Origin of the sequence: Bradyrhizobium sp. JYMT SZCCT0428, assembly GCF_018131075.1 — a bacterium.
GTDB lineage: Bacteria > Pseudomonadota > Alphaproteobacteria > Rhizobiales > Xanthobacteraceae > Bradyrhizobium.
Genome location: NZ_JAFCLS010000008.1, coordinates 167,700 through 222,273 on the forward strand (window position 1 = coordinate 167,700; position 54,574 = coordinate 222,273).

The following is a 54,574-nucleotide window of genomic DNA, read 5'->3' on the forward strand; positions in this document are numbered from 1 at the left end:
CCCACACGATCGCGGAGATAAAGAGCAGCTTTGGGCGGGGGAAGAATGAAACGAACATTCGGTTGTCTCTCAGGTCAGAGGATTTGTGGCTCTGGGGAGGCCGTCATTCCGGGGCGATGCGAAGCATCGAACCCGGAATCTCGAGATTCCCCGGGGGCGCAATTGCGCCCCTGAGGCTGGTGCTAACGCACCATCTACGATGCGCAATTGCGCATCGGAGAATGACAGTCCCAATGTTGATGCACTTAGAAATCTCAAACACTCACAACTCTCTCGCATTGCTGAACGCAAACGACGACACGCGCCGCGTGTTCTCATCCAGGATCAGGGTGCGCGTGATCGGCGGCTCGGCGCGCTGGCTGCAGTTCTCGCGCTCGCAGAGCCGGCAGTTGACCCCGATCGGCGTGCCCTCGGTTTTCTCCAGGTCCATGCCGGCGGCATAGACCAGCTTGGCGGCATGGCGGATTTCGCACCCAAGACCGATCGCAAAGCGCGGCTGCGGCTGCGGGTGCGGCGCCACCGGCCGGCGCACCATCTGCGCGATCGAGAAGTAACGGGTACCATCTGGCAATTCGATGACCTGCTTGAGCAGCCGGTCCGGCGTGTCGAAGGTCGAATGCACGTTCCACAGCGGGCAGGTGCCGCCGAATTTCGAGAACGGAAACGTGCCGGAGGAAAACCGCTTGGAGACATTGCCGGCATTGTCGACGCGGAGCAGGAAGAATGGCACGCCGCGCGCGTTCGGCCGCTGCAGCGTGGTCAGGCGATGGCAGACCTGCTCGAAGCCGGCATTGAAGCGCTGCGCCAGCACGTGCACGTCGTAGTTCAGCGCTTCGGCCGCGGAATGAAACGTCTGGTAGGGCATCATGGTGGCGGCAGCGAAGTAATTCGCCAGCGTAATCCGGTAGAGCCTTCGCGGCGTGTCGTCGAGCGGGCCGGCGCGGTTGACGATGGCATCGATGCTGGCGCTGCATTCGGCCAGCCCGATCTGCAGCGCGAGCTGGAAGGCCCGGCCGGGGCCATCGACCAGTTCGGAGACCAGCAGCTGCCGGCGATGGCGGTCGAACCGCCGCAGCGTCTCTCGCATCACGTCGACAGGCATGATGCGGGTGACGATCGAATGCTTTTCGCGCAATCGCGCGGCGAGGGCCGCAAACAATTCCTCGGACGGCGCGCCCAGTTCGTCGCGCAGGCTTTCGGCGGCCTGTTCGAGTTCAGGGAAGTAATTGCGGTTGGCCTCGATCAGATCGCGCACCCGCTCGATCGGATTGGCCTCGAACCGGGTTCCCTCGTCGCGGTCGGCCATTTGCGCCGCGACCAGCGTTTCGCCGCGGCGGGCCTCGGTATAGGCGGCGTACAGCCGTTGCAGGGAATGAGTCACACCGGGGCACAATTCAGCGAGATCGCGCAGTTCCTGCTTCGGCAGGTCGATTTGCCGAAACAACGGATCGGAGAATATCTCGTTCAGCTCGGCGAAAAAGCGATCCTCGTCGGCGGTCGCCAGATCGCGCAAATCGAGGTCATAGGTCTCCGCCAGCCGGAGCAGCAGCTGCGCGGTCACCGGGCGCTGGTTGCGCTCTATCAGGTTGATATAGCTCGGAGAAATCTCCAGGCCCTCGGCCATCTGGGTCTGCGACAGGCCGAGCTGCTGGCGGATCCGGCGAAACCGCGGACCGACGAACAGCTTCTTTCCGGACTCACCAGCCATGTCAGCCCTTCTGACGGGTTTTGTGACAAAATTGACAAAATAACAACTGTGACAAGTTCAGATGTTACATGACATCACCATTCAAAATCAAGCTATCTATACGAAATCAGGATTTTGGCGTTTAGCTCTCGGTACGTTTTGCAATGCACTGTCATGAATGTCGATTACGGCAAAGAATGGCGAAGGCTGCAAATTAGTCGTCACCGAAAGGATTAAGCAAATGAACTATCAGCCACGTGGCATCGACCAGGCCATCAAGGGACCCGCTTCCTACGCGAGCGAGCTTGGCGCTGCCAAGGCGCTGCTCGAGACCCAGCCGACCTGGAACGGCGTCACTGCCGAGGCCGTGGCGCGCATGCGTCTGCAGAACCGCTTCAAGACCGGCCTGGACATCGCCCGCTACACCGCGGCGCTGATGCGCAGCGATATGGCTGCTTATGACGCCGATCCGACCAAGTACACCCAGTCGCTGGGTTGCTGGCATGGCTTCATCGCGCAGCAGAAGCTGATTTCGGTGAAGAAGCATTTCGGCGGCAAGACCGATCGCCGTTATCTCTATTTGTCCGGCTGGATGATCGCCGCGCTGCGCTCCGAGTTCGGACCGCTTCCCGACCAGTCGATGCACGAGAAGACCTCGGTGCCGGCGCTGATCGAAGAGCTCTACACCTTCCTCCGTCAGGCCGACTCCCGTGAGCTCAACGATATCTTCCGCGCCATCGACGCCGCCCGCAAGGCAGGCGACAAGGCGAAGGAAAAGGAACTGATCGAGAAGGTCGACAACTTCCAGACCCATGTCGTGCCTGTCATCGCCGACATCGACGCCGGTTTCGGCAATGCGGAGGCGACCTACCTGCTCGCAAAGAAGATGATTGAAGCAGGTGCGTGCGCTCTGCAGATCGAAAACCAGGTCTCCGACGAAAAGCAGTGCGGCCACCAGGACGGCAAGGTGACTGTGCCGCACGAGGTGTTCCTGGCGAAGATCCGGGCGTGCCGCCATGCCTTCCTTGAACTCGGCGTCGAAGACGGCATCGTCGTGACCCGCACCGACTCGCTGGGTGCTGGTCTCACGCAGCAGATCGCTGTCAGCCACAAGCCCGGCGACATCGGCGATCAGTACAACAGCTTCCTGGATTGCGAGGAAATCACGGCCGAGAATGCCCGGAACGGCGATGTCATCATCAACCGCAACGGCAAGATGCTGCGTCCGAAGCGGCTCGCCAGCAACCTCTATCAGTTCCGTGCCGGCACGGGCGAAGACCGCTGCGTGCTCGACAGCATCACCTCGCTGCAGAACGGCGCCGACCTGTTGTGGATCGAAACCGAGAAGCCGCATATCGAGCAGATCGCCAAGATGGTCGACCGCATTCGCGAGGTCGTTCCGAACGCGAAGCTGGCCTACAACAACTCGCCGTCGTTCAACTGGACGCTCAACTTCCGTTGGCAGGTCTACGACGCGATGAAGGAAGCCGGCAAGGATGTCAGCAAGTACAACCGCGCCGAACTGATGAAGCCGGAATACGACGATACGCCGCTGGGCATTGAAGCCGACGAGCGCATCCGCACCTTCCAGGCCGATTCAGCCAAGCGCGCCGGCATCTTCCACCATCTGATCACGTTGCCGACCTATCACACGGCAGCGCTGTCGACCGATAATCTCGCGAGGGAATATTTCGGCGAGCAGGGCATGCTGGGCTATGTGAAGAATGTTCAGCGCCAGGAGATCCGTCAGGGTATCGCCTGCGCCAAGCATCAGAACATGGCCGGCTCCGATATCGGTGACGAGCACAAGGAATATTTCGCCGGGGAAGCCGCTCTGAAGGCGGGCGGCGCCCACAACACGATGAACCAGTTCGGCTAACGGTAACAAGCAGGAGACTAGTCATGACGAAGAGCAATTTCTGGGTGATTGGCGGCGAGTTCGGCTCGATGAACTTCCACAAGCTCGTGGAAGGCTCGGCTCAGGTACAGGGACCCTTCAAGACCCGCAAAGAGGCAGAGGATGCCTGGCGCGCGGTCTCGGAAGAGAACCGCCACAAGGCCGGCGTGCGCTTTTCGATCGTCGAAGAGCCCTCCCGCGTCTCGGCCTGAGCGGCTGCTGCCGACCAACTAGAAGAAACGTCCAAGGAAAACGTAAGTGGGCGGCCCCATCCGGAATCCCGGGTGGGGCCGTCTGCCGTTTTCAACGGGAAACCGCCTTTTCAACCAAAACCTAAGTCATTGGGAACAAACGAGCTTTGCGGAAAACATGGTTACTGCTAGGTTAACCGCCGCCAACCCTTCAGGACAAAGGCGGGTCGTGAGATGTCAGACGTACAGAGTACCGCCCCTATTGAGCCGCAACCGACCCGGCTGCGCGACGCGCTGCGCAAGGCGCGGATCGAGGCCGCCGACCGCACCGGCGTTGTCGTCGAACTGCGCGACGCCGAAGTGGCCCGGCTCGAGATCATGAACGAGGCGCTCGATCCCCTGTTCGCGCAGGTCCCCGAAAAGGTCGACCTGTTCGACCGCGGCGTCAGCCAGGGCGAGACGCCGCGGCTGTGGATCGACGTGGTCGCGCACATCCTGATGGGCCGCGACAAGCGCATCTACCGCTTCGTGCAGGACACCCGCTTCGGCCGCATCGTGCTCGCCGAATCCCACGACGTGCCCGTCATCGTCGATGCCGTCACCGACTATGTCGCGCGCCGCATGATCGAGCGCGAGCATGCGATGGTGGCAACCCCGATGGTCGAGCCGGTCGTGGAAGAGCCGCCGAAACGCCGCGGCGGCTTCGGAATGTTCGTGTTCGGCTTCCTGCTCGGCGCCGCCGCCCTGTTCGGCCTCGCGCTGTTTGCGAGCCTGAGAAACCTCTAGCGCGGAGCCTGAAGGGGACCTCGTGCCAGCCATCATCATCGGCAACGCCATCGTGGCGGTGATCGTCCTGGTCATCGCCGCGAGCCTGTACGGCAAATGGCTGACGTTGAGGCGTGCCGAATATATCCGCACCTTCCGCTGGCCAAGCGGGCTGCTGCAGCGGCTGGAGCAGCATCACCCGGGCTTCCAGCGCAAGGACAGCGCGTTGGTCTCGCGGGGCCTGCGGCAGTTTTTCCTCGCCTATCTCATGAGCGGCAAGCGCTACGTCTCGATGCCCTCGCAAGTCGCGGACGATCTGTGGCACGAGTTTATCCTCTACACGCGCGAGTATGATGCGTTTTGCCGCCGTGCGTTCGGCGGTTTCCTGCATCACACCCCGGCGGTGGTGCTAAGCGAGCATCGCAAGAGCAATGAGGGCCTGCGGCGGGTCTGGTGGTACTGCTGCAAGTACGAGAGTATCGATCCTGTCAGGCCGAGCCGGCTGCCGCTGTTATTTGCGCTCGACAGCAAGTTCAAGATCGTCAACGGCTTTGTCTATCATCCCGACTGCGAGGAGTTGCGCAAGAACAGCAGCGGAACCGCATATTGCGGCGGTGATTTCGCGGACTCCTCGGTCGACGGCTCGTCGTCGGGCTTCGGCGATGGCGACGGCGGCCACGGTAGCGGCGATAGCGGGGGTAGCGATGGGGGTGGTGGTGGAGACGGCGGCGACGGCGGCGGAGGTTGCGGCGGTGGGGGCGGGGACTAGCCCTGCCTGAACCAGTTACGACAACCTGACCTGCGCCAACTGCCGGATGACATTGTCATCGCCAAAGCCGCGCACGGTCTGCACGCAGCGCCAGTGGTCGCCGTCGCGCTCGATCGAAAACAGATTATAGGCCGCGGCGGGATAGTGCCGGTGCGCCAGCGCCGACGCCGAAGGCACGCCGATCGCGGGAATCTGGCGGTCAGCGCCTTCGATCCACATGGTCGAATGGATGTGGTCGTGCCCGTGCAGCACCAATTCCACGCCATGGCGCTTCAAGAGCGCGCGCACCTGCCGCGAATCCGTCAGCCGCTTGATGCGGGAATCCGAATGCAGGGGATGATGGACCAGCAGCACCCGGAATGCCTGCTCGGACGACAATTGCGTCAGGATTTGATCCAGTTCATCGAGCTGGGCCCGCCCGAGCCTGCCGGTCGCCATCAGCGGCAGCGTCGGCACTGCCGAGGATACGCCGATCAGCGCCAGCGGGCCGCGCCGGCGCACGAAAGGAAACGTCGCGCCGTTGGGCCCAGCATCGCCGCGCAGATAGTCGCCGAACGTTCCGGCGAAGTGATGCCTGGTGGCGCGCACATAGGCGTCGTGATTGCCGGGAATCACCGTGACTTGCTGCGGCGCGCCGACGCTTTCAAGCCAGGCCTGCGCCGGCGAGAACTCGGCTTCCAGCGCGAGATTGACCAGGTCGCCGGTGACCGCGATATGGTCAGGCTGCTGGACCTGCATGTCGGCGACCAATGCGTCGAGCACCTCGCGGCGGTGGTATTTGTGGCGGTTGCGGGTCCAGTTGAGGTAGCCGAGCGCGCGCTTGCCCGCGAGATCGCGAAAGCGCGCCGCCGGCAGCGGCGGCAGGTGCGGATCTGACAAATGCGCCAGCGTGAATGCGGCCATCAACAACCTCGTCAGGAATGCTTGCCAGAATCCCTGCCAGAATTCCTGCCATGTATTGGCAAGCCAACCGTATCTGCGCAAGGATCAAACATCATGTCCGGCATCTGAGGTATTTGTGACCGCCCTGCAGAATCTTCGAAAACGCTTCGAGCCGCAGCTGCGGCGGGTAATGCATTTGTATTGGCGGATCGCCCGCGGCATGACGCTCGGGGTTCGCGGCGTCGTGCTCGACGGCAGCAACAGGGTGTTTCTGGTCAAACACAGCTATATCTCCGGCTGGCATCTGCCGGGCGGCGGGGTCGAGGTCGGCGAGACGTTCCTCGAAGCATTGCGGCGCGAACTCATGGAGGAGGGACGGATCGAACTCACCGACGAACCACCCTTGCATGGCCTGTTTTTCAACGTCCACGTGTCGCCCCGCGACCATGTCGCGGTCTATGTCGTCAGGCAATTCCGCCAGGACCGCTTGCCGGAGCCCAACCGCGAAATCGTGGAATGCGGGTTCTACGATGCGGCTGCACTGCCGGCGGACACTACCCGAGGTACGCGCCTTCGGATCGCCGAAGTGTTGGATTTCAAGGCACGGACCGCGACCTGGCGCTGATTTTTGCGCACGCGCTCGGTTGCGTGCCGCCATCACAGCCCCTAGAAGCGGAGCAGTCGAGGCGGGGCCGGACAGGATGAAACTGATTAAACTTCTCTGCGGCTTCGCCTTCCTGGTGGTGCTGGCGAGCAACATCTGGACCATCTCGCGCTGGAGCGAAAGCCGCGGGGTCTATGACGACATCTGCTATTTGCGGCAGGCGCATCTGTTCAAGCTGTTCGGCCTGGACGGGCTCAACACCGACATCAAGCGCGAGGACGACCAATATCTCGCCAACAAGCTGAAGGCGATCGGCTATCCCGAGTGGAACGTGGCGACGCGGGCTCCCTGTCACGTCTGGATGGAGAAGACGAAAAAAACCGTCATTCAATATCCGCCGGGGACCGGGTTTGCGCTGGCGCTGTTCCCGGAAGGCTTCCAGGTTATCCCGCTCTATGTTCTGGCGTCGATCGTGGTAACCGGTTTCGCACTGCTCGCGTTGAGCTACGCATCAACATGGTATTCGCTCGCATTGGCGGCCGTCTTCGGGGATGTCGCGATCTACCTGATGATCAATCCGACCAAGGCGAGCTATTCGATCGCGCCGACCATGATGGTCTGCGCTCTCGCGGGCTGGCTCACCGCGAAGCTGTTCAAGGATGGCTCGCGGCACCGGCTTGTGCTGCTCGCGCTGGTGGGCCTGCTGATCAGTCTCTCCGTGAATTTGCGCCTGCCGAACCTGTTCCTGTCGGCGGGCTATTGCCTGTATCTCGCCGGCGCATTCCTGCTGGCGCGAAACAGGGAGACGTTCCTGCAAGGGGCGGCATTCGGCGCAGCCTTGCTGATCGGGATGGCGCCGACGCTGGTCGCGAATGCGATCAATGCGGGCAGCCCCTTCACGACGACCTATGGCGGACAGGACGTCACGCCGCCGGAGCTGGATGCAAGCGTCCTCTGGCAGTATTTCAGGGACGTGCAGTTCACCTTGCTGGCGATTGCCGCCGTCTGGACCGCCTGGCTGTGGCGCTACAATCAGGGGGGCGCGAGGCAGGCCGCCATTTTGCTCGCCGCCAATCTGGTGGTGAACGCGATTTTCTTCATGACGCATCCGATCTTCACGCCGTATTACATCATGCCGATCGACATGCTCACGCTGTGGACGCTGCTGTTCGCAACGCTCAATCTGCGCGGCGAGGCCGCCGCCGAGCCGGGCTTTCCTCAACTGGCAAAAGCCTTGAAGCGGCATCGGCGATCCATGGTCAGGCCTGATTCGGCAGGTCCGCGATGACGACAACAGCGTTGCGAGTTGCGGTTCTGGTGCCGTGCTTCAACGAGGAGGCGGCCGTCGCGACCGTGGTCGCCGATTTTCGCAGAGTACTGCCGGCGGCCGAAATCTTCGTCTATGACAACAATTCAAGAGATCGCACCGTCGAACTCGCGCGGGCGGCCGGCGCAGAGGTGCGCAGCGAACGCCGTCAGGGCAAGGGGCATGTCATCCGGCGGATGTTTGCCGATATCGACGCCGACATCTACGTGCTGGTCGACGGCGACGCGACCTACGACGCCCCCAGCGCCCCACGCATGATCGAGGCCCTGGTCAACGAACACCTCGACATGGTGGTGGGCTTTCGCGTCGATCAATCGGCCGCCGCCTACCGGCCCGGTCACCGCACCGGCAACTGGATGCTGACCGGATTCCTTTCGATGGTGTTCGGTCAGGCGTTCAAGGATATCCTCTCCGGCTACCGCGTGTTCTCGCGCCGCTTCGTCAAATCGTTTCCGGTGTTGTCGGACGGCTTCGAGATCGAAACCGAGCTCAGCGTGCATGCGCTCGAACTGGCGCTGCCGGTGGCCGAAATCGAGACACCCTATTTCGCCCGGCCCGAGGGGTCGTTCAGCAAGCTGAACACCTGGCGCGACGGTTTCCGCATCCTCGGCACCATCCTGAAACTCTACCGGTCGGAAAAGCCGCTGCGGTTCTTCACCGCAATCGGCGTGTTGCTGATGGTGATTTCCGTCGTGCTCGCGATCCCCGTCATCATCACCTATCTCGAGCAAGGTATCGTTCCGCGATTGCCGACCGCGGTATTGTCGATGGGCTTGATGATCATGGCGGTGCTGTCGGTCTCATCGGGGCTGGTGCTGGACACGGTGACGCGCGGCCGCCGCGAGATGAAACTGCTGGCCTACCTGTCGCAACCGGCGATCAACAAGAAATGAGGCAAAGCGGGCTTTAGCGCTGGCGGCAATGGACCGCGCCGCTGCCAGATGCTATTCCGCGCCTTACCATGAGCGAACTTTCCGTCACCATATTACCCGAAACGCCAAAGGACGCGCAGGCCATCGAGCGTCTGCTCGAACGCACCTTCGGCCCCGGCCGCTTCGTGCTGAGCGCCTACCGGCTGCGCGAGCACGTCGATCATCTGCTCGATCTGTCGTTCACGGCACGGATCGGCACGCTGATGGTCGGCTCGGTGCGCCAGCTGCCGGTTTGCATCGGCGATACCCCCGCCTTGATGCTCGGTCCGTTGACGGTCGAGCCGCCGTTTCGCAGCCGCGGCGTCGGGCGCATGCTGCTCGATCGCGCCCTTGCGGATGCCAAGGCAAAGGGCCATCGCCTGGTCATTCTGGTCGGCGACGAGGCCTATTACAACCGTGTCGGCTTCAAGGCCGTGCCGAAGGGGCGGATGACCATGCCCGGCCCGGTCGATTACAGCCGCCTCCTGGTCGCCGAACTCGTCGACGGCGCCTTCGATGGCGTCTCCGGTGCCATTCGCCCGGACTGGAGCAAGGCGCGCTGATCTCGCCCTGCTCCAGCGGGGCTGCTAGAACTTCAAATTCGCAAACGCCCGCATTCCGATGCCCGGCAACAGAACCTCGTCCTTGTTGTACGATACCGAGTTGCGGATGTTTTCGTTCAACAGGTTGTTGCCGACCAGGCCAACCGTCATTTCCCGCGCGCCGAACCAGGACGCATCGAGCTTGGTCCTGTAACTGAGTTCGGCCTTCAACAGATTATATCCCGCCGTCGGCGTCTCGCCGATCACGGCGATATCGTTCTGCGCGAAGGCGTGCAGCAGATTGACGCGCGCCAGCCAGTTGGCGTCGCGATAGAACAGGCCGCCTCCGAGCCGCTGCGGTGGAATCCGCGGTACGTTGGTCCCGTCCTCGAAGGTCGCGCGGACGATATCGTATTGTCCCTCGATCCCGAACAGGCCGTTCCAGACCGGCAGCACGTCGTACTGAAACTGGAATTCGCCGCCGCGGAAGGTGGCGTCGCGCTGGGAGTAGATCGCCTGGTTGAGTTCGAGACCCGGGCCGGCCTGGCACACGCCGTCTTCGCACGTGTTGCCGGTCAGCCGCCGATAGATGAAGCCGTTGAACTTGGTGTAATAGCCGGTGATTTCAAATCGCAAGGGGCCTGTTGCCCGTCGCAATCCGACTTCGACCGATTTCGCGGTCTCGATACCCAGATTGGGATTGCCGATATCGAATGTGACGGTCGCATCGTGACCGCCGCGTGAAAACAGCTCGGCGGGCTTGGGGGCGCGCTCGACATATTGGCCGGTGATGCTCGCAACCAGATTCCATGGAAGATTCTGGATCAGGCCGATACTCCCGCTCTTCGGCGCGAAGTTGAGGTTGCGCGGCGTGGCGGGGCCAATGGCACCGGGATCGACGTTGAGGTCGAACTCATCCGGAATGAAGGCCGGCGTCGTTCCAGTCAGGTGGGCGTGCTCGATACGCCCGGCAATCTGCGCCTTTGTCGTATCGCTGAATTTCAGTTCGTTGAAAATGTATCCGGCGACCTTGGTGTTCTTGTTGGGATCCCACAAGCCGTTCACTGGACTGCCGATATCATCCGGGCTCGGTGCTGTGAGTTCCTGATGCGAGGCCTGGATGCCGACAGCCGTGGTGAGGGCGGCGAAGCGGACGTTGAACGGTGCCAGCTGTACCTCGACGCGGCCTTCCTGCTCCTTGTTGGTGAAGGTCTGGCGCACGCCCAGCGTCGTCAGATCGGCGGGGTCGGCGAGGCCGATCTCATTGTGCTTATAGTCGGTGGCGCCCGCCCAGAAGCGCACCGTATCGATCGCCGCCGCGTCCGGCCGGTATTCGCCCTTGGCCGTGAATTTGGTTTGGCGCGCGTCGATCCGGGTCTGGTGATCGGCGCCGTCGATGCCGGGTATGTGATAGAGCGTGTCGTTCTGCGTGACGGCGGCGCCGATGAATCCGCCATGGAAGAAATACGAACCGCCGATCGATGCGCCGGTGGCCTGCGCCGCGGAGTTCGGCTGGCGTCCATCGACCGGCCGGGTCTGGTCGAACAGATAGGGATAGCTCGGAATGTTGTAATCGCTCGACTTGCGTCCATAGGCGTCGGCATGAATGGCAACATTGCCGCCGCCGGCGTCGAGCAGAATGCCGCCTTCGACGCCGCGATCGACCGAATTGACCGCGGTGCGGGTCTCGACGTTCAGGCACCCCGGAGCTGCGGCATTGGCGAGCGGGGCCTTCACCGGAAGTCCATAGGTCTGGAACGGGGGGGCCGCGCAGGTGGGCAAAGCGTCCGGAATGCGGTTGTTGGTGGCGCTGACAACGCCACCGATCGCCGTGGACCCGTAACGCAGGGTTGCCGGTCCGCGGATGACCTCGATCTGATTGGTGGAAAGCGGATCGATCGGCACGAAGTGATCTTCGCCGAGGTCCGAGGCGCCGTTGCTGCCGATCCCGTTCTCGACGATGCCGACGCGATTGACGTCGAGACCCCTGATGATCGGCCGGCTTGACGCTCCGGGCGCGAAGCTCGAGCCGGTGATCCCGGGCTTGGAGAACAGGAGATCGCCGAGCGTGCCACCGCCCTGCCGGCGGATTTCCTCGTTGGGTATGACGGTGACGGTAGCGAACTGGTCGGTCACGACAGGCAGCACACCCTGTTGAGGTGCGGCGGCGACGGGGGCCGGTTGCGGCTCGTTATCGCGTTCGCGATTGCGGCCGGGCACGCCGCGGGCGACGCGCGCCGGCTTTCGCGCCGGGGTCACGTTCCGCCGCACGATCGGGCTTGGCGCCGTCACGGTGATTTCCGGCAGTTGTGTCGAGGAGGATGGCGCGGCCGCGTCCTGGGCCATCGCGCCGTTGCCGACCGCGCACAGGAATAGCCAGCTTGCGCCACCGATATTGAGCGCTCGTCTTTTAGTGAATGTCATTGTCCCGATCCTGATTCCGTCAAGCGACGGATCGATTCGATTATCCCTTGGCGGATCGGCCACGTGTCACGCGGCGATCCCCTTCGGGCGCATCAGTCAATCGATGTCAGGAGGCGGGAGGGGCGCGGGACTGGAACGGTGAGCGGACCGAACTCAGATGCGCGAATTCGGCGTCGGTCGTCAGGTATAGAAGTTCGATGGCCTGCGGCAGCAGCAACAGCGGCGGTGCCGAGAATACGAGGTTGTTGGCCAGCGAAATGACAGCGCAGATCGCGCAAGCCTCAGCCGGATGGTCGGTATCGTGATTGGACGGTGGCTGCGTTTGGGCGGCTTGGCCTGCCGCATCCGCTACGGCGGGGATCTGCGCATGATCGAGGTCAACCTGCGCTAGGCTGGTCGCGATCGCAGGTGCGGCCGCGGCCGGGTGGTAATGCCCGCACGACAGCGCAAACTGGATCGCGAGCGCGAGCAGCGCCAGCCGCGAGCCGTGTTTGACGTTATTCCTGAACCACTTCACGACGATGGAGGCCTTGTCCCGGGCCGGCCAAGGTGTCTCGGCCTTCCCAATGTTATATTATAACATCAGCGGTGGTCCGCGGGGTCAACCGTGCTTGTTCCGGGTGCCGACGCAATTCAAAGCGTGTGTGTGATTCACGCAACGGTATGCGGGTCGAGCGGATCATCGTCGATTGGGCGCACCCGGCGTCCCTCAGTTTTCCCGGTTGACAGCCGAGCTGCGTTGGGATTGTTATGTTATAACATTACATATCCGCGTCGCCGTCGTCGTTTGGGATTCCGTGAACTGAACAGGCTCTTTGACCTCGATGCGAAAACTCCCCGTCACCGTCTTGTCCGGCTTCCTCGGGGCTGGAAAGACAACTTTGCTAAACCACGTGCTGAACAACCGTCGCGGCCTGAAAGTTGCGGTGATTGTGAACGACATGAGCGAGGTCAACATCGACGCCGACCTGGTCCGCGATGGCGGTGCGAACCTGTCGCGGACTGACGAAAAACTGGTTGAAATGACCAACGGGTGCATTTGCTGCACGCTGCGAGACGATCTCTTGAAGGAAATCCGTGGGCTCGCCGAAAGCGACAGGTTCGACTACCTCCTGATCGAATCGACCGGCATTTCCGAACCGCTCCCGGTTGCGGCGACGTTCGATTTCCGGACCGAGGAGGGCGACAGTCTTTCCGACGTGGCAATACTCGACACCATGGTAACCGTGGTCGATGCCGTAAACTTGCTGCGGGACTATTCCTCGACCGACTTCATAAGGGATCGCGGCGAGTCGCTCGGCGCTGATGACAAGCGAACGATGGTGGATCTGCTGGTCGAGCAGATCGAATTCGCTGACGTGGTGGTGCTCAACAAGATCGGCGATGCTTCCAATGACCAGTTGGAGGCCGCCCGCAAAATCATTCGCGCGCTGAACCCCGCTGCCGACATCGTGGAGACCGATTTCTCCAACGCGCCGTTCGAGCGCATTCTCAACACCGGTCGTTTTGATTTTGAGCGGGCGCAGCAGCATCCGCTGTGGTTCAAGGAACTATACGGCTTCGCCAACCATACGCCGGAGACAGAACAATACGGCGTCGGCAGCTTTGTCTATCGGGCGCGTCGACCGTTCGATCCCATGAAGTTCTATCAATTCCTGAGGGAAAGCTGGGCCGGAGTCATCCGCGCCAAAGGGCATTTCTGGATCGCGACGCGTCCGCAATGGCTGGGTGAATTGAGTCAGGCTGGCGCGATTGTCCGAACGGAAGGTCTGGGCTTTTGGTGGGCCAATGTCCCTGCCGACCGCTGGCCGGACGACCCGTTCTGGCGGCAATCGCTCAAGAAGAACTGGAACGAACTGTACGGCGATCGCCGGCAGGAGATCGTCTTCATCGGCACCGCCATGGACGAGGACGCCATCACGGCGCGGCTCGACGCATGTCTTGTTCCGGGAAAGTCCGGCATGCACATCGATGAATGGGCTAGTCTGCCCGATCCATTCCCCAGATGGCGTCGCGCCGATGAGGCCGCTTAGCCATTCGGCGCGTTGCTTCTAGCGCCCTTCGCGGATCCAGGTCGCGGCGAAGGCACCGAGCAACAGCAGCAGGCCGATCAGGCCGGCGAACATCGGCAGCACGCCGACGCCTTTGACGACGCTGGCGTCGCGCATCTTCACGCCCATCCAGCCGTCGCCGCGGAAGATGCTGGTGGAGCGCACCGGCACGATGCGGGGCAGGTCGATGCTTGACCCGTCGACCACGCGTCGCGCGTCGCCGCCGGTCGCTTGCGCCAGCGGCTTGAGCATTTCGATCGTCGACGTGACTTCGGAAAATTCCCTCGGGTTGGTCGGTCCGACATTGATCAGCGCCTTCAGCGTGCCGTCGGTCGCCTGCCACAGGCCGAGTTCGCTTGCCGGCAGGGTCGAGCGCCAGGTGCCGGGATCGCTCGCGGTCAGCGTCAATTCGCGGGTGGCACCGCTCGGCGAGGTCACCGTCACGGGTGCGACGGTGTCGGCCATGGTCTGTCGCAGCACCACGAGGTCCTTGCCCTGGATCTGCAGGCGCAGCGCCTCTTCGTCGAGATCAGGCTGCTTCATCAGCCAATGCGACATCCGCCGCAACAGATCGAGATGTGGACCGCCGCCTTCATAACCGCGCGCCCACAGCCAGATATGGTCCGACAGCAGCAGCGCGACGCGGCCCTCGCCGAAGCGCGACAGCAGCAGCAGCGGCTTGCCGTCGGCGCCGGTCATGACCGGCGGCGTGATGGCGTTGCGCGTCTCCACGGTGCGGAAGAACCGGCTCCAGCGCGGCGGTTCGTTGGCGGAGCCTTCGAGGCCGCGCGTCACCGGATGACGTTTACCGATGTCGCTCAGACGTGCGTAAAACGGCTTCTCGGAGACGCCGACGGGTTCGGCCGGCAGCACCGAATCCAAAGGCGTGCGCCAGATGCTGCTGGTCGAGGCGTAGTCAGGCCCGGCGGACACCAGCACCGCGCCGCCGGCGCGCACATAGCGCGCCATATTCTCGAAATAGGGGATCGGCAGCACGCCCTGGCGGGCGTAGCGATCGAAGATGATCAGCTGGAATTCGTTGATCTTCTGCTGGAACAGTTCGCGGGTCGGAAACGCGATCAGCGACAGTTCGTTGATCGGCGTGCCGTCCTGCTTCTCCGGCGGGCGCAGAATGGTGAAATGCACGAGGTCGATGCTGGCGTCGGACTTCAACAGATTGCGCCAGGTGCGTTCGCCGGAATGCGGCTCGCCGGATACCAGCAACACGCGCAATTTATCGCGCACACCTTCGATCGCGACCACGGCGCGGTTGTTGACCAGCGTCAGTTCGTTCTCGAGCGGCGAGGCCTCGATCTCGACGATGTTGGAGCCGGCATGCTTGATGTCGATATCAACATTGGCGGTCTGGCCGCTTTGCAAGGTGCGTTCGTTGATCACCTCGCCGTCGCGGCGCACGACGATTCTGGCGCGCTGGCCGGTGACGCCCTGGTCGTCCAGCCGGTAGGTGATGGTCTGGGGCTGGCCGACGATGCCGAATCTTGGCGCGGCCGAAATCGCGACGCGGCGGTCACGCTCGTCCTTGCGGCCGGTGACCAGTGCATGCACCGGCGCCTGGAAGCCCAACGCCGCGGCGTTGGCGGGAATGTCGTGGACGCGGCCGTCGGTGATCAGGAAGGCGCCGGCGACGCGATCGACGGGAACATCCGCCAGCGCCGACGACAACGCGCCGAACAGCTTGGTGCCGTCGGTTTCGCCGTCGGCCTGTCCGGCGTCGACGACGCGCACTTCCAGTCCCTTGACCTTCTTGAGGCTGTCGACCAGGGCTTCCTGCGCCTTCGCCGTCTCCTCATTGCGGGTGCCGAAATTCTGGCTCGGGCTCTTGTCGATGACCACGGCGGCGACCGACGACAACGGCTCGCGGTCTTCGCGCGTGAAGGAGGGGTTGGCGAGCGCGAGCAAGATCAGCGCCAGCGCGGTGACGCGCACGGCCGCGCCCCGCGCGCGGCCGATCAGCAGCAGCACCGAGATCGCGACGATCGCGGCCAGCGCGATCCACAGCACGAGGGTCGGGACGAGGGGGGTGAACGCGATGCCGTATTGCATGCCGTTACTGCCCCAACCGTTCGATGAGGGCAGGCGCGTGCACCTGGTCGGCCTTGTAGTTGCCGGTCAGCGTGTACATCACGATGTTGACGCCGGCGCGGAAGGCGAATTCGCGCTGGCGCGGCTCGCTCGGCGACAGCGGCAGCATCGGCTGGCCATCGGGACGGATCGCCCAGGCGCCGGCAAGATCGTTCGAGGTGATGATGATCGGCGAGACGCCGTCGCCGCCGCGCGCAGGGCGCGATGCGGCTTCGTCGTCATCCTCGCGTGGCAGGGTTTCGACCCAGGTCTGACCCGAGTTGAACCGGCCCGGAAAATCCCGCAGCAGATAAAACGTCTTGGTCAGCACGTGCTCGCGCGGCACCGGCTCGAGCTCGGGCACATCGAGCGAGGAGAGGATCTCGCGCAAGGTGCGCATGCCCGCCGTCTGCGATGCGCCGTTCTCGCCCGGTGGCGCCTCGATGGCGTCGCGGGTGTCGAATACGACCGTGCCGCCCTGCTTCATATAGGCGTCGATGCGGTTGATGGCGTCCTGCGGTGGTTTCGGCGCACCCGGTACTACCGGCCAGTAGATCAGCGGGAAGAACGCCAGCTCGTCGCGCGCGGGATCGATGCCGACGGGGTCGCCGGCTTCCAGCGCGGTGCGCTGGGCGAGAAACAGCGTTAGTCCCGACATGCCTGACTTGACGATGGAATCGACGTCGGCATTGCCGGTGACGACATAAGCGAGGCGCGTCTGCGAGACTGACTTGATCGCAAAATCGTCATTGTCGGCGGCGCGAAGCGGGGCGGGCGCGATCGACGTCGCGGCCAGGATCATCGCCAATACCAATGCTGCGGGCGCAGCACGGCGCCGCCACAGCGCGGCAAGGCCCGCGCCGAGCATGGCGACCACGATCGCATCGATCAGGAACAGCGCCAGCGATGACGACAACAGGATGCCGCGCAGGTCGCGCGGTTCGGCATTGGTATAGCTGGCGCGCCGGGCGCGCAGCGATGTCGTGTCGAGTGCTGCGATACGATCGGCTGAGGCCAGCGTGTTGACGGCGATCGGACCTTCGGCCGCGCCATAGAAGCCCGGCGGATGATCTGCGGTGGCGCGGTCGCGATAATCGGCCGGCATCGGCTTGGCGGTGGAGGGCGGCGGGCCGAATGCGCCAAAGCCATCGAGCGTGCGCAGCGGCGCCACGGTCTCGACATTGGTCGCTTCGCCGGCGACGCCCGCGCCCGGCTTTTGCGTGTAGCCGGACGTGTCGACCAGCCGCCGCAGCATCTCGACGAAGCTGCCGGACATCGGCAGGTCGGACCAGCGCGAGTCGGCGCCGACATGGAACAGGCTGAGGATGCCCTTGCCGCGATGCTCGCCGGTTACCAGCGGCGTGCCGTCTTCCAGCGAGGCCCAGCTCTTGGTTGCCAGCACGGCATCCGGTTCAGCCAGAACCTGGCGGTTGACGGTGACGTCCTTCGGTACCTGCAAGCCCGCGAACGGACCGTCGGCGGCGAACGAGGCCATATGCTGCGGCTTTTCCCAGGTCAGGCTGCCGCCAAGGCTGCGGCCGCCGCGGCGCAGCTTGACCGGCACCAGATCGTCATCGGCCTGAGCGAGGCGGGGACCTGCGAAACGCACCAGCACGCCGCCCTGGTCGATCCAGGCGTTGAGGCGTTCACGGATTTCCGGCGACAGCGTGCCGACATCGGCCAGCACGATCATCGGCAGCCGTTGATCGAGGAACTGTCCGATCACCTGCTGCGGCGCGCCGCGGTCGCCGAGCCGCACGTCGGCGAACGGCGACAGCGCGCGGGTGAGATAGAAGGTGGAGGCGAGCAGCGGCTGCGCGGTGTCGCTGGTGGCGCCCGTGACGACGCCGATCGCGCGCCGCCGCCATCGCTTGTCGAGCAGCTGCACGGCGCCGGCGGATCGCTCACCGGCGATTTCCAGCCGCGAGATGTCGTTGCGCAGCTCGACCGGCAGTTCGAACGCGGCTTCGGCTTCGCGGTCCTGCGGCCCGAACGCGTAACGAGCTTCACCGATCGGCGAACCCTTGGCGTCGATCGCACGCACCACGCCGGCGGCAATGCCGCTATTGGTGCGCAATACTTTCACCGTCATCTTCGCCGCGGCGTTCTCGGCAGCGACCAGCGCCAGGGCCGGGGCTGCGCCGCCTTCATAGATCGTCAGCGTGCGATCGCCGACCGTCTTGGCCAGCGCTTCCAGAAATTCGGTGCCGCGTCCGGTGTCGACGCCGTCGGATAGCCAGGCGAGTTCGGCATCGCCGGTGGTCTTGAGGAAGCGATCGAGCGCTGCGAGTGTTTCGACGCGCTCGATCGAATAGGGTTTTGGCGCCAGCTGGCGCAGTGCGACGCGCGCCGTGCCGCCCGGCATCAGCGTGACGTCGCGCGCGGGCTCGGACAATGGTACCAGCGCGACGCCGCGGCGGTCATTGTCGGCATTGGCGATCAACTCGTCGGCGGCCTTGATCCTGGTTTCCCAGCTCGAGGCTGCGCTCCAGCCGTCATCGAGCAGGATCACCAGCGGCGCCCTGCTGCCGCCGGCGGCGGTCTGTGGATTCCAGATCGGACCTGCGGCGGCGAGGATCACCAGGGCTGCTGCGGTCAGGCGCAACAGCGTCAGCCACCACGGCGTCCGCGACGGGGTTTCTTCCTTGGGCTTGATGTCGAACAGCAACCGCGTCGGCGGAAATTCGATCCGCCTCGGACGCGGTGGCATCACCCGCAGCAGCCACCACAGCACCGGAAGGGACAACAGACCCAGCAGCAGCAGCGGTTGGGCAAAGGAGAGGGGCAGGCCCGCGATCATGCGCTTCGCCCCGCTTTGACGGTGTAGGAACGCGTCGCACCCTTGCTCACCATCATGCCCGAGTGCAGGAACAACAATAGCTCGGCCGCGGAACGGCTGGTGGTGTGGGTCGAAAACAGCCAGTCGAGCTTGTTGGTTTCGCCTCGGATCTCGTCGCGATGCAGGGCCACGCGCGCGACATAGTCGCTGGCCCAGCTTTCGGCGCGGCCGGCGGTGATGACGCCGCCGCTTTCCGGTTCGACGAACTCGACGCGTCCGGAATAGGGAAAGGTCTCTTCGGCGGGATCGACGATCTGGATCAGCGTGCCATGCGCGCCGGAGGCTGACAGGCCCGCGAGCATGGTGTGTATTTCGCTCATCGGCGACCAGAAATCCGACAGCACCACGATCTCGGCCAGCGCCGACGGGATGAACGACGGCGGCAGGCTCGCGCGCGCGGCATCGTCATGCAGCATCGCCTGCGCCATCTTGTCGATGACGCTGCGGCTGGCGGTCGGGTTCATCAGGCCGGGGATGCCGACGCGTTCGCCGCCGGCGACCAGAAGTTCGGCCAGCGCGAAGGTCACGATCAGGCCGCGCTCCAGCTTGCTGTCACGCGCCTGCTTCGAGGCAAAGGCCATCGACGGCGAGCGGTCGGGCCACACCCATACGGTATGCGCGGCCTCCCATTCCTGCTCGCGGACATAAAGATGATCGTCGCGCGCCGAGCGGCGCCAGTCGACATTCTGCGACGGCTCGCCCGACACGAAGCGGCGGTATTGCCAGAAACTTTCGCCGGATCCGGCGCGGCGGCGGCCGTGCAGGCCGTGAATGACGTTGGCGGCGATGCGGCGGGCTTCAAGCACGAGACGCGGCAGCGATGCGGCGAGCGTACGGCTTTCGCCATCGGCACGTCGGATTGCTGTGATCTCCCCGTTGGCGTGCTTGGTCTCTGCGGCCATCAACCAATCCGCGTCTTCAATTGCCTGATTACGTCAGGAATGGTGCGGCCTTCCGCGCGCGCCGAGAATGTCAGCGCCATGCGGTGTTTGAGCACCGGTTCGGCAAGGTCGAGCACATCGTCGATCGAGGGCGCGAGACGGCCGTCGAGCAGCGCGCGGGCGCGGACCGCCAGCATCAGCGACTGGCTGGCGCGCGGACCAGGGCCCCAGGCGATCAGCTTCTCGCTCTCGCCATCCGGATTGGGACGCGCGGCCCGCACCAGCGAAAGAATCGCCTCGACCACGCTGTCGCCGACCGGCAGGCGGCGCACCAGCCGCTGGGCGGTGATCAGGATTTCCGCGTTCATGGAGGCCTTGGCGAGCGTCTCATCCGCGCCTGTTGTCTCGAACAGGATGCGGCGCTCGGCGTCGCGGTCGGGATAGTCGACGTCGATTTCCATCAGGAAGCGGTCGAGCTGGGCTTCCGGCAGCGGATAGGTGCCTTCCTGTTCCAGCGGGTTCTGGGTCGCGAGCACATGGAACGGCTTGGGCAGATCGTGCCGCGCGCCTGCAACCGTGATGTGCTGTTCCTGCATGGCTTGCAGCAGGGCCGACTGGGTGCGCGGGCTGGCACGGTTGATTTCGTCGGCCATCAGAAGCTGCGCGAATACCGGGCCCGAGATGAAGCGGAACGAGCGTTTGCCCGAGTTGCTCTCGTCCAACACTTCGGCGCCGAGAATGTCCGACGGCATCAGGTCGGGCGTGAACTGGATGCGCTTGGCATCGAGACCAAGGGTGATGCCGAGGGTTTCGACCAGCTTGGTCTTGGCGAGGCCGGGGACGCCGATCAGGAGCGCATGACCGCCGGACAGGATCGTCACCAGGGTGTTTTCGATCACCCGTTCCTGTCCGAAAATGACGGTGGAGATGGCTTCTTTCGCGGCCTTGATCTGGCCGGCGACTTGTTCGGCCGAACGGACGATTGCGTCCTCGAGCTTTTCGACACCGTCTGCGCCAGGCATATCCATCTCCTTCACCGCTTCATGACCCCGCCGAATGCGTCGTCATGCCACGAACCTCATGCTAAACCTGCGCAAAGGCCATGTATTCGCTGAATTAAACTATCCCCACATTATCGGTATATGGGGGTATGAACGGCATCACGATATGGCGAGAATATTGTTCCCGCTTACGTCTCTCGGACGTGCACCAATCGTGCCAGATATTGAGCCGCAGAAGCTTTAAGGCAAACAATGGCGAAGCAAGGGCAAACCAGCAAACCAGGCCGTGAAAACACCGGTCTCGAAGGTCTGACCGCCGCCGCGACCGATGCGGCAAAGGCCAGCCCCGCCGGACGCGGCCTGCCGCCGGTGCATTTGTGGAATCCGCCGTTTTGCGGCGATCTCGACATGCGAATCGCCGGCGACGGCACGTGGTTCTACATGGGCACGCCGATCGGGCGGCCGGCGCTGGTCCGGCTGTTTTCGACCATCCTGAAGCGCGAGGACGGCAAGCACTTTCTCGTGACCCCGGTAGAAAAGGTCGGCATCCGTGTCGACGATGCGCCGTTCCTGGCGGTCGAAATGCAGAACGAGCAAAGCGAGGGCGGTGGCCGCCTGCTGCGCTTCCGCACCAATGTGGACGACTGGGTGCCTTGTGATGCCGGGCACCGGTTGCGGTTCGAGATGGCCGCTGATGGCGGGCTCACGCCCTATCTTCACGTGCGCAGCGATCTCTGGGCCAAGGTCACCCGCGCGCTCTATTACGATCTGGTTGACATGGGGGAAGAGCGGGTGGTCGATGGACAGCCAATGTTCGGAATCGAATCCGGCGGCGAATTCTTCGCGATGGCCGATGCGAAGCAGGTGAGGGACGCGCTTTGAACGAGCCGATGCGGAAGAAGTTGGAACCGGGTGCGGTCAGCTCGGCGGAATTCTTCGCGCGGACCAAGGCGCGGCTGAACTTCGACGTCCCGCCCGGCCTGATCGATCCGAATATCATTCCCAGAACCGGCGATGAGGGCAATGATCGGATGCTCGAGATCATCGCCCAGGAACAGCCGGTGCGGCCGGCGGCGGTGCTGATCCCGGTGGTCGATCATCCGGAGCCGACGGTGCTGCTGACGCAGCGCTCGGAGCATCTGAGCAGCCATGCCGGCCAGATTTCGTTTCCCGGCGGCAAGATCGATGCGACCGATGCTTCGCCGATGGATGCCGCCTTGCGCGAGGCCGACGAGGAAGTCGGGCTGAAGCGCGACTTCATCGAACCGATCGGGTATCTCGATCTCTACGGCACCGCTTTCGGCTTTCGCATCCTGCCGACGGTGGCGCGGGTGAAGCCCGGGTTCACACTTGACATCAACGAGGGCGAAGTCGTCGACGCCTTCGAGGTGCCGCTGGCGTTCCTGATGAACCCGGAGAACCACCAGATCCACTCCAAGGAATTCCGCGGCATGGAGCGTTCCTATTACGCGATGCCGTTCGCCGAGCGTTACATCTGGGGCGCGACGGCGGGCATCCTGCGGGTGTTGTACGAGCGGATTTATCTCGCATGATCCGTCCGGTATTGACCGAACTTGCAATTTTCCTGATCCCGTTCGTGGCCTATGCGCTGTTCCTGCTTGCAACCCGTTCCGGCGTGCTGGCGAAATCCTCCTGGCCGGCGCATCTCGTCGCCAAGCTCGTGCTGGGGTCGCTGCTGCTCGTGATCGTCAGTTTCGTCCTGCTCGCGCATTTCAGAGGCGCGCCGCCGGATTCGACCTATGTTCCCGCCCACCTCGAGAACGGCAAGTTCGTTCCGGGTAGCGATAAACCCGGAGCCGGAAAATGAGCGAGGTGCGCGTGCTCGCCGACGCTCCCTGGCTCAAATCAGGACCGGCTGCCCGCGTTCTCGCTCTGCTCAACGGTAATAACGAGGAAGCCCGCGTAGTCGGCGGCGCCGTCCGCAATGCGCTTCTGAACATCCCGCCCGGCGATATCGACATCGCCACCACGGCGTTGCCGGATGAAGTGGCACGTCGCGCCAAAGCGGCGGGCATCAAATGCGTGCCGACCGGCATCGAGCATGGCACCGTGACGCTGGTGGTCGACGCCGTGCCGTTCGAGGTCACGACCTTGCGCGAGGATACCGAAACGTTTGGCCGCAAGGCCAAGGTCGCGTTCGGCCGCGACTGGGTTCGCGATGCGGAACGGCGCGACTTCACCATCAACGGCCTGTCCATCGATGCCGACGGCGTCGTGCACGATCATGTCGGCGGGCTCGCTGATATCGCGGCCCGTCGCGTGCGTTTCATCGGCGACGCCGATCAGCGCATCGCCGAGGATTATTTGCGCATCCTGCGGTTCTTCCGCATGAACGCCGTCTATGGCGTTGGTGAGCCCAACCGCGCCGGCTATCTCGCCTGCATCGGCGGGCGTGCGGGACTGGCCAGTCTCTCCGCCGAACGCGTGCGGATGGAAATGTTGAAGATCATGGTCGCGGAGGGCGCGCTGGTTGCCGTCACCGCGATGGCGGATGCCGGTCTTCTGCAAGCGATCTTCGGCGGCGTCACCTACGCCGGACCCATGGCTGCGATGATATCGGCGGAACACATGCTGGGGCTGACGCCGAGCCCGGTTCGCAGGCTTGGCGCGCTATCGGTGGCGGTAACCGAGGACGCCAAACGTGTCGCGGCGCGGCTGCGTCTGACCAACGCCGAGGCCAAGGCGCTCGACTCCATGGGGCACCGCTGGTGGCGGCTCGCCGACATGGACGAGGCGAGGGCGCGGCGGCGGCTCTATCGGCTCGGCGAGGAACAATATCGGGACCGGCTGCTGCTGGCCTGGGCGCGCTCAGGGGGGAGCGAAAACGTTGCTGACAATCGCGTCGCCTATTGGCGCGAATTTGCCACCCTGCCGCAGCGCTGGAGCGCGCCGAAATTCCCGCTGAAGGCGGCTGATTTCATCGCGCGCGGCATTGCCGAGGGCCCGGCGCTCGGCCACGTGCTGACGCTGGCGGAGGACGCCTGGCTGGCGGCGGATTTTCCGCTCGATCAACCCGCGCTGTTGGCCATCGCCGACCAGACCGTCGCCCGCTTCACCCGCGACCACCGGCTGTGAATCTGCATCCGTGAATATTCTCGCAGGCTTTGCCGACATCTCGATCGTCCAGCTGTTGCTGGTCGCCGGCGTAGCGCTGTTTGCCTCCGTGGTCGGCGGCCTCGCCGGTTACGGCACCGGCGCGCTGATGCCGCTGGTGCTGGTGCCGTTGATCGGCGCGGAGCCGGTGGTGCCGATCATCGCGATCTCCTCGATCTTCACCAATATCAGCCGCTTCGTCGCCTATATCCGCTATGCCGACCGCCGCCGCGCGCTGATCGTGATATCGGCCGCGGCGCTGACCACGGCGCTCGGGGCTTACGGCTATACGCGGCTGTCCGGTGCCGGCGCGGCGCTGGTGATCGGCAGCATGCTGATCCTGAGCGTGCCGCTGCGCCGGTTTGCCAAACGCCGCGATATCCGGATCAGCGACGCCGGACTTGGCGCCAGCGCGGTCGGGTATGGCGTGGTGGTCGGTGGCACCTCGGGCTCCGGCGTGATCCTGCTGTCGCTGTTGATGGCGGTCGGCCTCGAAGGCGCGGCCGTGATCGCCACCGACGCCGTGATCTCGGTTGCGACCTCGATCATCAAGATTTCGGTGTTTGGCCTGGCCGGCGCCGTCACCGCGCAGGTGCTCGCGTTTGCAATCCTGATCGGGGCTATCTCGATTCCCGGCGCGTTTCTCGCCAAGGCCTTTGTCGAGCGCATGCCGGTGCATATCCACACCGCGATCCTCGACGCCGCCGTCATCACCGGCGGCGTGGTGATGATCTCGACCGCCGCGCGGTCTCTCTTCGGTTAGCTCTCTTCGGTGCGGGAAAAGGAAAGGATACCGCCGGGTATCCGACCCGGCGGTATCGCAGGGAGTTGTTACGCTACCTTCTTGCTCTTTTTCTTCTTGTGGTCGTCGTCCTCATCTTCGTCGTCTTCGCTCTCGTCTTCATCCTGATCGTCTTCATCCTGATCGTCGTCTTCCGTATCATCGATTTCGGCAGGCTCGAGGACCGACTTGGGAAGCGTTTCGCGAAACAGATCGCCCTCGCCGCCCATCCACAGGCACTCGACCGTGTCGTCGTTGACCTCGGCCACCGTCAGCGGGTGACCGCCGGATTTCAGAATAACAACGTCGCCTGGCTTCAATTCCATGATCTTCCCTCCGCGCTGATTGACGCGGTTGGCAGGCTATCGATCTGTCATGACAGACGGATCACGGCCGGCCGTTTTCGCGGTGGAGATCCGAGCGGTGGAACCGAGGCTCTAGACGCTTGTTTGACGCGTTTTCTTCATGCGAACCGGTATCCACTTCGCTCGAAAACGCTCTACGGCAACAGTTCCGTCAGCGAGCGGATGATGCGGTCGGGCTTGATCGTTGAATCCGCGGGCAGGCCGTCGCCATGCACGTCGATCCAGATCGCGTAGATGCCGAGGCGCTGCGGCGCCACGACTTCCCATTCCAGATTATCGCCGATCATCCAGGTCTCGGGCGCGGTGACGCCGAGGGCCTCCATCGCGTGCAGATAGGCCCGCTCTTCCGGCTTGCCGAAGCCGTGCTCGCCCTCGATCTGGATGTGATCGAACCGGTGCGCCAGCGCGAAGCGTTCGACCTTGGCGCGCTGCGGACCGGCGGCGCCGTTGGTCACCAGTGCCAGCTTGACCCCGTGCGCCTTCAGCGCGTCGATCGCGTCGTGCGCGCCGGGGAAGACGAACATCTCCTCCTCGCGGTAGGCATGGAACCGGATGGCGAGCCGCGCGGCCAGATCCGGCGACAGCGGTGCGTGGCCGGCGGCAGCAAGCGCTGCAAATCCGTTGCCGACCACCACGTGCCGGGCCTCCTCAAGCTTCAGCCGCCATTCGGCCGCGGCCGCGGCCCAGAATTTCCGGCCCGCCTCCACGATCGCCGCGGCGACCTGTTGCGATGAGATGGAGCCCAACTCATCGGCAAATTCCGCCGCGACATTGTTCCAGGCGATCTCGGGGCGGCCATAGGCCGACAGGATGGTGTCGTCCATGTCGATCAGCATGGCGCGGGGTAGTTGTGTCATCTTGGTCGAGGCCATTTTGTTCAGGGCCATTTCACTTCGGGCGGCATCGACGACAGGATTGAGTCGACATTGCCGCCGGTCTTCAGGCCAAAGGTGGTGCCGCGGTCGTAGAGCAGGTTGAATTCGACGTAGCGTCCGCGGCGCACCAGTTGCTCCTCGCGATCGGCCGGCGTCCACGGGGTTTCGAAATTCTTACCTACCAGTTCGGGATAGATTTTCAGGAAGGCGCGGCCGACGTCCTGGGTGAAGGCGAGGTCGGCATCCCAGTCGCCGGAATCGTGGTGATCATAGAAAATGCCGCCGATGCCGCGGGCTTCCTTGCGATGCGGCAGGTAGAAATATTCGTCGCACCATTTCTTGTATCTGTCGTAATCGGCAACGCCGCTCGGCCCGCTGCAGGCCTGCTTCATGGCCGCGTGAAAGGCGATGGTGTCGGCGTCTTCCTGGCTGCGGCGCCGGTCGAGCACCGGCGTCAGGTCGGCGCCGCCGCCGAACCACGCCTTCGTCGTCACCACGAAGCGGGTGTTCATATGCACGGCGGGAACGTGCGGGTTGCGCATATGCGCGATGACAGAGATGCCGGATGCCCAGAACCTGGGGTCATCGGTGGCGCCCGGAATCTGCGAGCGGAATTCGGGGCTGAATTCGCCATGCACCGTCGAGCAATGCACGCCGACCTTCTCGAACAGCCGTCCGTACATCATCGACATCACGCCGCCACCGCCAGGTTTGCCGGTGTGGTCGGCGCGGTCCCACGGTGTGCGCACGAAGCGTCCCGCGGAGCCCTGATAGAGCGAGGCGGGCGCATCGTCTTCCAGCCGCTCGAAGGCCGCGCAGATGTAGTTGCGCAGCGCCTCGAACCAGCCCCGCGCCCGCGCCTTGCGATCCTCGATGGCGGTATCCATCGGTCTAGCCCTGCGGGCCGTAATAAGTGCAGCTCTCGTTGCAGCTGTCGCGGTGAACGCTGACGCGGGTGATCTTTCCGGCGTGCTGGACCCGCTCCCAGATGAAGCGCGACAGGTTTTCCAGCGTCGGCGGGCCAAGCGCCTCGACCTTGTTGAGGAGCTTGTGGTCGAGCGTCTTCTGGACCTCCGCCATGCTGCGTTCGAGCAGGCCGAGATCGAGCACCATCCCCGTGGCGGGATCGGGCGTGCCGCGCATGCTGACTTCGGCACGAAACGAGTGGCCGTGAATCTCTTCGCTATCGGCGCCAAAGGTCGTTCCCGGCAGCGAATGCGCGGCCTCGAAGCGAAACGATTTTGTCAGTTCCCACATTGCGAAAGCTCAAATCCTATCTGATGCCAGTACTACCTGATGCCGAGTGTCTTGTGTGTCTGCAGGCTGAGTCGCCATTGCGGGTGCTGCAGGCAATAGTCGATCGCGCGTGCGGTGTTTGCGGTCACGTCGGGTCCATCCATCGGCTGCAGCGAGAAGCGCTCGAAGGCGAGACCTTCGAATTGCTCGGGCCCTGCACCCGCTTGCGGATAGACCAGCTTCAATTCATGGCCCCGGCGCACCACGAGATCGGAGCCGGCTTTCGGGCTGACGCAGACCCAGTCCATGCCCTCGGGTGGCTCGATCGTACCATTGGTTTCGATGCCGATCTCGAAGCCGCGCGCATGCAGCGCGTCGATGAACGGCGTGTCCACCTGCAGCAGCGGCTCGCCGCCGGTCAGCACAACGTAACGGTTGGCGTTGGCGCCGGTCCATTGCGCGGCGATGGTATCGGCAAGCTCATCGGCCGAGGCGTAGCGGCCACCCAGCGTGCCGTCGGTGCCGACGAAGTCGGTGTCGCAGAATTTGCACGTAGCTGAGCTACGGTCCTGTTCACGCCCGGTCCAGAGGTTGCAGCCGGCGAAACGGCAAAACACGGCCGCACGGCCGGCATGCGCGCCTTCGCCCTGGAGGGTCAGAAATATCTCTTTGACCGCGTAACTCACCATCTCTCCATCAGGTCTCGATCAAGCCTTCTCGATCAAGTCTTCTCAATCAAGTCTTGGAACCGGTTTGCCGCAGCGCCTCGCCCAGTGCCATGGCGGCTGCCATCGCGACGTTGAGCGAACGCAGGCCCGGCTTGATCGGGATCACCAGCCGCGCATCGGCGACGCTGGCGACCTCGTCGGGGACCCCCGCGGATTCCCGCCCGAACAGCAGAACGTCGTCCCGCTGGTAGCTGTAATCCAGATAGGAACCGGCCCCCTTGGTCGTAAGCAGGACCAGCCGGAAACCCCCGTCGTTACGCCATTGCTCGAATTTTGACCATGAGTCGTGGCGTGTAATAGCGACATGGTCGAGATAGTCCATGCCGGAGCGGCGGAAATGCCGGTCGGAGACCGGAAAGCCCGCCGGCTCGATAATGTGGGCCGCGACATCCAGGCACGCGCACAGGCGCAGAATCGTTCCGGTGTTCTGGGGGATGTCGGGCTGGAATAGCGCAATCTGCATGATGTTGGCGGCTGGAGCCTCCGCTTCGATGGAATCGAAACGGGACTCCAGATTCCCTATTTTGACGCGTTTTCTTGACGCGAACCGGGTCCACTTCGCTGGAAAACGCTATGATGAAGCCCTGATGAAATGACTGAAAAATCACAGCTCGGCGCGGATTTAGTGCATTGCACGCTTGCGAGCCGATAGCGGGCTTGCGCTCTTACGGCAAGGGTGCCAATAGAACGATTCTGGACTGCTTGTTCCGCCCGATTGGCCGGGAAAAGTGGTCTTTCTGCCGCCGCGGGGGCCGCGGGCGCCGGCAGCCTCTTTTGGGCGCGATTTCAGCGTTTCCGGGGCGGTTCCGCTGGCTGCAGATGAGAAAGGGCTTGGAATCGTGACGACAGCGTCTTCGGCGGACCATCCGACACGCCGTGATTTTCTTTTTGTTGCAACGGGAGCCGTCGCCGCCGTAGGCGCCGCAGCCGCAGTGTGGCCGCTCGTTGCCCAGATGAACCCGGACGCCGCAACGATCGCGGCCGGTGCGCCGATCGAGGTCGATCTGACGCCGATCGCCGAGGGACAGGACATCAAGGTGTTCTGGCGCGGCAAGCCGATCTACATCAGCCATCGCACCAAGAAGCAGATCGAAGAGGCGCAGAAAGTCTCGCTGTCGAGCCTGCCCGATCCGCAGCCCGACTCGGCACGCGTCAAGGCGGGCCACGACCAGTGGCTGGTCGTGATCGGCATCTGCACCCATCTCGGCTGCATCCCGATCGCCCATGAGGGCAGTTACGACGGCTTCTTCTGCCCCTGCCACGGTTCGGTGTACGACACCTCGGGCCGCATCCGCTCGGGACCGGCGCCCAGCAACCTGCCGGTGCCGCCCTACACCTTCGTTTCCGACACCAAAATCCAGATCGGCTAAGGCCCGGACGCCCGTCCGGGACCTCAATCCGTCGCGTCGTTTTACTTCCTCAGGATCGCATCAATGAGCGGACCATCCGATTTCCAGCCGACCAATCCCGCCTTGAAGTGGATCGAACGGCGTCTCCCGATCATGGGCCTCGTCCATTCCTCGTTCGTGGCCTATCCGACGCCGCGTAACCTGAACTACTGGTGGACCTTCGGCGCCATCCTCTCGATGATGCTGGCCCTGCAGATCCTGACCGGCGTGATCCTGGCGATGCACTACACGCCGCATGCTGACATGGCCTTCAAGTCGATCGAACTGATCGTCCGCGACGTCAATTACGGCTGGCTGCTGCGCAACATGCACGCCTGCGGCGCCTCGATGTTCTTCTTCGCCGTCTACATCCACATGTTCCGCGGCCTCTATTATGGGTCGTACAAGGAGCCGCGCGAAATCCTCTGGATCCTCGGCGTCATCATCTACCTCCTGATGATGGCGACCGGCTTCATGGGCTACGTGCTGCCGTGGGGCCAGATGAGCTTCTGGGGCGCCACCGTCATCACCAACCTGTTCTCGGCCGTGCCGTATTTCGGCGAGAGCATCGTGACGCTGCTGTGGGGCGGCTATGCCGTCGGCAATCCGACGCTGAACCGCTTCTTCTCGCTGCACTATTTGCTGCCGTTCGTGATCGCCGGCGTGGTCGTGCTGCACATCTGGGCGCTGCACGTTGCGGGCCAGAACAATCCGGCCGGCGTCGAGGCGAAGACCGAAAAGGACACCGTGCCTTTCACGCCCTACGCGACCATCAAGGATGCGTTCGGCGTCTCCTGCTTCCTGCTGTTCTTCGCCTGGTTCATCTTCTACATGCCGAACTATCTCGGCGATGCCGACAACTACATCCCCGCCAATCCCGGCGTGACGCCGGCGCACATCGTGCCCGAATGGTACTATCTGCCGTTCTACGCGATCCTGCGCTCGATCCCGAACAAGCTCGCCGGCGTGGTGGCGATGTTTGGCGCGATCATCATCCTGGCGTTCCTGCCCTGGCTCGATAATGCCCGGACCCGCTCCTCGAAGTATCGTCCGCTGGCGAAGCAGTTCTTCTGGATCTTCGTCGTGGTCTGCCTCGGGCTCGGCTATCTCGGCTCGCAGCCGCCGGAAGGCATCTACGTGATCGCCGGCCGTATCCTGACCTTCCTGTACTTCGCCTATTTCCTGATCCTGCTGCCGCTCTTGAGCCGGATCGAGACGCCGCGTCCGGTGCCGAACTCGATCGCCGACGACGTGCTGGCCAAGCACGGCGGCAAGGTGGCCTCAGTGGTGGTCGCGCTCGTCGTCGCCGGCGGTCTCCTGGTCGGTGGTACGCAGAACGCACGCGCCGAGGACCATGGCGTCGCGCCGCCCGGAAACAAGTGGTCGTTCTCCGGCCCGATGGGCAAGTTCGATCGTGGCGCGCTGCAGCGCGGCCTGAAGGTCTACAAGGAAGTCTGTGCGTCCTGTCACGGCCTGTCCTACGTCGCCTTCCGTAACCTCGCCGAAGCCGGCGGTCCCGGTTATTCGGTGGCGCAGGCGGCAGCGTTTGCGTCCGATTACAAGGTCAAGGATGGCCCGGACGACAAGGGTGAGATGTTCGAGCGGGCGGGCCGGCCGGCCGACTATTTCCCGTCGCCGTTCCCGAACGAGAACGCGGCGCGGGCCGCCAATGGCGGCGCGTTTCCGCCGGACCTGTCGCTGATCACCAAGGCGCGCTCCTACAAGCGCGGCTTCCCGATGTTCCTGGTCGACTTCTTCACCCAGTACCAGGAGCAGGGCCCGGATTACGTTTCGGCCGTGCTGCAGGGCTATGAAGACAAGGCGCCGGCCGGCTTCGCGCTTCCGGAAGGTTCCTACTACAACAAGTATTTCCCCGGCCACGCCATCAAGATGCCGAAGCCGCTCAGTGACGGCCAGGTGACGTATGACGACGGCGCGCCGGCCACCGTCGCGCAGTACGCCAAGGACGTCACCACGTTCCTGATGTGGACCGCGGAACCGCACATGGAGGCGCGCAAGCGGCTCGGTCTGCAGGTGTTCGTGTTCCTGATCCTGCTCACGGGCCTGCTCTACTTCACCAAGAAGAAGGTCTGGGCCAACGCGCATTGAGCGCCGGCTTCATCGCAATTCGGAAAAGCCCCTGCGGGGGCTTTTTTGTTGTCTCATTCACCGCCGTCATCCTGAGGTGCTCGCCCTCTTGGGCGAGCCTCGAAGGATGGGCGGCATCGGTGCTCGCAGCCATCCTTCGAGGCTCGCTGCGCTCGCACCTCCCGAGCGAACGCAAGTGCGTTCGTCCGGGGATGACGGCAGTGTGCGTGGCGCGCATCCGTTAGGGCCCGCAATGCGATTGCTTCCCGGCTTCACTGCGGACAAAATGGCCGCCAATCGCTCCCCAAAAAATACGGAGGACCCCATGGGAACCAGCATCACTTTCAAGCGTCCGGACGGCAAGGACGCGGCCGGCTATCTCGCCAATGCGGCGCGCGGCAACGCGCCGGGCGTGGTCGTGATCCAGGAATGGTGGGGACTGCAGGACCAGATCAAGGGCATGTGCGACCGCTTCGCGGCGGCCGGCTTCGACGCGCTGGCGCCGGATCTCTACAAGGGCACGGTGGTGCCGTATCACGACACCGACGCCGCCGGCAAAGAGATGAACTCGCTGGATTTCATGGATGCGACCACGCAGACCGTGCGCGGCGCCGCGCAATATCTCGCCAAGAACGGCGCCAAGGTCGGCCTGACCGGCTTTTGTCTCGGCGGCGCCGTCACCATCATCGGCGCCACCAAGATTCCGGAGCTCACGGCCGGGGTCGTGTTCTACGGCATCCCGCCGGAGCAGGCGGCGAAACCGGCGGATGTCAAAATTCCGCTGCAGGGCCATTTCGCCAACAAGGACGACTGGTGCACGCCCGCGCTGGTCGACGGTTTCGAAAAGGCGATGAAGGAAGCAGGCAAGGCGCTGGAGCTGTTCCGCTATGACGCCGAGCACGGCTTCGGCAATGAACAGCGCCTGTCGGTGCACGACCGGCAGTGCGCGGAACTCGCCTGGGGCCGCGCGACGGAGTTTTTCAGGAAGCATCTGGGTTGAGAGCAAGCGCCTCCTCGTCATTGCCTGCGACAAACGCAGAGCGTTTGCGCGAGGGAGCGTAGCGAGGAAGCAATCCATCTTGCTTTCCTGACAATGGATTGCTTCGTGGAGCCTGTCATCGGGCGCGCATCCGCGCGACCCGTTGGCTCGCAATGACGGGAATTGGCAACCACCATGAAAATCTTCTGCACAGGCGCATCCGGTTATATCGGCGGATCGGTGGCCGCTCATCTCGTGGCCGCCGGACATCAGGTCACCGGCCTGGTTCGTTCTCCGGAAAAGGCCGATGCGGTTCGCGCCCGCGGCATCGAGCCGTTATCGGGAACGCTGGATGACGCGGAAATCCTGGCGCAGGCGGCGCGCGCTGCCGACGTCGTCATCAATGCGGCCAGCGCCGATCACACCGGCGCGGTGGACGCCCTGCTTGGCGCGCTGGCCGGCAGCGGCAAGGCGTTCATCCACACCTCGGGTTCGAGCATCATCGGCACGCAATCCAAGGGCCAGCGCTCCGATGCGGTGTTCGATGAAGACACGCCGTTTACGCCATCGCCTGCGCGTGCGGCGCGGGTCGCGCTGAACGAATTGATCCTCTCCTATCGCGACAAGGGCTGCCGTCCCGTCATCATTTGCCCGAGCCTGATCTACGGCATCGGCCATGGGGTGGGACGTGACAGCGTGCAGGTACCTTTCCTGATCAAGCTCGCGAAAAAACGCGGCAACGCGGCCCATGCCGGTCCCGGCGAGAATGTCTGGTCGAACGTTCATATCGACGATCTCGTGACGCTCTATGCGCTCGCGATCGAGAAGGCGCCGGCCGGCGCGTTCTACTTCGCCGAGAATGGCGAGGGGTCGATGCGCGAGGTTTGCGAAGCCATCAACCGCATGCTGGGTTTTGCCGGATCGCCATCGGCAATGTCGATGGAAGAGGCGGCCGCCGAATGGGGCGAGGGCACGGCTGAAAACACCATGGCATCCAACAGCCGCGTGCGTGCGGTGCGGGCACGGCAGCTCGGCTGGAAGCCGCAGGCGCGGAGCCTGATCGAGGAGATCGAGCAGGGCTGTTATCGGTAGGCATTAATTGCGTCGTCGTCCCTGCGAACGCAGGGACCCATAGCCACCAGCGATAATTGTTTTGCTCGCCGGTCGTTAACTTCCTTTTTCAACAACAGGGGCCGCGGCGTATGGGTCCCTGCGTTCGCAGGGACGACGTGTATTGTCGGCTGCCGCCCTACTGCTTCACCCCGTCCCACCACGCACACGTGCCAGACATCAGCTGGTAATTGCCTTCCATCACCTGCACCGGCGCGCGCAGGCCTTCGGTCGCGGCTTGCATCCGGATCTCGCGCGCGATCTCGCGGTCTTTCGGCGGCAGCCAGACCCGCTCATGTCCCCAAAGGCTGGGGCCGTGATGCATTTCGACCGGCTGCCATGTCGCCGGATCGATCTCGCGGCCGCCCCAGCCGCATTCGATCATGAAGGACGACGGCGTCTTGGCGTAGAACGAGGTCATGAAATCGTTGGTGTGGCGGCCGAGCGTGACGCCGACGCGGTCCGGCTGCATCATTGCGATGTCGTAGGATTGCCCGACATCGTCGAGCGAGAATAATTCCACCATCAGATGATGCATGCCGTTCCTGCCGGTCTCGATCAGCGCCAGGCTGTGATGCCGGGCGTTGACGTGGAAGAAATAGGCGCGGAACGGCTTTTCGATGTAGTCGGAAAGCCCGAAGCCGAGCACGTCGACATAGAAAGCCATCATCGGATCGATGTGCTCGACGGTCAGTACGGCATGTCCGAGGCCGAGCGGACCGGTGCGAAAACCCGAGATCGAGCGGCCCGGACTGAACGGCGTCTCGTCGATCTCGGCGCCGTAAAACGCTTCGAGCCGGTTGCCGCCGGGATCGCGAAACGAGATCAGGCCGCGCACGCGCCGGGCATCGGCCAGCGTCGTTGGCTCGGCCGTGACATTGACGCCGGCTTGTTCGAGCCGGGCTGCAAGCTGGTCCAACGCCGCGTCGTCGGCGACTTCCCAGCCGAAGAAGCGCGCGCCTTCGCCCATCGCGCGGTCGATCACGATGCGCTGCTTGCGGTCGTCCATCCGGAAGGCGAGCAGCGAGTTGCCGCGCTCGACCGCCTGCAGGCCGACCAGGGAGGTCCCGAACTGGCGCCAGTCCTCCAGCGCATCTGATCCGAAGCCCGCATATCCCAGACCCAGCAATGCCATCCCTTGCCTCCGCCTGCCTGTTGTTTTCGGGCGTTGTTGCCGCCGCCGCTTGGGCCGGATGCTACGCGGATTTTGGCCGTTTCAAACCCCAAAAGATGGCCGGCTGGGTAGGCCAGGGCGCCGGGGCCTCCCTTGACATCGATCGCGGCGGATGGTGATTAAGCGACATGAGCACCGCCGTCCGCCCATCCCGTCTTTGGTGGCGCACCTCTTAAAGAGGTGGCCGGTGCGATTTCATTTTAACAATCGTCGAAGGTCGCCATCGCAGTGCGACCGGCGGTTTGCTTATTTGCCCTTCGTTTGTCCTGTGTGGCGTTCCCTCACCAAGTTTCGTAAGAGGATCACATGAACAGGACCGTCTTCTCCCTGCCCGAGCACAGCGAATACCGGACCGCCAGCGGTCTTGCGATCTCGCGCACCGTCGAGCAATTTTCCGGCGACGCCAAGCGGCTCGATGACCTCATCGACCTGCTCGACCGCCGCCGTGGCGTAGTGCTGTCTTCGGGCACCACGGTGCCGGGCCGCTACGAGAGCTTCGACCTTGGTTTTTCCGATCCGCCGCTGGTGCTGGAAACCGAGGGCGCGAATTTCGCGCTTAGCGCGCTGAACGGGCGCGGCGAGGTGCTGATCGCCTTTCTCGGCGACGTCCTGCGCGAGCCTTGCGTCGTCGTCACCGAGCAGAGCGCGTCGCGTCTCGCCGGCCATATCATCCGGGGTCCCGCGCCTGTCGATGAAGACCAGCGCACCCGCCGCGCCAGCGTGATGTCGCTGGTGCGCGACCTCGTGGCGAGCTTCACCGCCAATGACGATCCGCTGCTCGGCCTGTTCGGCGCCTTCGCCTACGACCTCGTGTTCCAGATCGAGGACCTCGTGCAGAAGCGCGCACGTGAGGCCGACCAGCGCGACATCGTGCTGTATGTGCCGGATCGCCTGCTCGCCTATGACCGCGCCACCGGCCGCGGCGTGGTGCTGAGCTACGATTTCGCCTGGAACGGCAGATCCACCGCCGGCCTTTCGCGCGACACCGCCGAGAGCGTCTACGCCAGGACGCCGCGGCAGGGTTTTGCCGATCACGCGCCCGGCGAATACCAGGCGACGGTGGAGACCGCACGCGCCGCGTTTGCGCGGGGCGATCTCTTCGAGGCGGTGCCCGGGCAGTTATTCGCCGAGCCGTGCGAGCGTTCGCCCGCCGAAGTGTTCCAGCGGCTCTGCCGCATCAACCCGTCGCCCTATGGCGCGCTGATGAATCTCGGCGAGGGCGAGTTTCTCGTCGCCGCCTCGCCGGAAATGTTCGTGCGCTCCGACGGACGGCGGGTCGAGACCTGCCCGATCTCGGGCACCATCGCGCGCGGTGTCGACGCGATCGGCGATGCCGAGCAAATCCGGCAATTGCTGAATTCGGAAAAAGACGAATTCGAACTCAACATGTGCACCGACGTCGATCGCAACGACAAGGCGCGCGTCTGCGTGCCCGGCACCATCAAGGTGCTGGCGCGGCGCCAGATCGAGACCTACTCAAAACTGTTCCACACCGTCGACCATGTCGAAGGGATTTTGCGCCCCGGCTTCGACTCGCTCGATGCGTTCATGACCCATGCCTGGGCCGTGACGGTGACCGGCGCGCCGAAATTATGGGCGATGCAGTTCGTCGAGGACAATGAGCGCTCGTCGCGGCGCTGGTATGCCGGCGCGATCGGCGCTGTCAATTTCGACGGCAGCATCAACACCGGGCTTACCATCCGCACCATCCGGATGAAGGATGGGCTCGCCGAAGTGCGCGTCGGCGCGACCTGTCTGTTCGATTCAGATCCCGCCGCCGAAGACCGGGAATGCCAGGTCAAGGCGGCGGCCTTGTTCCAGGCGCTGCGCGGCGATCCGCCGAAGCCGCTGTCGGCGTTCGCGCCGGATGCCACCGGTTCGGGCAAGAAGGTGCTGCTGATCGATCACGACGACAGTTTTGTGCACATGCTGGCGGATTATTTCCGGCAGGTCGGCGCGTCCGTGACCGTGGTCCGTCACGTTCATGCGCAGCAGATGCTGAACCAGAAAAACTGGGATCTGCTGGTGCTGTCGCCGGGTCCGGGCCGGCCCGAGGATTTCGGGATCTCGAAAACCATCGGCACGGCGCTGGAGAAGAAACTGCCGATCTTCGGCGTCTGCCTCGGCGTCCAGGCAATTGGCGAATATTTCGGCGGCCAGCTCGGGCAACTCGGCCAGCCCGCACACGGCCGGCCGTCGCGGGTCCAGGTGCGGGGCGGGCGGCTGATGCAGAACCTGCCCAATGAGATCGTGATCGGCCGTTATCACTCGCTCTATGTCGAGCGCGACAGCGTTCCCGACGTGCTGCAGGTCACCGCAACCACCGAAGATGGGGTTGCGATGGCGATCGAACACAAGACCCTGCCGGTCGGTGGCGTGCAGTTTCACCCGGAATCGCTGATGTCGCTCGGTGGCGAAGTGGGTTTACGTATTGTCGAGAACGCGTTCCGGCTGCATGTTGCGGCGGTTTGAGTGCAAGACATTTACACTCGTCATTCCGGGGCGAGGCGAAGGATCGTACCCGGAATCTCGAGATTCCGGGTCTGGTCCTTCGGACCATCCCGGAATGACAGTGGGGAAAAGAGACACCGATGACGTTTGATCATGACCTGAAGGCCACCGTCCGCACCATTCCGGATTACCCGAAGAAGGGCATCCTGTTCCGCGACATCACCACGCTGCTCGCGGACGCGCGCGCGTTCCGCCGCTCGGTCGATGAACTGGTGCAGCCCTGGGCCGGCAGCAAGGTCGACAAGGTCGCCGGCATCGAGGCGAGGGGCTTCATCCTCGGCGGCGCGGTGGCGCATCAGGTCTCCGCCGGCTTCGTGCCGATCCGCAAGAAAGGCAAGCTGCCGCACACCACCGTGCGGATCGCCTATTCGCTGGAATACGGCCTCGATGAAATGGAGATGCATGCCGACGCCGTGCAGCCCGGCGAGCGCGTCATCCTGGTCGACGATCTCATCGCCACCGGCGGCACCGCGGAAGGCGCGGTGAAGCTGCTGCGCCAGATCGGCGCCAATGTAGTCGCGGCCTGCTTCATCGTCGACCTGCCTGATCTGGGCGGCGCCGACAAGCTGAGGGCAATGGACGTGCCGGTGCGAACGCTGATGGCGTTCGAGGGGCATTGAGTTTTCCGTCGTCCTGCGAACGTTCGCAGGGACGACATTAAACCGCCTCAGCGCCGAGTTGCGTGCGCCAGTGCTTGACGCGTTCGTTGAGCAGCGCGTCCCTGATGTAGGACGTCTCTTCGTCTTCCAGCCGCTCGCATTCCGCGAAGGTCAGATCTTCGGGTCCATGCGTGGTCCATGCCGCCTGCAGGCTGCGGCAGGTGTGGCTGCCCTGGCGCAGCGAAAACCAGATCCGGTTCTGGATCTTTTCGAGGTCAGGGGCCTGACCGACCCATTGCTCGGCCGACGCCTTGCTGCGGATCACGAAAATCCCCGCGATGGTCTTCCGCTCCTTGTAGGCGGCGATGGCGGCTTTTCTGTTTGATGTCACTGGAAGCCTCGCGCAGGCAGATCTGCTGTCGGGGAGGGCGGTACCAGTCCGACGGGCTTGCGTCAATATTATCCGGGTAATATTATTTGGTCGGCGTCACGACCGCTGCAGGATCAGGCTGAGTTCCAGCTCCCGAAAACTGGTGTAGTTCCTGCGGATCCATTGATGCAGTTCGGTCGAGGAATCCTTCTCCTGGCGCAGATAGCCCGTGAAGGAGAAGGTCAGCCGGTCGATATAGGTCTTCAGGAACACCGGCAGCGCCGATATCCGCAGCACGCGTCCCCGTTCCATCGCGGCGGGCAATTCGCCGCGCACCACGTGCTCATTGTCGATCGCGATCAGGGCATTCGCAGGAATTTGCTGCTTCAGCATGTGGTAGGCCGTGGCCGAGGCACGGTCGGTATCGGCCACGAACAGGATCACGGGCGCGACGCCGCGGCGCACGGCTTCCTTCATGAAGCCGATCTCATCGATCATCTTGAAGAACTCATCGAAGGCGTGGAAGCCGAGGTCGATCACCTTGGCGACGCTGTCATTGACGATCAGGCGGTCCATCAGCTGCATCTTGCCGAAGGTGTCGATGACGTCGGCCGTCTCGGTGGTGCGCGGCAGATATTCCAGCAGCGAGGGCTCCTTCAGATTGATGTCGAAGGAGATCACCGTGCCGTTCTTCAGCAGCAGGAATTCGCTGAGCAGCCGCGCGATCAGCGTCTTGCCGACCAGCGGGCGGGGCGAGCAGATGATGTAGACGGACGTGGGGCTCATCACGCGCTATATCAGGCGATTTTTCCGCCTAATCCAGCCCCATCGCACGCCTGGCGCGATTATTTTTCGCCGCTGCGGGTGCTCGATTTGCTGCTGCCGCCGCCGACCAGGTCGGTCAGCTTGATGCGGTCGAACTCGCTCCAGACATTGGCGAGCCAGTGCCGGACATAGCCGCGCAGCACGAACGAATAGTTCGCGGCCTCGTCGTTGGTGCCCTTGTTGGCGACGAATTTCAGGAACGGAACCGAGGAGACCTCGACCTGCTCATAGGCCATTTCGTTGAGCTTGGGGATCGTGAGCTCGGTGGCATCCTTGATGCGGTGGAAATAGGAATTGTAGGTCGCCTGGTCCCACTGGAAGAACTGGGTGTCGTTGATGAAGTTCTTCACCAGGTAGTATTTGGCGCCCTGCATGAAATTGGCAGTCTCGGCGATTTCGTCCAGCGAGGCGATCGAGGGGCCCAGGATATGGAACACGGCAAAGGTGATCTGGCCGGCCTTGGCGGCATCGAGAAACCCGATGTCGCGGAGCGAGGCCAGCGCCGGCGACAGCAGTCCGGCGCGGACGTCGATCACGGTCACCGAGGTCCCGGCATTGAGCGTGTCGAAGATCTTCATCTGGTCCGCGGTCGTCGTCATATCGACGATCTGGGTGATGTCGGGGTGGAAGCGCATCAGCGTGCCGCGCGGCGATTCGGTGTCGAACGCCCGGGTCGGGACGTTGTTGGCGCTGAAATAATCCAGGAGCGTTCGTGACACGGTCGTCTTGCCGACCCCGCCCTTGTCCGCGCCCACCACAATCACGACTGGCTTTGCCATGGAATTTCCTACTACGCGCCCCCGATCGCGGGAGCGATCGGCAGGTCCCCATATACCTGTTTGGGCGCGAACATGGCAGAAACAAGGGAGAATTCAATTCCTTGAGCCCGCAGCGGCGTTATTCGTAGGTAATTCGTTAATGTCGCCGTACCGAGGCTCAGCTGTGCCGGCCCCAGGGTCCCCAGCCAGGACCCTGTCGTGCGCTCTGCCGCTGACCTTGCGGCAGGCCCGCGGGCGCTGCGGCATCGCTCCACGGACCGTGGGTGACCGGGGGCGGCAGCTGGTCCGCCGACTGCGGTTCCGCCTGATCCTCCGGCTCTTCGTCGGCCTCGTCAGGCAGGGCCAGTGGGCCGGGATCGCGGCCGCCGGCGTACTGCACCAGCGCCTTGACCCGCGAATCCACCGACGGATGGGTCGCGAACAGATCGGCAAACCCTTCGCGGGGATTGTCGAAGCACAGTTCCATCACAGCCGAGGTCGCGCCCGGAAGCTCGCCGCGATTTTCGATCTTGCGCAGCGCCGTGATCATGGCGTCCGGGTTCTTGGTCAGTTCGACCGAGCCGGCGTCGGCCAGCAATTCGCGCGACCGCGACAGCGCCAGTTTGACCACCTGCGACAGCAGCCAGGCCAGCAGGATCAGCGCGACCGCGATGATGACGACGATGATCGCACCGCCGCCGGAGCTCTTGTTGTCGCTGTCCGAGGACGAAGAGGACGACGAACGCGAGGACGAGGATGACCACGATCCACCGGACGAATTCCACGACAAATTGGTGAACATCCGGAAGAACAATTCGCCGAAGAAGCCGACCACGCCGGCGATGATGACCGCGATCACCATCAGCTGCACGTCGCCGTTGCGGATATGGGTCAGCTCATGGCCCAGCACCGCCTCGATCTCCTGATCGTTCAGCGACCTCAGCAGCCCTGTGGTGACGGTGACGGCGTATTGCCGGCGGTTGAGGCCGCTCGCGAATGCGTTCAGCGCCGGACTGTCCATCACCTTCAGCTTCGGCATCGGAATGCCGCGCGAGATGCAGAGGTTTTCCAGGAGATTATAGAGCCGCGGCTGCTGCTTGCGCGTGACGTCCTCGCCGCCGGTAACGGCGTCGATCATGTTCTGGTGGAAGAAATAGGCGATCACGATCCAGAGCGCCGCGATGCCGGTCGCATAGGGGAAGGCCGTGACCAGATCTCGCCCCGCGGCCCGCAAATAATAATCGACCGAGCGGTCGCTGCGGATCACGACTTCGGCGAGCAGCGCGCCGGCATAGACCAGCACATAGATCAGCAGGAACAGGCCGGCGAGCAGCAGCATCGAACGAAACTTGTTCGATGCGATATGCGTGTAGAGCCCGTACGCGGCCATGATGTGCTGCTTCTCGCTGGAATGTCGCGACCGTTAGAACTTTACGGTCGGCACGACCTCGACTTCGGTGCGGCTGGCGCCGAGATCGAAGAATTCCTTTTTGGTGAAGCCGAACATGCCGGCGAACAGCGCGGCGGGCAGCTGCTGGATGCCGGTGTTGTATTCCTGGACCGCGTTGTTGAAGAAGCGGCGGCTCGAGGCGATCTTGTTTTCGAGGTCGGACAGTTCGCCGGCGAGCTGCTGGAAATTGGCGTTGGCCTTGAGGTCCGGATAGGCCTCCGACAGCGCGATCAGGCGGCCGAGCGCGCCGCTCAGCTGGTTCTCGGCGGCGCCGATCTGCGCCGGCCCTTGCGCCGACATCGCGGAGTTGCGGGCCTTGATCACGTCGTCGAGCGTGCCGCGCTCGTGGCTGGCGTAGCCCTTTACGGTCTCGACCAGGTTCGGGATCAGGTCGTGGCGCTGCTTGAGCTGGACGTCGATGTCGGCAAAGGCCTGGCCGACACGCTGGCTTAACGCGACCAGGCGGTTATACGCACCGATGGCGAACAGCACGAGAATGACAATGACGCCGATAACGATCCAGCTCGTCGACATGGCAGACAACTCCTGATGTGGCGAAGAAAGTGTGGAACCTAGACGAAAACCGGGGCGTGCGGCAGCCCGCCGCGACGTGGGCGCTTCGTTTAGTCGAAACCAGGGCGGGATAAGTTCACATCGAACTCTGGCGTCGCCCCGGCCTTGAGCTCAGATGTGCAATGACACATCGGGGGGCCCATACGCCGCGGCCTCTCGTTGGAGCACTCTGGCCAACACCTTCCTTTTACCATTAGCGCCGGCGGCTATGGGTCCTGGCCTTCGCCGGGACGACCCGCGAGGAGTGTTTGCTCCTCCACCACCACCGCATCGCCCCAGCGCCAGCGCCGGGCGAGGGCATAATCCGCCCTGGCGCGCCGGGGCGTCCGGCTGAGGACCAGACCGGCCGGGGTGCAAAGCTTGGCCGTGACTTCGACCTTGGAGAGCACCGGCTGCGCCAGCACCCGGGACGGCCGGACTTCCAGCGGCGCGCGCGTCAGCGCCACATAGGCGAATCTTTCGTCCTCAAACGGCAGTTCGGCGCCCTTGACCTGCTTGTGCGCGCGCGAGCGTTGCAGGCGTTGGGTGAAGTGACACCAGTCCGGCGCGGCAAGCGGGCATGTTCCGTCGTGCGGGCAGGGGGCAGCGACATGCGCGCCGGCCGCGATCAGGCGCTCGCGCAGCGCGATGATCCGCGCATAGCCCGCCGGTGTGCCGGGCTCGACCACCAGCAGCGTGTCGCGGGTCTTTTCCCACATCAGCACGGCCAGCGCGTTCTGTTCGGCGGCGCTGAGTTCGCCGATCACGTAGCTGGCGACGACGAGGTCGGCGGCATCAGCCTTGATCAGGGCGTTGCGGGCTTCGCCCCGCTCGTAATGGAGTTCGCGCAGGCGAAAACTTTCGCTGACCAGATCGAGCGCCAGCTTGCGCAACGCGTCGTTGGCGTCGAGTAAGGTAAAGCCTCGCAGCGAGGAAAATGCTTCCGCCGCCGCCCAGCTCGCCGTGCCCGGGCCGGCGCCGATATCGAGCAGGGTTCTGGGCGCAAAATCGGGGCGGATTTCACCGAGCGCATTCAGGCTGGCGGTGACCGCGGCATAGGTCGCCGGCATCCGCGCCAGCGCGTAGGCCAGTGCATCGGTCTCGGACCGGATCGTGCCGGAGCCGCCGCCATCGCGGTAGTTTTTCGAGATCAACGCCGAGCGTTCCGCCGCGTCGCTCCGCGAAAAGCCGCGCAGCTTGGCGTCAAGCGCGGCTTTCAGTTCGGCGGGGAGGTCGGGTGAGGTCATCGCATCTTTTCTCCCTCTCCCCTTGTGGGAGAGGGTGGCTTCGCGAAGCGAAGAGGGGTGAGGGGTCTGTCTCCTCGGATAGAGACCCCTCATCCGGCAGACTTCGGCTGCCACCTTCTCCCACAAGGGGAGAAGGGAAGAAAGCTTACGCCACGTGCTGGTCGAGGATCTTCACCGCATCGTCGAGGCCGACCGAGACCAGTTGCGAGACGCCGCGTTCGGCCATGGTGACGCCGAACAGCCGGTTCATCCGCGCCATCGTGATCGGATTATGCGTGATGATGATGAAGCGGGTTTCGGTCGAGGACGTCATTTCATGCAAGAGGTTGCAGAACCGCTCGACGTTGTGGTCGTCGAGCGGCGCGTCGACTTCGTCCAGCACGCAGATCGGCGACGGGTTGGTGAGGAACACCGCGAAGATCAGCGCCAGCGCGGTCAGCGCCTGCTCGCCGCCCGACAGCAGCGAGAGCGTCTGCGGTTTCTTGCCGGGCGGTTTGGCGATGATTTCGAGGCCGGCTTCGAGCGGATCTTCGCTCTCGATCAGGTGCAATGCGGCTTCGCCGCCGCCGAACAATTCGGTGAACAGCCGCTTGAAGTGCTCGTTGACGGTTTCGAACGACGTCAGGAGCCGCTCGCGCGCCTCTTTGTTGAGGCTCTGGATGCCCTGGCGCAGCCGCTTGATGGCTTCCACGAGGTCGTCGCGTTCGGTGGTCAATGCCGTATGCTGGCTCTCGACTTCACGCAGTTCTTCCTCGGCGCGCAGATTGACCGCGCCGAGCCGCTCGCGGTCGCGGCGCAGCTTTTCGAGGTTTTCCTCGATCTCGGCGAGCGGCGGCAATTCCGCGCCCGGCTCGATCTCGGCCAGACCAGCCACGGCGTGCGGTTCGACTTCGAGCATGTCGTGGATTTCGCGCTCGATATCGGAGAGGCGGCGCCTGGTGCCGTCCATGCGTTCCTCGGCGCGGGCGCACGCCTCGCGGGCGCTGGAGAGCGCTTCCAACGAAGCCTTTGCCTCGCGGTCGGTCTCCGCCATCACGCTCTCGGCTGCAGCCAGCGCATCCGCGGCGACGCGGCGCGCGCTTTCGGCGGACTCGATCTCGCTGATCAGCGCGCGGCGCTTCTGGGCGAACAGCGCCGGCGCGTCTTCGAGCTCGGCACGCTCCGCGGTCACTTCGGTGACGCGGGCTTCGATGGTGGAAACCTGCGAGGCCGCGCTTTGCTTGCGGTTCTGCCATTCGGTGCGCTCGGCGAGGATCGCCTGCACACGGCGGTCGGCAAGTTCAGCCTCGCGCGCCAGCGCCTGCGCTTCGGCACGCACTTGGGCGGCGAAGCGGCGATGGCCCTCGATGTCGGTGCGAACCGTGGAGAGCCTGGTTTCGGTCTCGAGGCTCGGCGGCAGCTCGGCCAGCGCCGCATTGGCGTTCTCATGCGCGGCGTCGGCCTCGGCGCGGTCGGCGGCGAGGCGCGTATGGGCTTCCGTCAGCGTCGCTTTGCGCGCGGCGTGGCGGTTGATCTCGCGCTCGGTCGCGGCATGGCGTTCGCGCGCGGCATCGGCCTCGCGCTGCGCGGCGCGCCAGGCGTCACGGGCAGCAGACTCGGCGCCCGATGCCACCTTCAATTCGCTCTCGGCGTCTTCCAGCGCCTGCCGCTTGGCGGCAGCATCGCTGCGGGCCTGCTCCAGTTCGTTTTCGATATCGACCAGGCGGGCCCGTTCGGCCAGGCGCCGTGCGGCGCCGGTCGGGGCGTGGGCGGCGGCGACAAAGCCGTCCCAGCGCCAGACGTCGCCTTCCAGCGACACCAGCCGCTGGCCGGTCTTGAGTTGAGACACCAGTTCCGCGCCGCGCTCCTTGGCAACGACGCCGATCTGCGCCAGACGCCGCGCCAGCTCGGTCGGCGCTTCGACATGGGCGGCAAGCGCTTCGACGCCCGCGGGCAACGCCGGATCGTCGAAGGTTGCACCCGCATTGGTCCAGCGCATGGGCGCGGAGGGATCGATCGGAGCGTCGAGGTCGTCGCCGAGCACGGCGCCGATCGCTTTTTCATAGCCCTTGGTGACGGTGACGCCATCGATGATCGGCGGCCACAAATTCTTGGTCTCGCCATTGACCAGCTTCGAGATCGTGCGCGCTTCGGTCTCCAACCGTTGCACGCGCTTGTCGGCTTCCGCCAGCGGCGAACGGGACGCTTCCAGCCGGGCACGCGCGGCGACATGGCCGGCCTCGTTGGCCTGCGCCGCGGCTTCCGAGGCGGCGAGCGTTTCCTGCGCGGTCTCCATGGCGCCGGCAAGCGCGTCGATGTCGCCGAGATTGCCGGTTTCCTGCGCGAGCTTTTGCTCCTCGCTCTGAACGTTGGCGATTTCCTGGTCGAGCCGGGCGAGGCGGTCGCGATGGGTGCGCACGCCGGCTTCGAGTTGGTTGCGCTTGGCGGTGAGATCGGCCAGCACCGTCGTCAATTCCGAGAACATGCGCTCGGCGGCGGCGAGCGTCGCTTCCGCTTCGGAGACGCGTTCATCGACGCCGCTGCGCTTCTCGACGCGCGACTTGATCTCTTCCTTGATTTCGGAATCTTCGGTGTCGAGCCGCTGCAACGCGACTTCGGCATCCGAGGTCTGCTGCTGTTCGCGCGCGATGTCGGCGGTGAACTGGGTCAGGCGGCGGTCGAGTTCGGCGACACGCTCCTTCGCGCGCTCTTCCTCGCGGTCGAGCAGCTCGCGCGCATTGGTCAGGCGTTGCAGTCCGGCCGCGGCGCGGGCTTCGCCCTCGCGCAGCGCCGGCAGTTCGGAGGCGCGGATCGCCTGGATACGGGCCGCTTCGGCCTGTTCACGGGTGCGTTCAGCCATCTCGCGCACGTTGAGGTCATGGGTGCGCGCGGCTTCCGCCACGTCGGTATTGGCTTCCAGCCAGCGCAGGTGGAACAGCGTGGCTTCGGCCTTGCGCACCTTGGCGGCGACTTCGCGGAACCGGATCGCCTGCCGCGCCTGCTTTTTCAAGCCGTCGACCTGGCCGGAGAGCTGGCCGATCACGTCCTCGACGCGGGTGAGGTTGGTCTCAGCCGCCCGCAGCCGCAATTCGGCTTCATGGCGGCGGGCGTGCAGCCCGGCGACGCCGGCGGCGTCTTCCAGCACGCGGCGGCGCTGTTCCGGCTTGGCCTGAATGATTTCACCGATCTTGCCCTGGTGAACCAGTGCCGGCGAACGTGCGCCGGTGGCGGCATCGGCGAACAGGATCTGCACGTCACGGGCGCGCACGTCGCGGCCGTTGATGCGATAGACCGAGCCCGCTTCGCGCTCGATGCGTCGGGAAATTTCCAGGATCTCGCGGTCGTTCATCGCCGCCGGCGCCGAGCGATCGGCATTGTCGATCGTCATCACCACTTCGGCGTGGTTGCGCGCCGGACGGTTGCCGGAACCGGCAAAGATCACCGCATCCATGTCGGCGGCGCGCAGCGATTTGTGCGAGGTCTCGCCCATCGCCCAGCGCAGTGCCTCGACCAGGTTGGATTTGCCGCAGCCGTTTGGCCCGACCACGCCGGTCAGGCCCGGCTCGATCATGAAGTCAGTGGGTTCAACGAACGACTTGAAACCATGAAGACGGAGGCGCGTGAGTTTCATGAACACGATTCTCTGTTGGCCGGGCGCGAATCTCCCTGCCGTGACAATACCATAGAAGGCAATGTCGGTGTGTGGACGAGTCGCGCGTTGCGGCTCTTATGGCCTGCGACAATGGCGAGGCCGGGGCCGAAGGGCAACGGGACGGAAGGCTTTTCCCAAGCCTTTTATCGAGGTTTTTGCAGGGCTTACGGGCCCGTATGAATCCGGTGGACGAATCAGGTTTTCAACAGGGAATTGACGCGCCGATCAGCTCTTGAGCATCGAATTGATGCGCTTGCTGAACTCCTCGAAGCTCTGCTCGCCCTTGATCATCTCGCCATTGATGAAGAAGGTCGGCGTCGACTGCACCTTCAGCACCTCGGCGGCGTATTTCTGGTCGGCCGCGATCTTGTCGAGCAGCTTCTGGTCCTTGAGACAATCTTCCACCGCCGCTTGCGTGAGGCCGGCCTGCTTGCCGATCCGGATCAGCGTCTCAGTGGTGTTCTTCAGCACCCAATCGTTCTGCTGCTTGAACAGGAGGTCGACGACCGCGAAATATTTCGGCGCGTCGTCCTTGGCGATGCAGCGCGCCAGCATCGAACCGGCGGCGGCCTTGATGTCGAGCGGGAATTCGCGGAACACGAAACGGATCTTGCCGGTGTCGATGAATTCCGACTTGATCTTCGGGAACACCTGCTCGGTGAACGCCGCGCAATGCGGGCAGGTCATCGAGGCGTATTCGGTGATGGTGACGGAGGCATTCGCGGGGCCGAGCGCCATGTCGGGCAGCGACTGCGGCTTGGCAACGTCGGCGGCGCCCTGCGCCAGCGCATCATTGATCAGCCGCAGCGGCGAGTAGCCGGCGAGGGCGGCAAGCCCGGTCAGCGAAAGGGCGGCGGTGAAGGCGCGGCGCGTGATGATCAAGGTCAGCTCCCGATTGGCGCGTTCACGCCCGAAGAAAATACGAAAAACGAGATCAAGTCTTAGAAAGCTTTGGCTAGCTTGAAACGATAATTGTGGCAATGGCAGGTTGCCGCGGGCCGGGCGCGCCGCAGGCTCAATTTCGCTTGATCGAGGCACCGAGCCGCGCCAGCGCCGCGCGCAATTCGTCATCCTCGACCGAGGACAGGGTTTTGGCGATCTCGGCGACCGCCATCGGGTCCGGCGCGCGGGATGGTTTTGGCCGGTCCCGGCGCGACAGCGGCGCCTGCCGCAGCGCCAGCCTTCCGACCGCGCTCCAGCCGAAGAACCGATTGACCCGTTCCAGGATGACATCCGAGGAATGCTGGATTTCCAGCGCCATCGGGCCCTCGACCCGTAGCACCAGGGTGGCCGGCTCCTGCGGCTGGCCCTCGACCGGCCGCGGCCATTGCATCTTCAGGGGTTCGGAATGGGCCGCGATCTCGCGGCCCGCAATCTCGGCCCAGCGTGTCACCAGTCCGCGCGCGGCGAACCCCTGCTTGGCATAGGCGTCGGAAAACACGTCGCCGAGCAGGACGGAAAGCGGTTTTGCGGAGATCGGGCCGGGTTTTGCCATGGGGGCTTATAGCACGTGGCGGTTCTCGGCAGGAAGCGGGCAAAGAAAGGCGTGGATGCGCGCGACAAGCGCGCGAGTGACGTGGAGAGATTGGTGTCCAACCATTACAGTGTCGGCATGAGTTCCGTTGCGCTCGCCAAGACCAAACGACGAGATGTGCCTGAGGCGACTTCCGATCGTCCCGCGTTGCTGCTCGATTGGTACGACCGCCATCGCCGCGTGCTGCCGTGGCGGCCACCGGCGGGGGAGCGCGCGGATCCCTACCGGGTCTGGCTATCCGAAATCATGCTGCAGCAGACCGGCGTCAAAACTGTCGGGCCGTATTTCCTGAAGTTTGTGACGCGCTGGCCCGATGTCGCCGCCCTCGGCCGGGCCTCGCTCGATGACGTGCTGCGGATGTGGGCCGGGCTCGGCTACTATTCGAGGGCGCGCAATCTGCACGCCTGCGCGGTGGCGGTGTTGCGCGACCATGGCGGGGTGTTTCCGGATACCGAAGAAGGTCTGCGCACGCTGCCGGGCATCGGGCCGTACACCGCAGCGGCGATCTCGGCGATTGCGTTCGACATCAGAACCATGCCCGTCGACGGCAATATCGAGCGCGTGGTGTCGCGGCTGTTTGCGGTCGAGGAACCGCTGCCGCAGGCCAAACCGTTGATCCAGCAGCTCGCAGCAACGTTGCTGGGTCCTTCTCGCGCCGGTGACGAGAAGTCTCGCGCCGGTGATAGCGCGCAGGCTCTGATGGATTTGGGCTCTTCGATTTGCACACCGAAAAAACCGGCATGTGTGCTGTGTCCGCTGAACGCCGATTGCCTGGCACTTGCACGCGGCGATCAGGAGACTTTTCCGCGCAAGGCGCCGAAGAAGACGGGAACGCTGCGCCGCGGCGCGGCCTTCATCGTCACGCGGGGCGACGAATTGCTTGTTCGCACCCGCGCGGAAAAAGGCCTGCTTGGCGGCATGACCGAAGTGCCGGGCTCGGACTGGCTCGCCGGCCAGGACGACAAGGCGGCCTTGCAGCAGGCGCCGGCGCTGAAGGGGATCGCAAAATGGCATCGCAGGGTGGGCGTGGTGACGCATGTCTTCACGCATTTTCCGCTGGAGCTCGTGATCTACACGGCGAAGGCGGCCGCGCGGACGCGCCCGCCTGAGGGAATGCGCTGGGTGCCGATCGCGACGCTGGCCGGGGAAGCCTTGCCCAATGTCATGCGCAAGGCGATCGCGCACGGGCTGGATCTCTAGCAAGCCATCGCCAAATCCGGTTGTGGATGGAGCGCCAAACAGTAAAAGGCCAAGAATGGTATTTCGTGTCTTGATCATCGGTGGCACCGGGCAGGTGGGAGCTGCGGTGGTGCGCGCGCTGGCTGCAGAGCCGTCCTGCGCTGAAGTAGTGATGGTCAATCGCAGGGCGATCTCTCTGAGCGCTGATCCCCGTGTGCGGCAGGTGATCCTGGATACGGCAGCTGCTCTGTTTCCTGCAGAAGTGACCAAGCTTGCGCAGAGCATGGTTGCGCAAGGCGATCCTGTCTATGGGGCATCCTGTGTTGGTGTCGGCAAAGGCAGCTTGAAGTGGAGCGAGGAGGAATTAAAGGCCCTCGAAATTGGCGTAGTCGGTGGCTTTGCCCGCGGTTGTCAGGCCGGAGGTATCACACGGTTTTCACTGCTCTCCGCGGTGGGAAGCACCTCGAAAAGCAGGATTCGCTATGTGCGGGTCATGGGGTTGAAAGAAGAGACGGTTCAAGGAATAGGCTTCCAACACCTCGCGATTTTTCGTCCGGGAATTATCGCGGGCAATGCTCATACGCCGCGCTATGTGGCCTGGTTGGGGCGTCTGATTCCGGGGCCTTTTGGCACGATTGAGCAGGACGATATCGGGCGCGCCTTTGTCGCTGAGTTCATCAGCAGTTCGGCCCCAAACGGGGTTGTGTATCTCGAAAATGGAGCGATGAGACAGAGGTCTCGTGCGCTTAAATAGTCCGCTACTTCGGAACCGGTGTTTGCCATGCTGACACCATGCTGTCAGCAGGCCTCCGCTACAACGCAGCGATCAGGAGGATTTCATGATCGCAACCGCACTCGACAATTTCACGGCCCCACCATGCGCCAAGCTGCTTGGCTGGCATTTGCTCGACGCACGTCCCAAAGATGGATGGATCCGGATCGGCTTCGATGGCCGAAAGGACTTTTGCAACCCGGCTGGTTTCGTGCAGGGCGGCATTCTTTCCGCCATGCTCGACGACACCATGGGTCCGGCGGTGCTCGTCATGTCTGAGGGCAGGCTCTACACCGCGACCATCACAATAACCGTGAATTTTCTAACCCCGGCCAAGCCGGGCAAGCTGATCGGCGAAGCGACCGTCACCCAGCTCGGCAAGACCGTCGCCTTCGTCGAGGGCAGGTTGATGGCCGAGGATGGCACGTTGCTCGCCACCGCCAGTACCAGCGCGCGGCTGGTTGAGATGGCGAAGGCTATCAGGTAGTCGTTAGCGCCCGAGCTGCACGATCGGCGGTTTGGCGTTGAGGCCTTCGACCTGGAAACCGGCGACGCGCTTGTAATTGGCCGCGATGTCTTCCAGCTCTTGCAGCGACAGCACGTCGGTGACGACCTCATAGCCGTCGGGCGCGCGCTCCTCGACCATCTGCATCACCTGTTCCGGCCCGTTGCGCCGGTTCAGCATCACAAGATCTGACGTCGCGGGCCGGCGCTCGGCCTCGTAGGCCGTGAGCGCGGCGTTGGTCGGGCCGTGCGCCAGGATTTCGCGGGTGATCACGCGGGCATCCAGAATCGCCTGCGAGGCGCCGTTGGAGCCGATCGGGTACATCGGATGCGCGGCGTCGCCCATCAACGTGACGCGGCCGAACGTCCATTGCGGGATCGGATCGCGGTCGACCAGCGGATATTCGTAGGCATGCGGGCAATCGCGGATCAAGCCGGGCACGTCGAGCCAGTCGAATTTCCAGTCCTTGAACCAGGGCAGGAATTCGTCGAGCTTGGCGGTCCGGTTATAATCCTCGCGGCGCCACTGATAGGTCGGCGGCATGTGCCGCTCAGCCACCCAGTTGATGCTAGACTTGCCTGAGGCGTCCGGCGCCTTCGAAATAGGATAGCAGACGAATTTCAGGATCTCGTGGCCGGCCATGATCATGGTGCGGCCGGACAGGAAGGCGTCTGCGCTCGTGATGCCGCGCCAAAGGATGCGGCCGTTCCAGATCGGCGGGCCTTCCTGCGGATAAAGCCTTTCGCGGATCGCCGAGTGGATGCCGTCGGCCGCGATCAGCAATACGCCGTCATGGTAGCCTGCAGATTTGCCGGTCGCCTTGTCGATGAATTCGGCGCGGACGCCATCGGCGCTTTCCGTCCAGCCGGTGAGATGGTGGCTGGTGAGGATGTTCTCTTTTCCGAGCCGTTCGGTCGCGGCGTCGAGCAGGATCTGCTGCAGGGTGCCGCGGTGGATCGAGAATTGCGGCCATTTGTAACCGGCCTCGACACCGCGCGGCTCGCTCCAGATCGGTTTGCCGTGCTTGGAAAAATACGCCAGTTCCTTGGTTCGGACAGCGGCCGCATCGAGCCGGTCGTGCAGGCCGAGCTCGATCAGCTCGCGCACCGCATGCGGCAGCACGTTGATACCGACGCCGAGCGGCCGCAGCTCCGGCACGCTTTCAAAGACGCGTGCGGGAACGCCGATCTGGTGCAGGCTGAGCGCCAGCGTCAGCCCGCCAATGCCACCGCCGGCGATGAGTACGGTCATGTCTACGCCTCTGTTACCTCAGGGGCGTCATGACATGAGGGGCGGCAGGGGGCAACTGCGAAAAGCCGGCAGATATTCCCCTCCGAGACCTTACGCCAGCGGGGGCGGCGCGCCGAAAAAGCCGATGTTCTTGACCACCCGGCCATCGGGGCCGACCTCGCCAAAATCGATCGAGATGTCGCCGCAGCTGCCATCCTCGCGCACCAGGCGCCAGAGGACGCGGAACACGTTGTGGTGCACATCGATGCCGCTGATGAACTCCAGCCGCGCGCCCGGCCGCGACGCCTGCATCGCAGCGATGTGGCGGGCGAGTTCGTCCCGTCCCGTCAGCGAGACCCTGGGATCGAGATAGACGCCGCCGTCGCTCCAGCATTGCTCAAGCAGCGCCTGCCGTGCGGCAGCCTCCGGTTCGTTCCATGCCGCCAAGTACTGTGTCACGACTTCCCTGATTGCGCTGCCGTCCATGAATGCTCTCCCGCACGATCAAACGCATGGTCGAGTCTTGCAGGGAATTGTCGACTTGTCACTTACATCGGAGGTAATTGCCGTTCTGACCTGATGGTCTAGATTGCCTCACATGAGCGCGCCGACACACAATTCCCACGATGCCGCGGCTGGGCACTTCAGCAGCCTGCTGAAGCATTGGCGCAGCGTGCGCAGGCTAACCCAGATCGAACTGGCTAGCGATGCCAACGTGTCGGCGCGGCATCTGTGCTTCCTCGAAACCGGCCGGTCGCAGCCGAGCCGCGAGATGGTGCAACTGCTCGGCAGCGCGCTCGATCTGCCGCTCGAGGAGCGCAATGCCTTGCATGTCGCGGCGGGCTTCGTGCCGCCCTATGGCGACAAGGGACTGGCGGCCGAAAATCTGCAGCCGGTGCAGCAGGCGCTCGATTTCATGCTGCGGCAGCAGGAGCCGTATCCGGGGATCGTGGTCGACGGCCACTGGGACGTTCGGATGCGCAACCAGGGGTCTGCGCGCCTGCTCAAGCCGTTTCGCGATTCCTACCGGATGGAAGCCGGCGTTGCCGACAACGCCATGCACGTCATGTTTCATCCAAAAGGCCTGCGGCAGTTCATCGTGAACTGGGAAGAGTTCGCCGGCCAGATGATCCAGATCCTGCACCGCGACGTCGCGCAGGGCAGCCGCGCGGCCGCCCGGCTGTTCGACGAGATCATGGCCTATCCCGGGCTGCCCGCCGAATGGCGGCTTCCGCGCCATTCCCAGACCACCTCGCCCGTCATGATCATGCAACTCGCCAAAGGAGATTTCCGGCTCGCGTTCTTTTCCACCTTCACGACGCTCGCAATGCCGACGGACGCGGCGCTGCAACAGATCAAGATCGAATGCTTTTTTCCGGCTGATGACGCCACCGCAGAGATGGCGCGCACGATGGCGCTCTGACAAAAATTGAGGAGATGAAAAATGCAATTGGCAAAACGTGACCATCAATCCGCTGAGACGACGGACGAACTGCGCGCGCTGAACGCCCGCTTCATCCATAATTTCATCACCAACGATGTGGCCTCGCACGACGCCATCCTGCACCCCGCCTTCATCAGCATCTGGCCGACCGGACAGCGCTGGGATCGGGCGACCTATCTGAAATACTGGGCGACCGCCTTCGATCCGAAACTGATCCCGTACTGGGACGTCCGCGACGAACTCATCACCGTCATCGGCGATGTCGCGCTGGTACGCTCCACCAACAAGGCGATCCGGCGGCGCGATGGTAAGGATGTCACCGGGATGACAATGTACACGGATACATATCTGTTCGAGAACGGTGCGTGGAAATGCATCCAGGCCCAGATCCAGGCGGTGGCGCCCGAGTTTTATCCCGCCGACGACACCATCGTCAGCGTCTATATCGACGGCAAGTTGCAGCCCCGCGCGGCGTGAGTGCCACTTCAGGGTTCGCCTGGGATAGACGGCGCAGCAATGCGCCGCTAACCTGAGGCATCACCCGTGAGGATCAACATGCTCAAGCTCTATTTTGCCCCCGGCACCTGCGCGCTCGCCACCCACATCGCGCTGGCGGAAGCCGGCGCCGACTACACCGCGGAGCGGATCGACTTCAAGACCAACCAGCAGCAAAGTCCGGAATATTTGGCGATCAATCCGAAAGGCCGCGTGCCGGCGCTCGTCACCGATCGCGGCGTCCTGACCGAGAACGTGGCGATGCTGGCCTACATCGCGCAGAGTTTTCCAAAGGCGAAGCTGGCGCCGCTCGATGATCCCTTTGCGTTCGCGCAGGTGCAGGCCATCAACAGCTATTTGTCTTCGACGGTACACGTGGCGCATTCCCATAAGGGGCGTGGCTACCGTTGGGCCACGGAAGAATCCTCCTTCGCCGACATGAAGAAGACGCTTCCGAAAAGCATGGGTGCGGTCTTTGCGCTGCTTGAGCAGAAGATGCTCAAGGGCCCATGGATGATGGGCGAGACCTACACGATCTGCGACCCCTATCTGTTCACGCTGACGGGATGGCTGGAAGGCGACGGCGTCGACATCGCGACACTGCCGAAGGTCGCCGACCATTTCAAGCGCATGAAGGACCGGCCCGCCGTGCAGAAGGCGCTGGCAGAAGAGAAGGTGTAGTTTCCTGTCGTCCCGGGCTTGACCCGGGATCTACCGTGTTGAGAGTCAAGAGGCGGCAGCGCCTTTCCAAGGCTGTCCCGACCTGATTACGGCATTGGCG

The 54,574-nt window shown here is 63.8% G+C and carries 53 protein-coding genes (1 of these 53 running past the window's edge); 26 read left to right on the plus strand and 27 right to left on the minus strand.

What is annotated here, in order from left to right; all coding sequences use genetic code 11:
* Positions 1-58 carry the 5' end (the start) of a peptide antibiotic transporter SbmA gene (sbmA, locus tag JQ575_RS10930; protein WP_212033204.1) on the minus strand. It extends 1,160 nt beyond the left edge of the window, so the window shows 58 of its 1,218 coding nt (coding positions 1-58); the start codon lies at positions 56-58; its stop codon lies off the left edge, out of view.
* A gap of 204 nt (positions 59-262) precedes the next feature.
* A complete protein-coding gene (locus JQ575_RS10935; protein ID WP_212033205.1) occupies positions 263-1,708 on the minus strand; it encodes a short-chain fatty acyl-CoA regulator family protein in 1,446 nt (481 codons plus the stop codon).
* A 220-nt stretch (positions 1,709-1,928) separates the two neighbouring features.
* Between JQ575_RS10935 and JQ575_RS10940 the strand changes: the two genes are divergently transcribed.
* From JQ575_RS10940 to JQ575_RS10955, 4 genes are all read left to right on the plus strand, one after another.
* Positions 1,929-3,566, plus strand: coding sequence for an isocitrate lyase (locus JQ575_RS10940; RefSeq protein ID WP_212033206.1), 1,638 nt, complete (start codon positions 1,929-1,931; stop codon positions 3,564-3,566).
* 23 nt (positions 3,567-3,589) lie between these two features.
* Positions 3,590-3,796, plus strand: a complete 207-nt coding sequence (locus JQ575_RS10945) for a hypothetical protein (RefSeq protein ID WP_212033207.1) — start codon at positions 3,590-3,592, stop codon at positions 3,794-3,796.
* A gap of 213 nt (positions 3,797-4,009) precedes the next feature.
* A complete protein-coding gene (locus JQ575_RS10950; protein WP_212033208.1) occupies positions 4,010-4,561 on the plus strand; it encodes a hypothetical protein in 552 nt (183 codons plus the stop codon).
* A gap of 22 nt (positions 4,562-4,583) precedes the next feature.
* Positions 4,584-5,309 (plus strand): hypothetical protein, encoded by a 726-nt coding sequence (locus JQ575_RS10955; protein WP_212033209.1) that lies wholly within the window; start codon positions 4,584-4,586, stop codon positions 5,307-5,309.
* Positions 5,310-5,324: 15 nt separating this feature from the next.
* Here JQ575_RS10955 and JQ575_RS10960 read toward each other — a convergent pair whose 3' ends face one another.
* Positions 5,325-6,212 (minus strand): metallophosphoesterase, encoded by an 888-nt coding sequence (locus JQ575_RS10960; protein WP_212033210.1) that lies wholly within the window; start codon positions 6,210-6,212, stop codon positions 5,325-5,327.
* A 115-nt stretch (positions 6,213-6,327) separates the two neighbouring features.
* Here JQ575_RS10960 and JQ575_RS10965 point away from each other — a divergent pair, with 115 nt between their 5' ends.
* The 4 genes from JQ575_RS10965 to JQ575_RS10980 all read left to right on the plus strand — a co-directional run bounded on the left by JQ575_RS10965 (position 6,328) and on the right by JQ575_RS10980 (position 9,596).
* Entirely contained in the window at positions 6,328-6,816 is a 489-nt protein-coding gene (locus JQ575_RS10965; protein ID WP_312015924.1) for an NUDIX domain-containing protein, read from the plus strand.
* A gap of 76 nt (positions 6,817-6,892) precedes the next feature.
* Entirely contained in the window at positions 6,893-8,083 is a 1,191-nt protein-coding gene (locus JQ575_RS10970) for a hypothetical protein (protein WP_212033211.1), read from the plus strand.
* On the plus strand, positions 8,080-9,015 hold the full coding sequence (locus JQ575_RS10975) for a glycosyltransferase family 2 protein (RefSeq protein WP_212033212.1): 936 nt from the start codon (positions 8,080-8,082) through the stop codon (positions 9,013-9,015). The genes JQ575_RS10970 and JQ575_RS10975 overlap by 4 nt, the downstream gene beginning before the upstream one ends.
* A 68-nt stretch (positions 9,016-9,083) precedes the next feature.
* The gene (locus JQ575_RS10980; RefSeq protein ID WP_212033213.1) at positions 9,084-9,596 is read left to right on the plus strand and encodes a GNAT family N-acetyltransferase; all 513 of its coding nucleotides are present in this window, start codon (positions 9,084-9,086) and stop codon (positions 9,594-9,596) included.
* 24 nt (positions 9,597-9,620) lie between these two features.
* Here JQ575_RS10980 and JQ575_RS10985 read toward each other — a convergent pair whose 3' ends face one another.
* Positions 9,621-11,999, minus strand: coding sequence for a TonB-dependent receptor (locus JQ575_RS10985; RefSeq protein WP_212033214.1), 2,379 nt, complete (start codon positions 11,997-11,999; stop codon positions 9,621-9,623).
* Between the two features lie 106 nt (positions 12,000-12,105).
* Complete coding sequence (locus JQ575_RS10990) at positions 12,106-12,516, minus strand: DUF2946 family protein (RefSeq protein ID WP_212033215.1); 411 nt, start codon at positions 12,514-12,516, stop codon at positions 12,106-12,108.
* 307 nt (positions 12,517-12,823) lie between these two features.
* Between JQ575_RS10990 and zigA the strand changes: the two genes are divergently transcribed.
* Positions 12,824-14,032 carry a zinc metallochaperone GTPase ZigA gene (zigA, locus tag JQ575_RS10995; protein WP_212033216.1) on the plus strand — a complete coding sequence of 403 codons (1,209 nt, stop codon included), beginning with the start codon at positions 12,824-12,826 and terminating at the stop codon, positions 14,030-14,032.
* Between the two features lie 18 nt (positions 14,033-14,050).
* Here the strand turns inward: zigA and JQ575_RS11000 are convergent, their stop codons facing one another.
* From JQ575_RS11000 to JQ575_RS11015, 4 genes are read right to left on the minus strand one after another with little or no spacing between them, the layout of a single operon-like run.
* On the minus strand, positions 14,051-16,114 hold the full coding sequence (locus JQ575_RS11000) for a hypothetical protein (protein ID WP_212033217.1): 2,064 nt from the start codon (positions 16,112-16,114) through the stop codon (positions 14,051-14,053).
* 4 nt (positions 16,115-16,118) lie between these two features.
* A complete protein-coding gene (locus JQ575_RS11005; protein ID WP_212033256.1) occupies positions 16,119-18,929 on the minus strand; it encodes a DUF4159 domain-containing protein in 2,811 nt (936 codons plus the stop codon).
* Positions 18,929-19,873, minus strand: a complete 945-nt coding sequence (locus tag JQ575_RS11010; RefSeq protein ID WP_211997793.1) for a DUF58 domain-containing protein — start codon at positions 19,871-19,873, stop codon at positions 18,929-18,931. The genes JQ575_RS11005 and JQ575_RS11010 overlap by 1 nt, the downstream gene beginning before the upstream one ends.
* Positions 19,873-20,874: a MoxR family ATPase gene (locus JQ575_RS11015; RefSeq protein ID WP_212033218.1), complete on the minus strand. Its 1,002-nt coding sequence runs from the start codon at positions 20,872-20,874 to the stop codon at positions 19,873-19,875. Before JQ575_RS11015 ends, JQ575_RS11010 begins: the two co-directional genes overlap by 1 nt.
* Positions 20,875-21,105: 231 nt before the next feature.
* On the opposite strand from JQ575_RS11015, the gene JQ575_RS11020 reads away from it, so the two are divergent.
* From JQ575_RS11020 to JQ575_RS11040, 5 genes are read left to right on the plus strand one after another with little or no spacing between them, the layout of a single operon-like run.
* Positions 21,106-21,735 (plus strand): DUF1285 domain-containing protein, encoded by a 630-nt coding sequence (locus JQ575_RS11020; protein ID WP_192738546.1) that lies wholly within the window; start codon positions 21,106-21,108, stop codon positions 21,733-21,735.
* 8 nt (positions 21,736-21,743) lie between these two features.
* Positions 21,744-22,406 (plus strand): CoA pyrophosphatase, encoded by a 663-nt coding sequence (locus JQ575_RS11025; protein ID WP_409364779.1) that lies wholly within the window; start codon positions 21,744-21,746, stop codon positions 22,404-22,406.
* Entirely contained in the window at positions 22,403-22,681 is a 279-nt protein-coding gene (locus JQ575_RS11030; protein ID WP_212033220.1) for a DUF6111 family protein, read from the plus strand. Before JQ575_RS11025 ends, JQ575_RS11030 begins: the two co-directional genes overlap by 4 nt.
* A complete protein-coding gene (locus JQ575_RS11035; RefSeq protein WP_212033221.1) occupies positions 22,678-23,949 on the plus strand; it encodes a CCA tRNA nucleotidyltransferase in 1,272 nt (423 codons plus the stop codon). Before JQ575_RS11030 ends, JQ575_RS11035 begins: the two co-directional genes overlap by 4 nt.
* Before the next feature lie 10 nt (positions 23,950-23,959).
* Positions 23,960-24,730 carry a TSUP family transporter gene (locus JQ575_RS11040; protein WP_212033222.1) on the plus strand — a complete coding sequence of 257 codons (771 nt, stop codon included), beginning with the start codon at positions 23,960-23,962 and terminating at the stop codon, positions 24,728-24,730.
* A 68-nt stretch (positions 24,731-24,798) separates the two neighbouring features.
* Here JQ575_RS11040 and JQ575_RS11045 read toward each other — a convergent pair whose 3' ends face one another.
* The 6 genes from JQ575_RS11045 to JQ575_RS11070 form a co-directional block, all read right to left on the minus strand.
* Entirely contained in the window at positions 24,799-25,074 is a 276-nt protein-coding gene (locus JQ575_RS11045) for a YodC family protein (RefSeq protein WP_212033223.1), read from the minus strand.
* 173 nt (positions 25,075-25,247) lie between these two features.
* On the minus strand, positions 25,248-26,000 hold the full coding sequence (locus tag JQ575_RS11050) for an HAD family hydrolase (RefSeq protein WP_409364780.1): 753 nt from the start codon (positions 25,998-26,000) through the stop codon (positions 25,248-25,250).
* Entirely contained in the window at positions 25,991-26,875 is an 885-nt protein-coding gene (hemF, locus tag JQ575_RS11055) for an oxygen-dependent coproporphyrinogen oxidase (protein WP_212033224.1), read from the minus strand. Before hemF ends, JQ575_RS11050 begins: the two co-directional genes overlap by 10 nt.
* A 4-nt stretch (positions 26,876-26,879) precedes the next feature.
* Positions 26,880-27,245, minus strand: a complete 366-nt coding sequence (locus JQ575_RS11060) for a 6-carboxytetrahydropterin synthase (protein ID WP_212033225.1) — start codon at positions 27,243-27,245, stop codon at positions 26,880-26,882.
* Between the two features lie 32 nt (positions 27,246-27,277).
* A complete protein-coding gene (gene queE / locus JQ575_RS11065; protein WP_212033226.1) occupies positions 27,278-27,910 on the minus strand; it encodes a 7-carboxy-7-deazaguanine synthase in 633 nt (210 codons plus the stop codon).
* A gap of 49 nt (positions 27,911-27,959) precedes the next feature.
* Complete coding sequence (locus JQ575_RS11070; RefSeq protein ID WP_212033227.1) at positions 27,960-28,415, minus strand: tRNA (cytidine(34)-2'-O)-methyltransferase; 456 nt, start codon at positions 28,413-28,415, stop codon at positions 27,960-27,962.
* Between the two features lie 376 nt (positions 28,416-28,791).
* On the opposite strand from JQ575_RS11070, the gene petA reads away from it, so the two are divergent.
* From petA to JQ575_RS11090, 4 genes are all read left to right on the plus strand, one after another.
* Positions 28,792-29,322 carry a ubiquinol-cytochrome c reductase iron-sulfur subunit gene (gene petA / locus JQ575_RS11075; protein ID WP_192738556.1) on the plus strand — a complete coding sequence of 177 codons (531 nt, stop codon included), beginning with the start codon at positions 28,792-28,794 and terminating at the stop codon, positions 29,320-29,322.
* 63 nt (positions 29,323-29,385) lie between these two features.
* Positions 29,386-31,449 carry a cytochrome c1 gene (locus JQ575_RS11080; RefSeq protein WP_212033228.1) on the plus strand — a complete coding sequence of 688 codons (2,064 nt, stop codon included), beginning with the start codon at positions 29,386-29,388 and terminating at the stop codon, positions 31,447-31,449.
* 304 nt (positions 31,450-31,753) lie between these two features.
* On the plus strand, positions 31,754-32,428 hold the full coding sequence (locus tag JQ575_RS11085; protein ID WP_212033229.1) for a dienelactone hydrolase family protein: 675 nt from the start codon (positions 31,754-31,756) through the stop codon (positions 32,426-32,428).
* 174 nt (positions 32,429-32,602) lie between these two features.
* Positions 32,603-33,499, plus strand: coding sequence for an NAD-dependent epimerase/dehydratase family protein (locus JQ575_RS11090; protein WP_212033230.1), 897 nt, complete (start codon positions 32,603-32,605; stop codon positions 33,497-33,499).
* Between the two features lie 157 nt (positions 33,500-33,656).
* Here the strand turns inward: JQ575_RS11090 and JQ575_RS11095 are convergent, their stop codons facing one another.
* Positions 33,657-34,652 (minus strand): VOC family protein, encoded by a 996-nt coding sequence (locus JQ575_RS11095; protein ID WP_212033231.1) that lies wholly within the window; start codon positions 34,650-34,652, stop codon positions 33,657-33,659.
* Between the two features lie 345 nt (positions 34,653-34,997).
* Here JQ575_RS11095 and JQ575_RS11100 point away from each other — a divergent pair, with 345 nt between their 5' ends.
* Together JQ575_RS11100 and JQ575_RS11105 are read left to right on the plus strand one after the other, a co-directional pair.
* On the plus strand, positions 34,998-37,163 hold the full coding sequence (locus JQ575_RS11100; RefSeq protein WP_212033232.1) for an anthranilate synthase component I: 2,166 nt from the start codon (positions 34,998-35,000) through the stop codon (positions 37,161-37,163).
* Positions 37,164-37,282: 119 nt separating this feature from the next.
* Entirely contained in the window at positions 37,283-37,822 is a 540-nt protein-coding gene (locus JQ575_RS11105; RefSeq protein WP_192738562.1) for an adenine phosphoribosyltransferase, read from the plus strand.
* 37 nt (positions 37,823-37,859) lie between these two features.
* Here the strand turns inward: JQ575_RS11105 and JQ575_RS11110 are convergent, their stop codons facing one another.
* From JQ575_RS11110 to JQ575_RS11150, 9 genes are all read right to left on the minus strand, one after another.
* Complete coding sequence (locus JQ575_RS11110; protein ID WP_212033233.1) at positions 37,860-38,192, minus strand: GIY-YIG nuclease family protein; 333 nt, start codon at positions 38,190-38,192, stop codon at positions 37,860-37,862.
* A gap of 96 nt (positions 38,193-38,288) precedes the next feature.
* The gene (locus JQ575_RS11115) at positions 38,289-38,957 is read right to left on the minus strand and encodes a hypothetical protein (protein WP_212033234.1); all 669 of its coding nucleotides are present in this window, start codon (positions 38,955-38,957) and stop codon (positions 38,289-38,291) included.
* A gap of 59 nt (positions 38,958-39,016) precedes the next feature.
* Positions 39,017-39,775, minus strand: coding sequence for a hypothetical protein (locus JQ575_RS11120; RefSeq protein ID WP_212033235.1), 759 nt, complete (start codon positions 39,773-39,775; stop codon positions 39,017-39,019).
* 157 nt (positions 39,776-39,932) lie between these two features.
* The gene (locus JQ575_RS11125; protein ID WP_212033236.1) at positions 39,933-41,144 is read right to left on the minus strand and encodes a M48 family metallopeptidase; all 1,212 of its coding nucleotides are present in this window, start codon (positions 41,142-41,144) and stop codon (positions 39,933-39,935) included.
* Positions 41,145-41,177: 33 nt separating this feature from the next.
* A complete protein-coding gene (locus JQ575_RS11130) occupies positions 41,178-41,738 on the minus strand; it encodes a LemA family protein (RefSeq protein WP_212033237.1) in 561 nt (186 codons plus the stop codon).
* A gap of 245 nt (positions 41,739-41,983) precedes the next feature.
* Entirely contained in the window at positions 41,984-43,003 is a 1,020-nt protein-coding gene (locus JQ575_RS11135; RefSeq protein WP_212033238.1) for a small ribosomal subunit Rsm22 family protein, read from the minus strand.
* A gap of 145 nt (positions 43,004-43,148) precedes the next feature.
* Positions 43,149-46,613, minus strand: a complete 3,465-nt coding sequence (smc, locus tag JQ575_RS11140) for a chromosome segregation protein SMC (RefSeq protein ID WP_212033239.1) — start codon at positions 46,611-46,613, stop codon at positions 43,149-43,151.
* Between the two features lie 246 nt (positions 46,614-46,859).
* A complete protein-coding gene (locus tag JQ575_RS11145; RefSeq protein ID WP_212033240.1) occupies positions 46,860-47,516 on the minus strand; it encodes a DsbA family protein in 657 nt (218 codons plus the stop codon).
* Between the two features lie 133 nt (positions 47,517-47,649).
* Positions 47,650-48,129: a DUF721 domain-containing protein gene (locus tag JQ575_RS11150; RefSeq protein WP_212033241.1), complete on the minus strand. Its 480-nt coding sequence runs from the start codon at positions 48,127-48,129 to the stop codon at positions 47,650-47,652.
* 117 nt (positions 48,130-48,246) lie between these two features.
* Here JQ575_RS11150 and JQ575_RS11155 point away from each other — a divergent pair, with 117 nt between their 5' ends.
* From JQ575_RS11155 to JQ575_RS11165, 3 genes are all read left to right on the plus strand, one after another.
* A complete protein-coding gene (locus tag JQ575_RS11155; protein ID WP_212033258.1) occupies positions 48,247-49,368 on the plus strand; it encodes an A/G-specific adenine glycosylase in 1,122 nt (373 codons plus the stop codon).
* 55 nt (positions 49,369-49,423) lie between these two features.
* Entirely contained in the window at positions 49,424-50,101 is a 678-nt protein-coding gene (locus tag JQ575_RS11160) for a hypothetical protein (RefSeq protein WP_212033242.1), read from the plus strand.
* 85 nt (positions 50,102-50,186) lie between these two features.
* The gene (locus JQ575_RS11165; protein ID WP_212033243.1) at positions 50,187-50,606 is read left to right on the plus strand and encodes a PaaI family thioesterase; all 420 of its coding nucleotides are present in this window, start codon (positions 50,187-50,189) and stop codon (positions 50,604-50,606) included.
* A 3-nt stretch (positions 50,607-50,609) separates the two neighbouring features.
* On the opposite strand, the gene JQ575_RS11170 is transcribed toward JQ575_RS11165, so the two are convergent.
* Together JQ575_RS11170 and JQ575_RS11175 are read right to left on the minus strand one after the other, a co-directional pair.
* On the minus strand, positions 50,610-51,875 hold the full coding sequence (locus JQ575_RS11170) for a flavin-dependent oxidoreductase (RefSeq protein ID WP_212033244.1): 1,266 nt from the start codon (positions 51,873-51,875) through the stop codon (positions 50,610-50,612).
* A gap of 90 nt (positions 51,876-51,965) precedes the next feature.
* Positions 51,966-52,340: a nuclear transport factor 2 family protein gene (locus JQ575_RS11175; RefSeq protein WP_212033245.1), complete on the minus strand. Its 375-nt coding sequence runs from the start codon at positions 52,338-52,340 to the stop codon at positions 51,966-51,968.
* A 112-nt stretch (positions 52,341-52,452) separates the two neighbouring features.
* On the opposite strand from JQ575_RS11175, the gene JQ575_RS11180 reads away from it, so the two are divergent.
* From JQ575_RS11180 to JQ575_RS11190, 3 genes are all read left to right on the plus strand, one after another.
* Entirely contained in the window at positions 52,453-53,277 is an 825-nt protein-coding gene (locus JQ575_RS11180; RefSeq protein WP_212033246.1) for a helix-turn-helix domain-containing protein, read from the plus strand.
* A gap of 21 nt (positions 53,278-53,298) precedes the next feature.
* On the plus strand, positions 53,299-53,775 hold the full coding sequence (locus tag JQ575_RS11185) for a nuclear transport factor 2 family protein (RefSeq protein WP_212033247.1): 477 nt from the start codon (positions 53,299-53,301) through the stop codon (positions 53,773-53,775).
* Positions 53,776-53,853: 78 nt separating this feature from the next.
* The gene (locus JQ575_RS11190; RefSeq protein ID WP_212033248.1) at positions 53,854-54,474 is read left to right on the plus strand and encodes a glutathione S-transferase family protein; all 621 of its coding nucleotides are present in this window, start codon (positions 53,854-53,856) and stop codon (positions 54,472-54,474) included.
* Positions 54,475-54,574 lie beyond the last annotated feature (100 nt).

What these genes read in the sequence shown, in the direction of transcription:
- JQ575_RS10935 (WP_212033205.1), bottom strand. Translation starts at nt 1,708, where the DNA reads ATGGCTGGTGAGTCCGGAAAGAAGCTGTTCGTCGGTCCGCGGTTTCGC.
- JQ575_RS10940 (WP_212033206.1), top strand. Translation starts at nt 1,929, where the DNA reads ATGAACTATCAGCCACGTGGCATCGACCAGGCCATCAAGGGACCCGCT.
- JQ575_RS10945 (WP_212033207.1), top strand. Translation starts at nt 3,590, where the DNA reads ATGACGAAGAGCAATTTCTGGGTGATTGGCGGCGAGTTCGGCTCGATG.
- JQ575_RS10950 (WP_212033208.1), top strand. Translation starts at nt 4,010, where the DNA reads ATGTCAGACGTACAGAGTACCGCCCCTATTGAGCCGCAACCGACCCGG.
- JQ575_RS10960 (WP_212033210.1), bottom strand. Translation starts at nt 6,212, where the DNA reads ATGGCCGCATTCACGCTGGCGCATTTGTCAGATCCGCACCTGCCGCCG.
- JQ575_RS10970 (WP_212033211.1), top strand. Translation starts at nt 6,893, where the DNA reads ATGAAACTGATTAAACTTCTCTGCGGCTTCGCCTTCCTGGTGGTGCTG.
- JQ575_RS10975 (WP_212033212.1), top strand. Translation starts at nt 8,080, where the DNA reads ATGACGACAACAGCGTTGCGAGTTGCGGTTCTGGTGCCGTGCTTCAAC.
- JQ575_RS10980 (WP_212033213.1), top strand. Translation starts at nt 9,084, where the DNA reads ATGAGCGAACTTTCCGTCACCATATTACCCGAAACGCCAAAGGACGCG.
- JQ575_RS10985 (WP_212033214.1), bottom strand. Translation starts at nt 11,999, where the DNA reads ATGACATTCACTAAAAGACGAGCGCTCAATATCGGTGGCGCAAGCTGG.
- zigA (WP_212033216.1), top strand. Translation starts at nt 12,824, where the DNA reads ATGCGAAAACTCCCCGTCACCGTCTTGTCCGGCTTCCTCGGGGCTGGA.
- JQ575_RS11000 (WP_212033217.1), bottom strand. Translation starts at nt 16,114, where the DNA reads ATGCAATACGGCATCGCGTTCACCCCCCTCGTCCCGACCCTCGTGCTG.
- JQ575_RS11010 (WP_211997793.1), bottom strand. Translation starts at nt 19,873, where the DNA reads ATGGCCGCAGAGACCAAGCACGCCAACGGGGAGATCACAGCAATCCGA.
- JQ575_RS11015 (WP_212033218.1), bottom strand. Translation starts at nt 20,874, where the DNA reads ATGCCTGGCGCAGACGGTGTCGAAAAGCTCGAGGACGCAATCGTCCGT.
- JQ575_RS11020 (WP_192738546.1), top strand. Translation starts at nt 21,106, where the DNA reads ATGGCGAAGCAAGGGCAAACCAGCAAACCAGGCCGTGAAAACACCGGT.
- JQ575_RS11025 (WP_409364779.1), top strand. Translation starts at nt 21,744, where the DNA reads ATGCGGAAGAAGTTGGAACCGGGTGCGGTCAGCTCGGCGGAATTCTTC.
- JQ575_RS11030 (WP_212033220.1), top strand. Translation starts at nt 22,403, where the DNA reads ATGATCCGTCCGGTATTGACCGAACTTGCAATTTTCCTGATCCCGTTC.
- JQ575_RS11035 (WP_212033221.1), top strand. Translation starts at nt 22,678, where the DNA reads ATGAGCGAGGTGCGCGTGCTCGCCGACGCTCCCTGGCTCAAATCAGGA.
- JQ575_RS11045 (WP_212033223.1), bottom strand. Translation starts at nt 25,074, where the DNA reads ATGGAATTGAAGCCAGGCGACGTTGTTATTCTGAAATCCGGCGGTCAC.
- JQ575_RS11050 (WP_409364780.1), bottom strand. Translation starts at nt 26,000, where the DNA reads ATGGCCCTGAACAAAATGGCCTCGACCAAGATGACACAACTACCCCGC.
- hemF (WP_212033224.1), bottom strand. Translation starts at nt 26,875, where the DNA reads ATGGATACCGCCATCGAGGATCGCAAGGCGCGGGCGCGGGGCTGGTTC.
- JQ575_RS11060 (WP_212033225.1), bottom strand. Translation starts at nt 27,245, where the DNA reads ATGTGGGAACTGACAAAATCGTTTCGCTTCGAGGCCGCGCATTCGCTG.
- JQ575_RS11070 (WP_212033227.1), bottom strand. Translation starts at nt 28,415, where the DNA reads ATGCAGATTGCGCTATTCCAGCCCGACATCCCCCAGAACACCGGAACG.
- JQ575_RS11080 (WP_212033228.1), top strand. Translation starts at nt 29,386, where the DNA reads ATGAGCGGACCATCCGATTTCCAGCCGACCAATCCCGCCTTGAAGTGG.
- JQ575_RS11085 (WP_212033229.1), top strand. Translation starts at nt 31,754, where the DNA reads ATGGGAACCAGCATCACTTTCAAGCGTCCGGACGGCAAGGACGCGGCC.
- JQ575_RS11090 (WP_212033230.1), top strand. Translation starts at nt 32,603, where the DNA reads ATGAAAATCTTCTGCACAGGCGCATCCGGTTATATCGGCGGATCGGTG.
- JQ575_RS11095 (WP_212033231.1), bottom strand. Translation starts at nt 34,652, where the DNA reads ATGGCATTGCTGGGTCTGGGATATGCGGGCTTCGGATCAGATGCGCTG.
- JQ575_RS11100 (WP_212033232.1), top strand. Translation starts at nt 34,998, where the DNA reads ATGAACAGGACCGTCTTCTCCCTGCCCGAGCACAGCGAATACCGGACC.
- JQ575_RS11105 (WP_192738562.1), top strand. Translation starts at nt 37,283, where the DNA reads ATGACGTTTGATCATGACCTGAAGGCCACCGTCCGCACCATTCCGGAT.
- JQ575_RS11115 (WP_212033234.1), bottom strand. Translation starts at nt 38,957, where the DNA reads ATGAGCCCCACGTCCGTCTACATCATCTGCTCGCCCCGCCCGCTGGTC.
- JQ575_RS11120 (WP_212033235.1), bottom strand. Translation starts at nt 39,775, where the DNA reads ATGGCAAAGCCAGTCGTGATTGTGGTGGGCGCGGACAAGGGCGGGGTC.
- JQ575_RS11125 (WP_212033236.1), bottom strand. Translation starts at nt 41,144, where the DNA reads ATGGCCGCGTACGGGCTCTACACGCATATCGCATCGAACAAGTTTCGT.
- JQ575_RS11130 (WP_212033237.1), bottom strand. Translation starts at nt 41,738, where the DNA reads ATGTCGACGAGCTGGATCGTTATCGGCGTCATTGTCATTCTCGTGCTG.
- JQ575_RS11135 (WP_212033238.1), bottom strand. Translation starts at nt 43,003, where the DNA reads ATGACCTCACCCGACCTCCCCGCCGAACTGAAAGCCGCGCTTGACGCC.
- smc (WP_212033239.1), bottom strand. Translation starts at nt 46,613, where the DNA reads ATGAAACTCACGCGCCTCCGTCTTCATGGTTTCAAGTCGTTCGTTGAA.
- JQ575_RS11150 (WP_212033241.1), bottom strand. Translation starts at nt 48,129, where the DNA reads ATGGCAAAACCCGGCCCGATCTCCGCAAAACCGCTTTCCGTCCTGCTC.
- JQ575_RS11155 (WP_212033258.1), top strand. Translation starts at nt 48,247, where the DNA reads ATGAGTTCCGTTGCGCTCGCCAAGACCAAACGACGAGATGTGCCTGAG.
- JQ575_RS11160 (WP_212033242.1), top strand. Translation starts at nt 49,424, where the DNA reads ATGGTATTTCGTGTCTTGATCATCGGTGGCACCGGGCAGGTGGGAGCT.
- JQ575_RS11165 (WP_212033243.1), top strand. Translation starts at nt 50,187, where the DNA reads ATGATCGCAACCGCACTCGACAATTTCACGGCCCCACCATGCGCCAAG.
- JQ575_RS11170 (WP_212033244.1), bottom strand. Translation starts at nt 51,875, where the DNA reads ATGACCGTACTCATCGCCGGCGGTGGCATTGGCGGGCTGACGCTGGCG.
- JQ575_RS11175 (WP_212033245.1), bottom strand. Translation starts at nt 52,340, where the DNA reads ATGGACGGCAGCGCAATCAGGGAAGTCGTGACACAGTACTTGGCGGCA.
- JQ575_RS11180 (WP_212033246.1), top strand. Translation starts at nt 52,453, where the DNA reads ATGAGCGCGCCGACACACAATTCCCACGATGCCGCGGCTGGGCACTTC.
- JQ575_RS11185 (WP_212033247.1), top strand. Translation starts at nt 53,299, where the DNA reads ATGCAATTGGCAAAACGTGACCATCAATCCGCTGAGACGACGGACGAA.
- JQ575_RS11190 (WP_212033248.1), top strand. Translation starts at nt 53,854, where the DNA reads ATGCTCAAGCTCTATTTTGCCCCCGGCACCTGCGCGCTCGCCACCCAC.